We start from the raw sequence: 42,942 nt of genomic DNA, 5'->3' as shown, positions 1-42,942 counted from the left end.
CCACTGGTGTCCCCCCCACCCCTCCGACCCCCCCCGGCCCCCCCCCCCCCGGGGGTCCGCACTGGGACACGGGGGGTGCCCGCGCGGGCCCGTGCACGCGCGATCCGCGTGCACGGGCCCTCTCGCCCGTTTCCGGCACGGGACACCGGCCGTCCGACACCGCCGTCCGGACACATTCGGGCCAGGACGAAGTCCCGCACGCTCGGGCCCCGCCCGCCCGGCCCTGCCCCGCCCGGGGCAGGCCGAGGAGCACCCGGTGCCCCGGCCTCCCTCATCGCCCCTTCCCCTCTATTTCTGGTGGCCGAATCGCCCACGACCCGTGCGCGCCCGCCCCGGCGGGTGTCCGACCGGCCGGTCGGCCTCGACGAACTCTTCGCCACCGCCGACGTGGTGAGCGTCCACACCCCGCTGACCGCCGAGACCAGGGGGCTGGTCGGACGCCGGTTGCCCGCCGCGATGAAGCCCGGGGCGGGCAAGGTCAACACCGCACGCGGTGCCGTCCCGGACGAGCTCTCCCTGTCCGCCGTCCTCGCCGAACGGCCGGACCTGTTCGCCGTGTTGGACGTCACCGACCCCTGGCCGCCGGTCCCCGGCTCGCCCCCGTTCACACTCCCCGACGTCGTGGTGACCCCCAGCTCGCCGGCAGCGCTCGGCCGGCGGTGACCGACCGGTCTCCGCCAACCGGCCGCCGTCAGCCGGCCGCCGCTCAGCCCACCTGCGTCAGCCCACCTGCGTCCGCCGGCCTCCGTCAGCCCTCGTCCAGGCCGAGCAGCGCGCGGGTGCGCCGGTACTTGGCCGCCAGCCGCTCGGCCGTCGCCGGGTCCAGGGTCGCCAGCCGGGCCGGGTCGGAGTTGTGGGCGAGGTCGGCCTGCTTGACCAGCAGGGCGCCGGGGGTGGCCAGGATGCGGGCGGTGTACTCCTCCAGGGCCTCACCCGGGCGCTTGGTGAGCGCGTCGACGATCGACTTGGTGGTGTCGGTGAGCGCGGCCGAGGCCAGCCAGTCCCGGGTCAGCGCGTCGTCCTCGATCGCGTCGTGCAGCCAGCCCGCCGCGATCTGCTCCTCGCTGCCACCGCGGTCCGCCACACCGTGGGCGACCGCGGCGATGTGTTCGCTGTAGGGGTGGCCGTTCTTGTCGACCTGTCCCTCGTGCGCACGCCGCGCGATGGTCTCCACCTCGGCCAGGCTCAGATAGTCCACCAGGCCATCGTAGGGCTCCCGGCATCTGGTTGACTGCGGCGGTGCCGGGCGACCCCCGGCCCTGCCCACGGACCGCAGACACGACCTGACGCCACCGCGGCAGCTCGCCGACGCGGCCACGTCGCCATGTCGCCACGTCGCCAACCCGACGAAGCGGCCCGAGCCCCTTGAGGACCCATGCCCAGCCTGCCTCCGCTGCTCTCCGGCTTCGCCCCGATCTGGGTCCTCACCGCGGTCGGCTACCTGGTCGGACGCAGCGGCCTGCTCGGGCCGCAGGCCGACATGGTCCTGAACCGCTTCGTGTTCCATGTGGCCATGCCCGCCGCACTCTTCGTGATGATCGCGCGCACCCCGCTGGACCGGTTCGCCAACGCCTCGATGCTGGCCTTCGCCGCCGGGACGGCGGTCGCGACCGGGCTCGGACTACTGGCCGCGCACCGGCTGTTCGACCGGGCGCTCCCCGAGCGGGCGATCGGCGGAATGGCGGCCGGCTACGTCAATTCGGCCAACCTCGGGATCCCGGTCGCCATGCAGGTGCTCGGCGACGCCTCCTTCGTCGCTCCGGTCGTCCTCTTCCAGATCCTGCTGGTCACTCCGGCCGTGCTGACCGTGCTGGACAGCGGGCGTGCGGGCCGGCGCGCGCTGCTCACCCTCCCGCTGCGCAACCCCGTCCTGCTGGCGGTCGCCGTCGGCGCCGCGGCCTCCGCGGTGACCACCTCCACGGGGTGGCACCTGCCCGACGAGGTGGAGCGGTCCTGCCAGCTGCTCGGCGGCGCCGGTGTGCCGACGGCGCTGGTGGCGCTCGGCATGTCGCTGCACCATCGCCCGGCGGCCGCCGGCACGGCCCGGTTGGCCGAGGTCGGCGTGGCCGTCGCGGTCAAGACGCTGATACAGCCCCTGGCCGCGTTCGCCGTCGGCGCGTTCCTCCTCCACCTGCCCCCGCACCAGCTGCTCACCGTCGTGCTGTTCTCCGCCCTGCCGACCGCGCAGAACGTGTTCACCTACGCCCGCGAGTACGGCCGGGGCACCGCGCTGGCCAGGGACTCGGTGCTCTGGTCGACCCTGGTCTCGATGGCGACGCTCTCGGCCGTCAGCTGGGCACTCGGCCCGGCCTGACCCTGCCCGACCGGGGTCGACCCGGCCCGACTGGGCCGCTACGACGGATCGGCGGACGCCGGGGGCAGCTACGAGGAGCAGTGCGGCCTCGCCGTCCCCCCGATCTGCGGCAGTGGCACCACCTCACCCCGGACGGCCCCCCGGACGCGGCGTCCGCCACGCCGACCTGGTCGCGGCCCGGGGCAATTGGTCCCTGCACCCGCGGCAGTCGATACCTGTACAACGGGCAGACGCGGCCGGACGGCGCCCACGAGCTGAGGGGCGCCGTCCTCGACGGGTTCGCCGACCCGAAGCCCACTGACAGCTTCCGGTGGTCGCGGCCCCAGGCTCCCGCCCCGCGGCCCCGGGGCACCCTCCCCGCCCCAGGCTCCCGGCCCCGCCCACGCCCCGCGGCTCCCGGCCAGGCCTCGGGGCCGCGGCGGGGCCGCTCACTCCGCCTCGCGGGCCGCGGTGACCACCTCCGTCATCGCCAGCAGGAAGCGCCGGGCCGTCGCCAGCTCCCCCGCGTCGAAGCGGCCCATCGCGGCCACCAGGTCGGCGATCAGGCCGCCGAAGAAGGCCTGCCCCAGCTCCATCGCCTGCTCCTCCACCACCAGCCTGACCTTGCGGCGGTCCCCCGGGTCGCGCTCGCGCCGGATCAGGCCGAGCCGCTCCAACCGGTCGATCAGGCCGGTGGTCCCGGCCGAGTTGAGCCGCAGCGCCTCGCCGAGCCGCCCGGGGGTCACCACCGTCCCGGCCCGCGCGGCGTCCAGCAGGTGGATCAGTGCCCGCAGGTCGGTCGGGTGCAGGCCGTGACGTCCGGCGAACTCGGCCCCGAACAGGTCGAGTTCGACGGTCAGCCCGCGCAGCAGATGGACCAGCTGCATTGGTTCCTCGGTTTCGTCCACCCCGCCATTCTTCCGTGGGCACGCCCGTGCGACTATTCTCTCGCTCAGCGAGATTATTGCTGAGCGAGTCAGTTCGCGATCCACCGGAGGGCACGATGGCAGCACGCTCCACCAGGACGTCCGGCACCGCCGACCCCGCCGCGCCCCCGGGGGCCGGCCTCGGCCGCTTCCTCGCCGCGTACGACGAGGCCCTGGCCCGCTGGCCCGTCCCCGTCGAGGCCCTCACCGTCCGCACCCCGCACGGCACCACCCGGATCAACGCCTGCGGCCCCCGCGACGGCCGCCCGCTGGTGCTGCTCCAGGGCGGCGGCGCCACCTCCGCTTGCTGGCTCGCCAACGTCGGGGCGCTCGCCTCCGCGGGCCACCGGGTCCTCGCCGTGGACCTCATCGGCGACCCCGGTCGCAGCGTCCTCGACGGCCCGCGACTCGACGGCGTGCCCGGCCTGCTGGGCTGGCTGGACGCCGTCCTCGACGAGCTCGCCGTCCCCGAGGCCGACCTCTGCGGCCACTCGTACGGCGCCTGGATCGCGCTGGAGTACGCACTGCACGTCCCGGCGCGCATCCGGCGGCTGGCCCTGCTCGACCCCACGCAGTGCTTCGCCGGCCTCCGCCCGGGCTACCTGCTGCGCGTGCTCCCCCTCTTCCTGCCACCCCGCACCGCCGGGACGGCCCGCTCCTACCTCGACTGGGAGACCCGCGGCACCGGCCTCGCCCCCGCCTGGCGCGAGCTCTACGCCCTCGGCCACGCCGACTTCCCCGCCACCCGCCCGATCACCGGCCCCCGCCCGACCCCCGCCCGCCTCCGTGCCCTCACCGCCCCCACCCTGGTCCTGCTCGCCGAGCAGAGCCGCACGCACGATGCCCGCCGCCTCGCCGACCTGGCCCGGCAGGCCCTCCCCACCGCCACCGTGACCGTCCTGCCCGGTCTCTCCCACCACAACCTCCTGACCGCCCGACCGGCCGAACTCAACGACCGCATCACCGAGTTCCTCGCCTGACGCCGCCGGGACCGACGGACCCTACCGGGAAGCCGCCCGACAGCACGAGGCGGTGAACCCGGACCAGTCCGTGCCCCGCGAGGCGAAGGCGATCGCCACACCCGCAACACCCGCACTGCGCGTACTGCGCGTACTGGAGCAGCGGGCCTTCGCACTCCGCCTCGGCCGACGCCCGGCCCCGGCATGAACGGCAATCGCCGCAGCAGCCGGCCGCACCCGCCAGCAGTGGCCGGCGCCGTGGCACAACCTGTCCCACCGCTCGGCCATTCCAGGTCAGTTGCGATGCGAGCCCCAGATCACGCTGCGCACGGGCGAGTGCCTGGTGAGCCTGCTCGATGTGCTCCCCGACGGCTTCGGCCCGCTGCCGAGGGTGACCTCACGCGACGAGGGCGTGCGCATCCGCCGACTCCTCGACGGCGCCCCGTCGGCCCGGGAACGGCTCCTGCGCACGGGCGAGCAGCGCCCTTCCCCGGGAGGCCACGCGCACGGCCGGATCCGGATCCGGGCGGATCCACACCTGGGCGGCTCTCCCTCGGGGCGGATCCGCCCCGGGGCCGGTCTGCACCGGGGCGGGTCTGCGTCGGGGTGGATCCGCCCCGGGGTGGGACGGCGAGGGCCCGCGACGCCGTCGCGGTCGGCCGTCGGGCAGTCTCATCGTCATGACCCCACCCCTCTACGTCTCCCGGTCCGCCCTCATCGACGAGCTGACCCACTCCGGCGCCAGGCTCGCCGGCACTCTCGCCGCCCTGACCGGGGAGGACCTGCGCGCCGCTTCCGCCCTCCCCGGCTGGACCCGCGCACATGTCGTCGCCCACCTCGCCCGCAGCGCCGACGCCTACCGCCGGCTGCTGAAGACCGCCCGCACCGGCGCCGAACCGGGGCCGCGCCCCGACGCCGGAGCCCTGACCCGCGCCGTCGAGGACAGCGCGGCCCGGCCGGCCCCCGACCTGGTGGACGACCTGCACGACTCCCTCGCCGCCCTCATCGAGGACGCGCGGTCCATGCCCGCCACCGCATGGGACGCGGAGGTGACGGCGGCAGCCGGCTGGCCGCACCCGGCGTGGTTCACCCTGTACCGCTGCTGGCGCGAGCTGGAGACCCACCACACCGACCTGGCTGCCGGCCACGGCCCGTCCGACTGGCCCGCCCCCTACGTCGCCTGGGCGCTCGACGACACCCTCACCACCCTGGCCGCCCGTGACTTCCCGCTCGGCCGGGTCGACGCCGTCGACCTGGGCCGACAATGGACCCTCGCGCCGTCCGGCCCCGCCGTCACCGCCCCCGGCCACGCCGTCCTCGCCTGGCTCACCGGCCGCACCGACACCAGCCCCCTCACCTTCACCGACGGCCCCCTCCCCGTACCCCCGGCCTGGCCACTCCCCCCGACCCGGCCCTGGACCTGGACCTGACCGGCCACCGCACTCGCCATCGGCACACCCCCTGGCCGGCTCTCGGCCTGCGACCACGAGGACCCCCTGTTCTCCGCCCCTGCCCGCACATGGGAAGCGGGGCGAACACGGAGCGGGGGAAGGTGGTCCGCCCGGAGGTTTCCACCGCGAGGCGTGGGACCTGATCGGCTCCGGCAGCCCGCGTCCTCGGAGCGGGTACCGGTGTCGGAGCGGCCGGGGGACTGCCGGTCCTGACGCCCATTGATCACGGTGTGCGGGAATCGTGCGACCGCATCGACGGCCGGCTGAGCACGCACGTCCGAAAGGACCCCGTCAGGCCGGCGGCGGATGCGGCGCGCCTCCATGCAGTCGAGGCCGAGCTGGCAGCGACGCTCGCTGCCGACGTGCGGGAATGGTGGATCCGGGGCAACGTCAGAGCCGACTACCGGATTCCCCGGACCATTCGCTCCGGTGACGCTGGAGGAGGCCCTGGACACACGAGAGATCTGGCTTCTCGTCGCGGATCAGGAGGAATCGCACTTCGATCGGAACGGTGCGGACGAACCCCGGTTCCTGCCGGAAATCATGCCGATCGCGATGAGTCCTGGTGGTGATGACCTCATCGTCAATCTGCGGGTCGGCGAGCACCACGGCGCGGTCTTCTTGTGGGATCACGAGCGCTGGGGGCTCGGGACCCCGTTGTGGGACTCCGTCGGCTCGATGCTTGAGGACATCGGCGTCGCACTCGAATCCCGGACGCCGGTCCTGCATCGACACACTGCTCCCGGCGGCGCCGAAGCGGCCTGCGTCGGCAAGATCAGCGACTCGGGCGACCAGATCAATGACTCGGCCGATCACCAGGCACGGGCTGTGGCCGGCCGAACCCCGCAGAATCCGGGCCCGCGACCTCCTATCTATCGCTCAGGAGCTGGGCCGTCAGCCCGCGACACGCCGATCCCGGCAGCGAGGCCCGGACCCGCAGCTCCCGCCGGTCCTGCGCCCCGGATCTGCTGACCCGATGGCCCCCGCCGAGTGCCCGGCGGTCCGGCCCGCCCTCGCCGAACTCGCCGCCCTCGCCGTCGTCCCCCCGACGGACCGCACACTGCCCGCCCTGACCTCACACCTGCGGGGTTTCGCGGACCAGCCGGCCATCCAGAGGTTCACCGACGCTCTCCGGACGGGCGCAGCGCCTGGAGTACCGACACGGGCACGAGCCGTCCATCCACCTCCTCGGCCCGATGCTGCCCAAGGTCGGAGCCGGACTCACCCGGTCACCCGCCGCCCGACAACGACCCCGCGGACGCGGCGCACCGAGCGCCACCGCCCTCCTGTTTCTCGTGAACGTTCGCGGACGTCAAGATCCGCAACTGCTGCCCAACCCGGCACCCGCCCCCGGGGGTGGACGAAGCCGGTCCGTGGGAGTCGGCAGGCCGCTCATCGGGAGGTGCCATCTCCGCTTCTGGGGGACGGTGTTTTCTGCAACGGCTTCGCCACCGGTCAGGGCGTGCAGCGCTCGGGGCGGGTCGCTCGGAGGGGCGCGGTCGTGGGCGGTGTACGAGCGGTGTAACGGCCGGGCCCGAGGGGTGGTCGGTGCCAGGACACCGGCCGCCGGCCCCGGCGGTCTGCTTCGCCACCGGCGGGGCCGCCGTTCCCCTCGTGCTCGGCGGCGCCCGACACGCCGCCGCGAACATGGCTGCAGGGTCGGCTGCAGCTGGCGTCGGCATCTGGCTCCGAGACCCAGGGGCTCGGGTTCGCCGACATCCACGACGCCTACGGCACCCACAACGCCGACGACAGCCACGGCAGCCACCGCGGCCACGGCGCTGTACCCGCGTCCGGTCTCGCCGGGGCTGCCGTCGTTCCCCGCAGCCGCAAACGCGCCGAGACGAGGCTCGGTCGGTCGGCGAACGGCCCGTCGGGTGCCGGCGGGCCCGCTCGTCAGTAGATCAGGTAGCCGGGCCGGTGGCCCTCGTCCTCGATCTCCCCGGTGGCCTGTGCCCTCAGCTTGCGGGACAGCTCCTCCAGCGCGCGGGAGGCCGCGACCTCCTCGCCGATGCGGGCAAGCGGGCGGTCCTCCGCGCTCTTGACCGCCTCCCCGTGCGCGCTGAGGCCCGGTGCCCTCGCGCCGGTCAGCCGGGCGTTGCACCCCGTGTGCACACCGTCTTCCTCGAAGCTCAGCTCCACGTCCCATTGGTTGTGCATGCCACACCTCCTGGTGCCGGCCCCCGACCTGCCTGCTCAGACCGGCACGGACACGGACGCCGTGGCGGCTGCTCACACCAGCGTGCGCCCGCTGCGCCCGCGGCGGCAAGCGCGGCGGGCCTGGCCGGGCGGGCGTGGCAAGCCCCGACTTCCCCTCGTGACGGGCCCCTCCTTCCGGGCCTCACGGACTCGCCCTTCGCGTCCTCCGCGACTGCGTCCCGGGGGTCGGCGCCCCGCCCCGGCGGTAGGCTGGCGACAGCGCGCCGCGACCGAGGCCGAACCACGGACCGCCGGTCCGGTGCCGGCAGCGACGTTCGGGTGGTCCCTCCGTGGCGGTCTTCCTTCTCGCACTCAGCGCCGCCTGTTGTCTGGGCCTCGGCTTCGTCCTCCAGCAGCACGCGGCACAGCGGGCGCCGCGCTCCGACCTGCTGCACTGGCGACTGCTGCTCGACCTGCTGCGGATGCGCGAGTGGCTGCTCGGCACCGGTTTCATGGTCAGCGGCCTGATCCTCTCCGCCCTCGCCCTCAACAAGGGCGAGGTCTCGCTGGTCGAACCCCTCCTCGCCACCAACCTGCTGTTCGCGATGGCACTCTCCCGGGTGCTCACCCGCCAGAGCCTCGGCCGCTCCGGGTGGGCGGGCGTGCTGCTGCTCGGCCTCGGCGTGACCGCCTTCATCGTGGCGGGCCGCCCCACCGGCGGCGGCCCACCGGCCGGGGAGCTGCGACATTGGCTGGTCGTCGGCACGGTCACCGGACTGACGCTGCTGCTGGTCTCCTTCGCCCGCCGACTACCGCTGTTCGAGGAGGCCACCCTGCTCGCACTGGCCGCCGGACTGCTGTACGGGCTCCAGGACGCGCTCACCCGGACCACCACCCAACGCCTCGACCACGACGGGCTCGACGCCGTGCTGCGAACCTGGCAGCCGTACGCCGTGGTGGCGGCGGGCGTGGTCGGACTGCTGCTGGTGCAGAGCGCGTTCGAGGCCGCGCCACTGCGGATGTCCCTGCCCGCGCTGACGGCTGCGCAGCCGATCGCAGGAATCGCCTGCGCGGTCGGGTTCCTCGGCGACCGTCTGCGGGTCACCCCCGGCGCGCTGGCCTGGCAGGTGGCCGGCCTGGTGGCCATCGTCATCGGCGTGATCGTGATCGGCCGCCACCCCGCCATGCCCGGCACCGCGCACGACCGCCGGGACAACGCCGTCCAAGCCGCCCAATCCGGGGCCCCGGCCGGGGAAGCGATGGCGGCGGGGTCGGCCGGGTCGGCCGGGGAAGCGAGGGCGGCGGAGTCGGCCGGGGAAGCGAGGGCGGCGGGGTCGGCAGGATCGGCACGGGAGGCGGGGCAGGCGGCGCCGGCCGGCCGCGGCACCCCCGCCATCAGCACGGACGGCACCGATCCTCCACGTCCGGACCCCTCTGGTTCACCAGGCGCTACGGGCTCCCCCGACTCGCCCGACTCCGGCAGCTCCAGCGGCCCCGGTGGCTCCAGCGGCCCCGGTGGCTCCAACTCCGGTGGCTCCCGGTAGCCGGCCAGCCGGCAGCGGGACCAACGGCAGCCAGGCCCACGGCAGCAGGACCAACAGCAGCAGGAGAGGCGTCGGCGGAGAGGCGGCGAGATGTGCTGGAGCGCGCAGGCGGATCTGATCGCCGGCGGACTGGTGTCGGGCATCGGTGTGCTCTGCCTGGTCCGGACCCACCGCGCCGGACGACCGGAGCGGATGGTGCTCGCCGCGCTCCCCCTTGTCCTGGGCGCGCACCAACTGATCGAGGCCGCCGTCTGGTACGGCAGCGACGGCGGTGTCCCCGCCGTACCGGCCGGGTGGGCACGTACCGCCTGGGCTGTGATCGCGCTGCCGCTGCTGCCCGTGCTCGTTCCGGCCGGTGTCTGGTGCGCGGCCCGCGAACCGGCTCGACGGCGTATCGTCCTGCCCTTCCTCCTCCTCGGCCTGCTCGTCGCCGTCCCGCTCGCCGTGGCCGTCGCCACCCACCCGGTGTCGGCCACCGAACACGGCCACACTCTCAGCTACGCCATCGGCCTCCCCCACCCTGCCGTCCTCCTGACCGGGTACCTGCTCGCCACCGTCGGTTCGCTCCTCGTCAGCGGCGACCGCCTGCTGCGCCGCCTCGGCCTTCTTACCGGCGTGGGCGCCGTGGTCTGCGCGCTGCTGTGGCGGCTCGCCTTCGTCTCCACGTGGTGTGCCCTCGCCGCCCTCGCGAGCCTGGTCCTCCTCCAGTGGACCGGCCGCCCAGCGCACGAGTGACGGCCGCAGAACTGACGGCCGCACGACCAACGGCCACAGGACGGACGGGCCACCGCCGGCCGTCGACGCTCGACCACCCGGCGCCCGATCGCCGCTACCCCGACCACCCGGCCCCCGACCACCCGACCCCGACCGCCCCGTCGATCACGTGAAAACTCGATCACGTGAAAGCCCGGGCGCGGACCGTGCCGGGCGCGGACCGTGCCGGGCGGGGCAGAATGTCCGCCATGACTGATCCGAACCCCGACTGGATCACCGTTCTGGCCTACGAGAACGTGTCCGGTCGCCTTCATCCGCCGGCCGCCGTCCGCGCTTGACTGCGTGACCGCGGAATCGACTGGATGCCCTTCGCCTCCGACGAGATCCGCTGGGGCCTGACCTGCGGCCGCGACTCCGACGGCCACTGGCGCGGCTGGTTCGACGTCCGCGTGCAGGCCGCGGCGCTCAGCCGCCTCGGGCTCCACCCCGACCAGCCGTCCGCAAGGGTCACCGGGCCGAGCCCTCCGGGCTGGTGGCACGCCGCCGCAGAGCGCAACGCCCGTCAGCAGTTCGGCGTCCGTTTCTGAGCCGTGCTACGCCGCCAGCGTCGGCCCCGGGGGATTCTCGACCGCGCTCGCCGGACCGTGACCGCGCAGGCGGTCCATCTCCCGCCACTCGGGGCGGAGACCGGCGAGCGTGGTGGTCGCGAAGTACAGGCCCCCGGAGACAAGCAGCACGGGTATCAGGCCGATGAGGGAGATGGCGGCGCCAGCGAGGAGACCGCCGAGGGGGATGCCGGCCCAGGCGAGGGAGTCACCGAGGGCCCCGACGCGGCCGAGCAGGTGGCGCGGCACACGCTCGAAGAGCATCGCGCCGAGGATCGGGTTGAGGAAGCCGGAACCGAAGCCGCCCACCGCGAAGACGACGAGCACGACGCCCATCGGCGCGCCCATGGCAAGGACCAGGAACCTCGGGGCGCCGCAGAGCAGGAAACCGGTGAAGAACACGACCCGGCGCGGGAGCCGGTGGGCGAAGGCCGCCGCTATCAGGCTGCCGCCGACCGCGGCGATCCCCCAGACGCTGCCGGTGAGGCCGATGGCCGCCGGGCCACCGCCGGACTCCTGTGCCCAGACCGGGACGAGAACCGTCATGAACCCGGCGTCCAGCAGGTTCGTCACGCCGATCATCACGATCACGGTGAGCATCAACGGCTCGGTCCGTACGAAGGAGAAGCCCTCCCGGAACATCTGCCAGTAGCCGGCCTGCTGCTGCGCCCCGCCCTCCCCGGCCTCCGCCGGCGGCGGGGTGACGGCCGCCCGGCCCATGCCGCGTGGCAGGACGAGCGAGATGACCAGCGAGCCCAGTGCGAAGGCGACGGCGTTCATCGTCAGACCGGCCATCGGGCCGAGCAGGGCGATCAGCCCGCCGCCGACCGCCGGGCCGACGGTCGAGGCCAGCCGCTCGGTGACCCCGGCGAGGCCGGTGGCCCGTTCCAGCGGTACGCGGGCCCGGTCGGCCGCCTCGGGGACCATCACCTCCTTGGCCAGGTCACCCGGACCGCGAACGGCTCCGACCAGCCCGACCATGACGAGCAGCAACCAGAACGGCAGCACGCCCAGACCGTGCAGCAGCGGGATCAGGCCCGCGGCAACGGCGCTCACCGCATCGGTGGTCCAGGAGATGACCCGCGGGCCCAGGCGGTCCACGACCGGCCCGGCCAGTGCCTTGACCAGGACATACGGCGCCATCTCGACGAAGGCGACGACGCCCGTCATGGTGGCGCTGCCGGTGGTGGCGAGGACGAACCACGGTAAGGCGATCGCCGAGACCCGTGTCCCCGTCAGGGAGATCGCCATGGCCCCGAGCACCCCAGCCAACGGCCGGACCGTTCGCGGCGAACCGGCGGCCTCCGGGGCCGCAACGGGGACGGTGGTCATGACCGGCCCTCCGATTCGTCCGCCTCGGGGCCGCTCGCGGGGTCGGGCAGCACCTGGAACACCACCGCGACCCGTTCCGCACCCTCCGGCACGGCGCCGAGCGCGGACTCGGACACGGCCCCGGACTCGGACTCTGATGCAGAACCGGAGTCGGACTCCGAGCCGGCCCCGGATGCGGGCTCGGACCCGGACCCGGTTCCTGGCGCCCGCCGGTAGCGCCCGACCACCTCCGCCACCTCGTCGGCGAGGCGGCGCGCCTCCTCCGGCGTCAGCAGCAGCGACCAGTCGCTGAAGTCGAAGGAGTGCCGCCACTCCCGGGGCATGGTCTCGAAGGAGTTCAGTGCGCGCTGGGTGGTCAGCGCATTGGCGGCGACGACCGAGCGCAGGTAGGAGAGCGCGGCCTCGGGCTCCTCGTCGGCCAAGTTCCGGTCCGCGAACCAGGTCATCTGGTGGAGCGGCTTCCACCAGCGCTCGCGGGCGTTCCCGCGCTCGGTGTCCTCCGCGACGAAACCCGCGGCCGCCAGCTGGCGCAGGTGGTAACTGGTCGCCCCCGACGTCAGCCCCATCCGCTCGGCGAGCCTGGTCGCCGTGGACGGCCCGTGCCGGCGCAGGAGCCCGACCAACTGCACGCGCACCGGGTGGGCAAGGGCCCGCAGGCCCTTGGCATCGAGGACGACGACGTCGTTCTGCGGCTCCGGGCTGTGTTGCCACTTCTGCTCTTCGGTCATGGCAGACAGCGTAGAACCGCAAAGACTTCTTCGCAAAGGGTTATTTGCGAAGAAGTCTTTGCGATCCTCGGGAGCCCCGACGGCCGCGCACCACCGCGTCGCGAACCCCCGGCACACCGCCGCGTCGCGAACCCCCGGCGATCGTCAGTCGCGGGCGACCTCCAGGATCAGGACCACGGTGAGCCCGCCGCCCGGAGTCGGCTCCACGGCCAGCCGCCCGCCGGCCGCGCGGATCAGCCCGTACCCGGCCGGACCCACCGGGCCCTCCGGACGCAGCCCGGCGAGCAACCACTCACGGGCCTCCGGGAGTTCACAGGGTCCGCGGTCCACCACCCGCAGCTCCACCCGGGCCCGGTCCGCCACCGGACCGCCCGCACCGGCCGGCCCCGCCCCCCGGCCGCGGACGGCCCCCGTGCTCCTCCCGCCCCCCGCGCCGCGCGTACTCCCGAAGCCGCCGATGCCGCCTGAACCCCTCCGGCCGGACACCGCGTCGGCCCGGACCAGCACCCGGGCCCCCGCCGGGTTGCGCCGGATCGCATGGTCGACCAGCCCGGCCAGCGCGGACTCCAGTCGCCGGGCGTCCACGGCCACCACCGGCAGTCCGGCCGGTATCCGCACCGCGACCGCTGCCGCACGCCCGCCGCCGCGCAGCACCCGCCGCACGACCTCGCCGATCTGGACGTGCTGCGCCTCCGGGCTGCACCCCTCACTGCGCTCGGTCCAGCGCACCCGCTCCAGCTCGGGCCGGGTGAGCGGGCGCGGTGCGGCCATCTCCCGGGGTGGCGGCCGCCCCGGACCACCGGCCCAGCCGGAACCTGCACCGCCGAACCCGTCCGCGCCCTCGGCGCCGCCCGCACCACCCCCGAACCCGTCGTCCCGGCCACCACCCGAGCCACCGTCCCGGCCGGAACCGCCATGGTGCCCGGACGCCCCGGACCCGCCCGGGCCGCCGACGCCCCCGAACGCACCGAACCCACCGAGTACCCGGGCACCCGACGCGACGTAGCCCCAGAGCTTCCCGCGTGCCATCGCCCTGCCCCTCGTGCATCACCGGCCGCCACCGCCGATCGCGCGGCAGGCCGGACAGGGCCGCGTTTCGGGCCCCTCCGCCAAGCCTGCGCCTCCGCCACCCGGGTGACAATCCGGCTCATGGGCGCAAATCGGCCACCGCACCCCGCCGGTCGGCGGGTGTCGTCCCGGCCGACCGACGGGGCGGAGATCCACCTCGCGGGCCCCACACCCCCGAGGACCGTGTGCTCCGGGTACGCGCCCGGGGCCTTCCCGGCACACGCCCCGGGGGCGCGCGGCTGGGCACGGGGCCCCTGGGGCACACGGCCCGCAGCCGCCCAGGGCCCTTGGGGCACGCGGCCCCCTGCCGCCCGGCCCGATCCGGCCGCCGAACCTAGACTGACCCCATGACCCGGCTCAACGACCAGGTCCAGGAGCTGCTCCAGGAGTACGCCGACCTGATCTCGATCACCGGCGGGGACGCCTTCCGGGCTCGCGCCTACGAGAAGGCCGCCCGAGCGGTGGGCGGTTACCCGCAGGACGTCGCCGGACTGGACGCCAAGGGCCTCCAACAGATCCCCGGCGTCGGGAAGTCCACCGCCGAGAAGGTGGCCCAGTACCTCGCCACCGGCCGGATGGAGGCCCTGGAGACGCTGCGCGCCGCGATCCCGCCCGGCGTGCGCGAGATGATGGCCGTCCCCAGCGTGGGCCCCAAACGCGCCCTCGCCCTCTACCAGGACCTCGGCATCGCCTCGGTCGATGAACTCGCCGACGCGATCCGCGCGGACCGGCTGAGCGGGGTGGCCGGATTCGGCGAGCGCAGCGGAGAGAAGATCCTGCACGGTATCGAGCTGATGCGGCAGTCCGGCGGGCGGACACTGCTCGACGCGGCCACCGAGCAGGCCGAGCAGATCGTCGCGGCGATCGCGTCCGTGCCGGGCTGCACCCGCTGCGCGTACGCGGGTTCACTGCGCCGGATGCGCGAGACGGTCGGCGACATCGACGTGCTCGCGACCGCCGAGGACTCCGCACCGCTGATGGCCGCGCTCACCGAACTCCCCTACGTGGCCGAGGTGATCGTACGCGGCCCGACCAAGACCTCGGTGCGCACGGCGAAGGGCCTCCAGGTGGACCTGCGGGTGGTGCCGGAGGAGGACTGGGGCGCGGCGCTGCTGTACTTCACCGGCTCGAAGGCGCACAACATCAGGCTCCGCACCATGGCCGTCCGGGCCGGCCTGAAACTCTCCGAGTACGGGCTGTTCGAGGTGGCCGACGCCGGGAACGGGGAGAGGGCCGGGAACGGGGACAGCGCCGAGGGCGGGAAGGCGGCCCCGGAGGCCGCGAGCGGCGCGAAGGTGGTCTCGGCCACCGAGGAGGAGGTCTACGCGGCACTCGGACTGCCTTGGATCGCACCACCGTTGCGCGAGGACCGGGGCGAGATCGAGGCGGCGCTCCGCGGCGAACTGCCCGAACTGGTCACCGAGGCCGACCTCCGCGGCGACCTGCACACCCACACCAACCTCACCGACGGGCTCGCCGGCCTGGAGGAGATGATCGACACGGCGGCCGCGCGCGGCTACGCGTACTACGCCGTGACCGACCACGCACCCGACCTGGTCATGCAGCGGATGACCGACGAGAAGATGCTCGCCCAGCGTGAACAGCTGCGCGAACTCGCCGGGCGGCACAAGAAGATGCGCCTGCTGCACGGCACCGAGCTCAACATCGGGCCGGACGGCGGGGTCGACTGGCCCGCCGAGTTCCTGGCCGGCTTCGACGTCTGCGTCGCCTCAGTCCACTCGCACTTCGGCGCGGACCGGGCGACCCAGACCCGCCGGCTGATCCGGGCCTGCGAGAACCCGCACGTCCACGTCATCGGCCACCTCACCACCCGCCGGATCGGCCGGCGGGGGCCGATCGACGTCGACCTGGACGCCGTCTTCGAGGCCGCCGCCCGCACCGGCACGGCGATCGAGATCAACAGCTCGCCGCAGCGGCTCGACCTGCGCGACGAGGACGTGCTGCGGGCGAAGCGGTACGGCGTGAAGTTCTCGATCGACAGCGACGCCCACGCCACCGGTCACCTCGCCTACCCGCGATACGGAATCGGCACGGCCCAGCGCGCCTGGCTGACCACCGAGGACGTGATCAACGCCTGGCCGTGGCAACGGCTGAAGCGGTTCCTGCGCAAGGACGCGCTGCGGTAGCGGCGCACCCGTCTCCACCTCGCATCCGACCTGCGAAGTTTGCCCGAGTTTGCGGTGGAAAACCCTGGTGCAACCGACGCGGGAGGAGCATCATGGAGGTGGACCTGCGAGGTAGATGAGGGAGTTCGACCGCAGGAGGCAGTGGCGACAGATCGAGACGGATCAGGGTCTGCCGCTGGTACCTCGGTCGACGATCGAACTGTTAGGCCGGAGGACGTGACGTCCGGAGGCCACCCCCGCCTCGCAGGTTCCGCATGCCCCCACCGCACTGGCCGTAGGCCGCACTGGCTGTACTAGCCGTACTGCACCGGACGGGACCGGACTGGCCGTACACGGCGAGGTCCGTGCGGCGGACCCCGCTACGCGGTCGGGACCGCGTACCCCATCTCCCAGGCGTGCACGGCGATGCCGACGCGGTTCTGCACGCCCAGCTTGCGCTGGATGCTGGCGACATGCGTCTTCACGGTGCCCGGTGAGATGAACAGCTCGGCGGCGATGTCGGCGTTGGTACGGCCTGCCGCGACGTGACCGGCGATCTCCACCTCCCGTTCGGTGAGCGGCACCACGGGGGCACGACGGCTCTCCGGGCGCCGGGGCGCCGTCACGTGCTTCAACAACCGGACCGTGACGGACGGGCTGATCAGGCTCTCGCCGCTCGCCGCCGCCCGGACCGCCTCGGCCAGCAGCGCCGGACCGGAACGCTTCAGCAGGAAGCCCGACGCGCCGTGCTGAAGAGCCGGGTAGACGTACTCGTCCAGGTCGAAGGTGGTCAGCACCACCACCCGCACCGGCGTGACGGCACCCGGTCCGGCCAACCGCCGGGTCAGCTCCAGGCCGTCCATCCGGGGCATCCGGATGTCGACCAGTGCGACGTCCGGGCGCAGCTGCCCCGCGAGTTCGAGTGCGGCGACGCCGTCGGCCGCCTCGCCGACCACGGTGATGTCGGGCTGGGCCTCAAGGATCCGCCGGACGCTCCGGCGGACCGCCTCCTGGTCGTCCGCGATCAGCGTGCGGATGCGGGCCGGGCCGGCCCCGGGCGGCTCGGCGCCGACCACGGTGGCGGACGCGGCGGCGGACACGGCGGCGGTGACCGTACCGGGCGCCGCGACAGGTGCCGTACCGGACACCATGGCAGGCACCGCGGAGGGCACCGGATCGTTCGGACCGTGCTCCGGATGGGGACTCGTCACGGGGAGCAGTCTCGCACGCTCCGCCGGGCCCGCCATGAGTCGCGCGCCGGTTCAGGCGGCCTTGCCCGTGAGCTCCGTCGCCCGACCGTCGCGCAGCACGGTTATGTGCGGCGGGACTTCGACCCTGAACCGGGCGTCGCAGTTGGAGACGCCGCTGCAACTCGCCTCCAGCGTGAGGGTGTCGCCGTCCAGCACCCACTCGCTCCTCTGCTTGCCCAGGACCTCTGCCTTGAACCAGCGCGTGACCTTGACGTCCTGACGGTCCGTCGCCACCAGATCGGTCGGGACGTGGTGACGGGAGACGACGTTGAGCGTGGTACCGCTGTAGCCGAAGGTCCTGTCCTCCGGCGCGGCTTCGTCGGCCTTTGCACAGCCGGTGACGGTGACCAACGCGGCGAACGCGACCAGCGCGGCCACGGCGGCAACCACTCGACGAAGTGACGCTCGACGAGCAGGCGTGTCCGGCACGGCCGGTGTGGTGGTCATGGGGTGGCTCCTCCAACGCGAACGACGATGACGGCTACGGCTACGGCTACGGCTACGGCTACGGCTACGAGCTTGCCCGTTCCGCTTCGCCCTGCCATCTGCCGTTCGGCAGATATCCGGCCTCGATTTCGTCCCGTTCAGCCCCACTTCCGCTGCCGACCCCTGCCGAACGGGCCACCCCACCGGCCGTCCGAGTGGCGTGCTCTCCGCAGTCGGGCATGGAAGGAAACAGGGTCCGTCGGTCACTGGCGGGGCCGATCTGCTGACGGCCCGTACCGCCCCGTCCGGCCTGTACTTGCCCGTAGTCATTCACGTCGTCCCCAGCGCGACCCCCGGGAAGGGGCAGACAGGCCGGACGGGAATCCGCGGTTGCCCTGCACCTCCTTGCGACCGTCGCCACGGGGCACCGTCACCTCGCATCGGCCCGGGGCGGAGACGGCCGTGGCGCTGCCCGTCAGGAGGGCGTCGATGATTGCCTCCACCAGATCCAGTTCTTCCACGGACCGGCCGAGTTCCCGGCTCACACCACCTGCTTCGACCCCGAGGACGATGGCTGCGGAGTCTCCCTGCCACAGCCAGGTGAAGCCGAGCGGGCCCACATGCCGAGGGCGGACCGCGACATCCCGGAACCAACCGTCGTCCCGTTGCCCGACCTCCGCAACGCCCTCAAGGTCCTGCCTCAACCGGTCGGCCAGTGTGTTCCCCCACGTTGCCGGGCCGTGGTGACAGTCCTCGGGCAAAGGCCGCCTGATGCGGCGGCTAGCGCACCGGCAGCTCACAGGTGATCCGCCAACCCGACGGCTGGTGCGGGCCCGCGCCGAGCGAGCCGCCGTGGGCGGCCAGCCGCTCCGCCATCCCCGCCAGCCCGGTGCCGCCGCTGCCCGGCAGTCGCCGCCACAGGCCCCTCGGGCCTGGCGCGCGCCCCCGCCCGCCGTCATCCGTCACCGACACCTCCACCACCCGGACCACCGACCCATCCGGACCGCCCCGACCCGCCGACCCACCCCGCCCCGCCGGACCACTCCTCCCCGCCGAACCACCGGCATCAGCCGAACCACCGGACTCTCCCGACCCACCCCGCCCCGCCGGACGGTCCACCACCGCCACCCGCACGACCACCTCCCCCGCACCGGGCGCGTGCCGTCGCACATTCGTCAGCCCCTCCAGGACGACGGCGTACGCGGTCGCCTCGGCGTCGCGCGACAACAACCCGGCGCTCTCCGGCGCCAGTTCGACGGTGGCCCGGGTCGAACCGGTCCCCGAGAAGCGCCCGACCAGTTCCGCCAGGTCGGCCAGCCCGTGGACCCGGGTGGCCCCGACGGCACGGCCTTCCCCCGCCTCGTCGGCCTGCGGGTCGCGCAGCGCTCCCACCATCGCGTCCATCGAGTCCAGCGCCCGCAGTCCTGCCTCCTCCAGCCGACGCAACAGGTCGCCCGTCTCCGCCGCATCCAGGCCGGGCAGCTGGCCGGCCTGCGCCTCCAGGACGATGCCGGTGATCTCGTGGGCGACGAAGTCGTGCAGCCCGCGGGCCACTTCGAGTCGCTGCTCCCGGCGGGCGCCGGCGACCGCGCGCTCCCGGCGGGCGTCCAGGGCCCGCAGGTAGAGGCCGGCTCCGGCCACTCCGACCGCCGGGAGCAACGAGAGCAGCGTGACGATCAGCGAACCGGTCCAGCCGCCCTCGGGAACCCGGAGGGCGAAGCGCAGCGGCACCAGCAGCACGGCCAGGCCGACCAGTGCCCCCACCGGCCCCGCCCACCGACCGGGCACCCGCCGCACCGCCCGTCCAAGCAGCACCAGCAGGGCGAGCCACTCGAAGGGCAGCCAGAACGCGGCGAGCCGGTACGGGCCGGAGTAACCGGCGTCCAGCGCCAGTGAGGCGATCGCGGCCAGTCCCGTCGCCCCCGCCAACGTCACCCGGCGGAACGGCCACGGCAGGACGGACACCGCCGCCGCGAACGCCGACATGGCGGCGAGGAGCAACGCGGCCGCCCGCTGCCCCGGGTGAGCCAACACCACCGGCGCCAGCACACCGAGCACCGCGACGACGCTCAGCGGCCGGCGGAGCCGTACCGCCAAGCCGCCCGTCGCTCGGGCCGGGAGAACCGACGGAGCCGACGAAGCCGATGGAGCCGATGAAGCCGGGTCAGGATGAGGATGCGCGGCAGAGGTGAACCGGCCGTCCGACGCCGGGGTTTCGGTACGCATGCGCCCGAGCCTACGGGGGTCGCGCGATGCGTCTCGGGCCCGGCATTCCCCGGGATCGGCCCGGTCCCCGCCACAGAAGGAGTCGTGGCAGACCGCCAGAGCGCGGACCGGTCCTCGTCGCCCGTTCGTCAGTGCCACCACGCCGCCGTCAGGTCGTGCCGCCGTGCGGTCGGCACGTGGAGTGCTGCCTGTGGAGCAGCTTCCTCTCCGAGGCGGTGGACCAGGGGTGCCGGTGTCGGGGCCGACGACCCCGTCCGGCTGCAGGTTCCCGTAGGGCTGGAACGCCTTGAGCGCGCGCAGGGTGTCGGGTCCGAACCGGCCGACCGGGTAGGTGCAGCTGCCGCCGTTACCCCTCGCATCGATCCCGCACCGGAAGCGGCGTCCCGCGCTGCCCGTCGCCCCGCAGCGGACCTACGGGCCACCAACCAGCAGGCCTGCGCGGACGCGGGGCCGGCGGTGGCGAGCCGGATCGCCGCCACGACCGCGCCAACAGCCTTGGCCGGACGGGCGCTGCGGCTCGTGCCCAAAATCCGGAGGCATCTCCCGGGAGCCGTCGGCGTACCGATCACGGACTGCCAGGGCGCGGTACCGTTCCCGGGGAGCGCCAACGGCAACTCCACCGTACGGACCGACCGCCCGACCGCCCGCCGACCCGATCCAGAGGAACGCCCGCATGACCGACGTCCGCCCGCCCGCCGGCCGTCCCGCCCGCCATGCGCCACCGGTCGAGAGCGCCCCGCCCGTCCCCGGCAACGGCCGACGGCGGGCCTGCGCAGCGCCCGCCCCCACCGCGGTGCCCGCCCCCACCGTCGCGCCCGCCACCTCCACGTCGGCCGCCCGATGACCGCCGCCGCGCCCGACTACCGCCGACTCGCCGCCGTCGGACCGTACTTCGCGCTGGACGCCGCCACCGCGGGCTCCGACACGCCGCCTGCCGGCTACCGACCGCTGCGCGAGCTCTACGCGGTGGGGCCGGATTCGCCGCTCGCCACACGGGTCCGGGAGGTCGCGCGACGGCTCGGGACCGCCGAACCGCGCGTGGCGGCCTCGATCCTGCACCTCGGGCTGGCCGCCCGGTTCTGCTCGGTGAGCCTCGGCGCGGCCGTCCTGCTGGGCACGGTCCCCGCGTTGGAGCCCGACCGCGCGTACGTACGGGTGCCGGACCAGGGGCCGATCGACCTCTGGACCCCGTACGCGCCCGAACCGGGGAGCGCGCGGGTCGCGGACGACGAGGCCCTCGCCGAGCACCTCCACCGGGCGCTCGTCCAGGGTCAGTTGGCGCCGCTCGGCGCCGCCGTCCGGGCCACCGTGCCGCTGTCGGAGCGGCTGCTCCAGGGCAACGCCGCGTCCGCACTCGCCGGGGCGCTGCGCATGCTCGGGCCCCGCACGACTCCCGGCCGGGCCCAGACGCTGGTCGCACGACTGCTGGACCGGGCGCCGCTGGCCGGCACCGGGACCCTGGACGGCAGCGCCTTCCGGCGGAACAGCTGTTGCCTCTACTACCGCGTCGGCCCGGGCGCGGGCGTCTGCGGCGACTGCTGCTTCACCCGGCCACCCCGCCGTACCTGAACGCCCCACCGCCGCCCGTCCGACGGGGGACCGTCGCCAGGCTGTCCGCGACCCACTCCCCCCCGCCATGAACACCCCACCCACCCCAGCCCCACACCCCAACCAACCGACCCCCTTGCCCAGGAAATACATCCGGTAATAAAGGTCAAGCAGCTGCCCTGGACGACCGCCCGATCCACCGCCGCCGCCGGCACCGGCGCCGCTCCGCCCGACCCACCTTCCGCGACCAGGACGCGGGCGAACGTGCCGACCGGGCCACGACGGGGTGTCGACGGCGGGCACCCGGCCCTCGCCGTTGACGACGGCTGCGTCGCCGGCGAGGGCGCGCAGCGGTGGGACGAACCGCCGTTCCAACCCGGCGAGCAGCACATCGGCGGCGACCACGCCGCCCGCGAAACCGGTCTGTCCGAGGCCCACTGCCAGGGGGCGGGCGAAGCAGAGCCGGTACCGGTTGGTGCCGTGGAGGTCCACGTGCGGCCCGGCCACGCCCCCGCCCACGCCCCGCGCCCCCGCCCCCCGCCCCGCGCGGCGAACGTGCCCGGCCCGTGGATTCGGGCTGCTACCGGTCAGCCGATACCGGTCATGAGCGCTCCGGGAGGAAGGCCGGCGGCGCCGGCCGGGAGGGCCCCGCAGCGTCCGTCAGCTCCAGGTGCCCCCGCACCAGATGGTGCACGCACGCGACGGTGTGCGCCTCCGCCGCCGCCCGGGCGCCGGGCCCGTCCCCGGCGACCACGGCCACCAGGATCTCCCGGTGCTGGTCGGCGAACCGCTCCTGGTCGGGCGCGTAGGGCGCGGGCAACCAGAGCAGCGGCCCGAGTTCGGCCTGCAGGCGGACGGCGAGCTGGGTGAGGCGCACCGACTGGGCGGCGACGGCGAGTTCGATGTGGAAGCGGGCATCGGCGCGGCGCAGCTCGGCGGGTGTGCGAGCGTCCCGCAGCGCGGTGACCAGCCGGGTGAGCCGGTCGGCGAGGTCGGCGGGCGCGCGTTCGGCGGCGAGCCGGGCGGCGGTGCCGGCGACGGCCAACTCCTCGTCCCCCAGGTCGCGCAGCTCGACGGTGCCGAGTTCGCGCAGGCGGGCGAGCTGGAGGCGGTCCGATCCCTCCGCCGGGGTGCGGACGAAGCTGCCGCCGTTGCGGCCGCGCCGGGTCTCGATCAGCCCGGCGTCGCGGAGCAGGGCGAGCGCCTCGCGGAGGGTGCCGTTGGCGACGCCGAGCTGATCGGCGAGATCGTTCTCGCTGGGCAGTTGGTCACCGTCGGCCACCAGGCCGAGGGCGATGGCCTCGGTGATCCGGCGTGCGACGGCGTCGGCCCGGCCGAGGTCGGTGAGTGGGGCGAGGACGGCGCTGAGCAGCGGGGTCGTACTCCCGGTGCTGGTCATGGCGGGCCCTCCCCGATCACCGTCCTGCTGAGTGTTTCCGGCAGGGTACAACGCAAACGGCGGTACGCCCTTGCCGCTGGAAACTCAATCTCGTATGTTTTCCCGCACCCTCACCCCGAGCGTCACGTCACGATCCCAGGAGGCGGTCATGACCGATGCCAGCGCACGTGCCACTCCCCCCACACCCCACCACCCCTCCCGACCGGTGCGGACGCCGACCCCGACCCCGACGCCGACCCCGACGCCGACCCCGACGCCGACCCCGAACGCCTCGCCGCCCTCGGCTGCACCTCCGCGTTCAGGAGCGACATGAACCTCCGGACCGACGTCTCCCTCGGGTTCACCTATCTCTCCCCAGCCGCCGGGGTCTGCACACTCTTCGCGACCTCCCTCGCCACCGCCGGCGCCACAGTCACCGCCAGCACCACCGCTACCGCCAGCACCACCGCCACCAGCGCGATCCGAAGGAGACCACGTTGAGCGTCCCGGTCCGATGGCTCGTGCAGCGGCGCGACCTCGGTCTGCGGGTACTGGCCGGCCAGGGCGACCTGGACCGGCCGGTCACCTGGGCCCACAGCATCGAACTCGCCGATCCGACCCCCTGGTTGAGCGGCGGCGAACTCGTCCTCACCACCGGCCTGCGGCTCCCGCCGGAGGACGCGGACGGCGCCGCCGCGTACGTCCGCCGACTGGCGGCGGCCGGCGTCGCCGCACTCGGCCTCGGCGTCGGCCTCTCCCACCCCCGAGTGCCGCCCGCCCTGGTGGAGAACGCCCGTGCCACCGGCCTGGCCCTGCTCGAAGTCCCGCTCCCCACACCGTTCGTGGCCATCACCAAGGCGTTGATGGAACGGCTCGCCGAGCTCCAGTACGAAGGCGTGGTCCGGGCCTCGCGCAGCCAGCCCCGGATGACCCGGGCAGCGCTGCGCGGCGGAGCCCGTGCCGTGGTCCGCGAACTGGCCTCCGCGGCGGAGGCCGGCGTGCTGCTGCTCACCGACGACGGCCAGCTGCTCGCCGCCCACCCGGCCGAGGCCGCCGACCTGGCCCCTGGTCTGCTCGCCGACACCGGCGAACGGGGACCGGCCGGCATGCTGCGCACCCGGGCGGCGAGCGCGGTCAGCGCCTCACCGCACAGGACGGTGACCGTCCAGCAGGTCCGGCTCGGCCTGCGGCCGCACGGCCGACTGGTGCTGGTCACCGACCACTCCCCCACCCCCGTCGACCACCTGCTGCTCGGCCACGCCGCCTCCCTGCTCGCCCTGGAGGCGGAGAAGCCGCTGCGCCTGCGCGACGAACAGCACCGCGTCCACGGTCTGGTCCTCGGCCTGCTGCTGGACGGCGCGCTCACCCCCGCCGCGGCCCGCGAGCACCTCACCGAGGCCGGGTTCCCGTCCCAGGCCGGCGTCCGGGTGCTCGCGCTGCGCGGCAGTACGCCCCGGCGGGTGCTGGACGCCGCCGCCGAGGACCTCGCCGCCCGCGGGCTGCCACTGTTCGGCGCGGTGCGCGAGGGCTGTGCGGTCGTCCTGCTGCCGGGCGACGACCCGGGCGCCGCACGGGCCCTGGCCGGGGGCGCGGCCGCCCGCCTGCGCCCGCGCCCCTGGGCCGGGCTCTCCGCCGTCCATGCCCCGGCCGACGCTGGGGGCGCCCTGCGCGAGGCGCTCAACGCCGCGGCCCTCGGCCCGGCCCGGAGAGAGGAACTCGTCGACTACGAGTCCCTGGCCGGCCAGGTGCTGATCGCCGATCCGGACACCCGGGCCGTCCTGGCCGGCCTCGCGCAGACCCGGCTCGGCCCGCTCGCCGCCCACGACCGCACCCACGGCAGCGAGTTGCTCCTCTCCCTGCGTACCTTCCTGGAGCACCACGGCCACTGGGAGTCGGCCGCCACCGCACTCGGCATCCACCGCCACACCCTGCGCGGGCGCCTCGACAAGGCTCGCACCCTGCTCGCCGTCGACCTGGACTCCGCGCACGTGCGCGCCGAACTGCTGCTCGCCCTCACCGCCTGGCCGGGGGTCTAGGAGCGCTGCCCGTCGCCAGGGCTGCCAGGGCTTCCGAGGTCGGCATCCCGGTGCCCGGGCGAGGGCTGCCGCGCCGGGGCCGGTGGCCACCGGCGCCGCTCCACGAACCCGCCGGCCCGGGCTGAGCCGCCCGGGCCGGCACCGCTCGCGCCCTCTGGCCGCTGCCCGCTACCCGCTACCCGCTACCCGCTACCCGCTACCCGCTACCGATCCAACGTCGCCAGGAGCAGGTTCGGGTCGGTACGGGTGAAGAAGGCCGCGCTCGGGACGTAGACGGTGTCGCCGCGGACGGCCACCGCGGTCGGGTTGGAGAGACCGTCCTGCTGGGTCAGCACCGTGTGGTGGGTGCCGTCCTCCGCGATGAGGACGGCCTCGCTGGCGGGGTTGAGGGCGGCGATCAGGTTGTCACCGTGGCCGACGAAGGCGAAGTCGTCGAGGCCACCGAGCCCGGTGGCGCGGATCTCGGCCGGGCCGGCGGAGCCGCCGTGCCGGATCGGGATGCGCAGCAGGTTGCCGGTGTCGGTGTTGCCGACCCAGACGGCGTGGTGGTGCACCTTGAGACCGTTGGCGCCGAACCCGCCGGTCGGCTTGAGCAGGGCGTCGTCGGACCAGACCACCGGGTCCCCGCCCTCCACGGGGACGATCCGCACCACGCCGAGGGCCGAGTCGGCCGAGTAGAGCCGGCCTTCGCGCTCGTCGAGGGCGAGGCCGTTGGGGAGGCTGTCGGCGGGGAAGGCGGAGATGCGCTCGGGGGTGCCGCCGGGGCAGAGCCGCCAGATGCCGGTGAGGTCCTCGGTACCGGTGGCGTACGCGAAGTAGAGGGTGCCGTCGTGGGCGCGGACGATGCCGGAGACGACGGCCGCGCCCAGCAGTGGCGTGGCGGGATTCGCGGGAGCGGGGAGGGTGGCGAGGACGGTGAGGTTCCCGGCGGTGTCGACCCGGCCGATCTGGCGTGCGAAGGAGAAGCTGAGGTCGGCGGAGCCGTCGGGTTCGAGCGCGATGTTCTCCGGCTGGAGTCCCTGGGCCAGGTCGAAGTGGGCGATGATCCGCGGCTGGGAGAGCGGCGGTGCCACGGCCACGGCGGGAGTCGCGGCAAGCAGGCCGAGGGCTGTGGAGGCCGCGACGGCCGTGCCGAGCAGGCCGGTGAGGTGGCGGGGAGGGCGGGTCATGGGGGGCTCCTTGAACTCGAAGTCGAACCGCACGTCGAACCGCACGTCGAACCGCGATGCGGCCTCGAAACCGACCTCGAAGCCGGCGGCGGACCTCGAAACCGACCTCGAAACCGGCGGCGGACCTCGAAACCGACCTCGAAACCGGCGGCGGACCTCGAAGCCGAGCCTCGAAACCGGCGTCCCGAAGCAGGCCGCGCCGGACGCGCAGCTGCCAGCAGAGCACGCCCGCCACCGCCGTCATCCGCACCGGACCGCCGTGCCCCGGCAGATCCCCCGGGCGGGCCGCCCCTGTCCGGGTGACCCCTCTCCGGGCGAGTACGCGCCGCCACCGCGTCCGAAGGCACCTCACGAATCGTCCGCCCGACGAAACGTCCAGCCGACCCACCACTTCGCAGGACATCCCGTCCACTGCGTCACCGGCTCCTGCCGCCCAGAATGATCCGCACCCCAGCGGACAGGCCCGGCGGTGAAGCCGGGCGAGCGACAGGGAGAGCCATGGCCCTCATGGAGCAGGGAGCAGGGACGGCGCCCGCCGCCCCACGGGCGAAGCGGCCGAGCCCGCCGGTGGAGCGGCTGCGCCAGTTGGTCGGCGGACGCTGGCGCGCGGGTGGCGGGCGGGAGCTGCTCTCGGTCAACCCGGCACGGCCGAAGGAGGTGGTGGCCACCGGCCGGCTCGCGCAGGCACGGGATCTGGACGATGCGGTGGCAGCGGCCCGCGAGGCCTTCCCCGGGTGGGCGGCGACGCCGCACCACGGCCGTGCCGGCGTCCTGGCGCACGTGGCCGCGCTGCTGGACCGACGGGCCGAGTGGTACGGCGAGGAGCTGGCCCGGGAGGAGGGCAAGACCCGGGCCGAGGGCGTCGGGGAGGTCCGCCGGGCGGCGGAGGTCTTCCGTTACTGCGCGGGTGAGGCGTCACGGCCGGCCGGAGAGGTGTTCGCCTCCCCGCGTCCGGGCGAGCAGATCCAGGTGCTGCACCGGCCGGTCGGCGTGGTCGCGGCGGTGACGCCGTTCAACTTCCCGATCGCCATCCCGGCGTGGAAGATCGCGCCGGCGCTGGGATTCGGCAACACCGTCGTGTGGAAGCCGTCCGGCCTGGTGCCCCTGCTGGCGCAGCGGCTCGCGGAGACCCTGGTCGAGGCCGGACTGCCGCGCGGGGTGCTGGGACTGCTCCACGGGGACGGCGAGTTGGGGGCTCGACTGGCGGGCCACCCGGGGGTGGACGCGGTCACCTTCACCGGCTCGACGGCCGTCGGGCGGGCCCTGATCGCCTCGTGCGGCACGCTGGCCCGACCGGTGCAGACGGAGCTGGGTGGCAAGAACGCGGCGGCCGTGCTCGCGGACGCCGATCTCGGCCTGGCCGCCGCCGAGGTGGTGGCCGGGGCGTTCCGTTCGGCGGGGCAGAAGTGCACGGCGACCTCGCGGCTGGTCGTCGCGGACGCGGTGGCGGACGAGCTGATCGCCCGCGTGGTGGACCGGGCGGCAGCACTGCGGGTCGGCGATCCGCTGGAGCCGTCCACCGACATGGGCCCGGTCGTCTCGCTCCAGGCGCGCGACGAGCTCCAGCACGCGGTGGACGCCGCCGCGGCCCGCCCGGGTGCCGAGGTACTGACGGGCGGCCGCCCGTACGGTGGCCCGCTCGCCTCGGGCGCCTATCTCCCGCCCACGGTCGTCGAGTTGACCGGGGACGAACCGCTCTGGCACGACGACCCGCTCTGGCGCGAGGAGTTGTTCGGCCCGGTCCTGGTCGTCCGCCGCGCGCGGGACGACCGGGAGGCGCTCCGACTCGTCAACGACAGCGCGTTCGGCCTGGCCGCCGCCGTCTTCACGAACGACCTGCACAACGTGGCCGCCGCGATCGACACGTTGGACGTGGGCGTGCTGCACATCAACTCCGAGACGGCGGGCGCCGATCCGCACGTCCCGTTCGGTGGGGCCGGACGGTCCGGCTACGGGCCGAGGGAACAGGGGAGCGCCGCCCGGCAGTTCTTCACCACCACCCGGACGGTGTACGTACGCGCCTCCACCGGGGGTGCCCGGTGAATCCGCAGCACCCCACAGCACCCGAAACCCCGACCACACCGGCAGCCCCGACCACACCGACGGCCCCGACCGCACCGGAAACCCCTACCCCACCGACGTCCCCGACCGGACCGGACACCCCTACCGCACCGACGACCCCGGCCGCACCGGCAGGCCAGGCGGCCCTCCCCCTCGCCGGCGTCCTGGTGGCCGACTTCGGCCGCGTCCTCGCCGCCCCGTACGCCACGATGCTCCTCGCCGACCTGGGCGCGGACGTGGTCAAGGTCGAGCAGCCGGGTACCGGGGACGACACCCGCGCCTGGGGCCCGCCCCACGCACAGGGCGAGGCCACCTACTTCCTCTCCGTCAACCGCAACAAGCGCTCGATCGCCCTCGACCTGCGCGACCCCGCCGACCACGCCCGTGCGGTCGAACTGATCCGCCGGGCCGATGTCTTGGTGGAGAACTTCCGGCCCGGCACGATGGCGAAGCACGGCCTCGGACACCGGGAGGCCCGTGCCCTCAACCCCCGGCTGGTCTACTGCTCGGTGACCGGCTTCGGGCCCGGCGCGGGTGCCGCACTGCCGGGGTACGACCTGCTGGTGCAGGCCGTCGGCGGGCTGATGAGCGTGACCGGCCCGGCGCCGGGCGTGCCGGTGAAGACCGGGGTGGCCCTGGTGGACGTCCTGACCGGACTGCACGCCGCCGTCGGGGTGCTGGCAGCGCTGCGCGAGCGGGACGCCACCGGTGAGGGCCAGCTGGTGGAGGTCAACCTGCTCTCCACGCTGCTCTCCAGCCTGGTCAACCAGTCCGCCGGGTACACCCTGGCCGGCGTGGTGCCGGGCATCCTCGGCAACCGCCATCCGTCGATCGCGCCGTACGAGGTGTTCACCGCCGCCGACCGGCCGCTGGTGATCGCCGTCGGCAACGACCGCCAGTTCGCCTCACTCTGCCGGGGGTTGGAGGCACCGGAGCTCGCCGCCGACGCCCGGTTCGCCACCAACCCCGAGCGTGTCGCGCACATCGACGCGCTGGCCGCCGAACTCACCGACCGTCTCCGGCACCGGACCGCCGCCGAGTGGTTCGCCCTCCTCATGCCGCTCGGCGTGCCGTGCGGACCGGTCAACGACCTGGCCGGAGCCTTCCAACTCGCCGACACCCTGGGCCTGGAGCCGCGCGCCTCCCTGTCCGGCCCGGACGGCGAACCGCTCGACCTGGTCGCCAACCCGATCGGCCTCTCCCGCACGCCCCCGCGCTACGAGCGCCGCCCGCCGGCACTCGGCGAACACACCGCCGAGCTCAGCGCCTGGCTGGACGACCGGCTCCCCCACCGAAACGAGGAATCCCGATGACCAAGCCCCTTGCCGACCCGCTCGACCTGATCGACTTCTCCTCCCTCCTCACCGACGAGGAGCGCGAGATCCAGGGCACCGTCGCCCGGTTCCTCGCCGACCGGGTCCGCCCGCACCTCGGCGAGTGGTTCGAGAACGCCCACTTCGCCCGCGAACTCGCCCCCGAACTGGGTGCCTTGGGCCTGCTCGGGATGCACCTGGACGGCTACGGCTGCGCCGGCACCAACGCCGTCTCGTACGGGCTGGCCTGCCTGGAACTGGAGGCCGCCGACTCCGGCTTCCGCAGCTTCGTCTCGGTCCAGGGCTCGCTGTCGATGTACTCCATCCGGAGGTGGGGCTCGGAGGAACAGAAGCAGCAGTGGCTTCCGCAACTGGCGGCCGGCACCGCGATCGGCTGCTTCGGCCTCACCGAACCGGACTTCGGCAGCAACCCGGCCGGGATGCGTACCCGCGCGGTGCGCGACGGCGACGACTGGGTGCTCAACGGTTCCAAGATGTGGATCACCAACGGCGGCATCGCCGACGTCGCCACCGTCTGGGCCGCCACCGAGAACGGCGTGCGCGGCTTCCTCGTCCCGCGCGGCACCCCCGGTTTCACCACGCGCGACATCAAGCAGAAGATGTCCCTGCGCGCCTCCGTCACGTCCGAACTCCATCTGGACGACGTCCGGTTGCCGGCCGACGCCCGGCTGCCGGAGGCCGAGGGGCTGCGCGGTCCGCTCTCCTGCCTGAACGAGGCCCGGTTCGGCATCCTGTTCGGCGTGGTCGGCGCCGCCCGGGACTCGCTCCAGGCCGCCCTCGGGTACGCCGATTCGCGGATCCAGTTCGACCGGCCGATCAGCGGGTTTCAGCTCACCCAGCGGAAGTTGGCCGACATGGCGGTCGCGCTCGGGAACTCCGCACTGCTCGCCGTCCACCTCGGCCGCCTGAAGGACGGGGGCCGGATCCGGCCCGAGCAGATCAGCGTCGGCAAGCTCAACAACGTGCGCGAGGCACTGTCCATCGCCCGCGAGTGCCGGACGATCCTCGGCGCCAACGGGATCTCCCTGGAGTACTCGCCGTTCCGGCACGCCAACAACCTGGAGTCGGTGCTCACCTACGAGGGAACCAGCGAGATCCACACCCTGGTCATCGGCCAGGCGCTCACCGGGCAGGCCGCGTACAAGTAGCAGTAGTAGTACTGCGGGCCGCGCCCGGCCTGTCCGGGGCCGGCGCGGCCCGCCGGTTTCCACCCGGCGCCGATGCCCTTAGCGCCGGGTGGAGCTCTCGCCGGGAGGGCGGTCAGACCGCGACCGCCTCCTCCATCTCCTCCTCGGCCATCTCCCCCTCGGCCGTCTCCCCCTCGGCCGACTCGTCCCCGGCCGTCTCCTCCCCGGCCTCGACCGCGCCCTTCCGCCGCAGCGCCGCCCGCCCGCGGTTCTCGTGGAGGGCCGCACCGGCCATCACCGCGCCGCCGAGCAGCAGCCAGAGCACCAAGGTCAGCACGTGCCGGCCGAGGCCGGCGCCGCCGTCGAAGTAGAGGATGCTGCGCGCGCCCTCCATGAATCCGGCGCCCGTCCAGAAGGAGTGCAGGCCGCCGAAGAACCCGTTCTGCAGGTCGGGCCGGTAGATGCCACCGGAGGTGGTGAAGTTCAGCATCACGAACAGCACCATCATCGCCAGCGTGGTCCACCGCTTGAGGAAGGTGTGCAGGCCGATGCCGACCGCGATGATGCCCGCCGAGTAGAGCCAGCCGAGGGCCCAGACGGCGGCCTGATGGTGGTCGACGACGTGGAAGACCGGCCCGGCGGTGACGATCCCGATCACGCTCACCACGAGCGAGACGGCCAGGCCGACCAGTGCCCGGATCTGCATGCCCAGCGCCGCACCGGCCGCGCCGATCACGGCGACGCTCGCGTAGGAACCGATGCTGAGGGCGACCAGCAGGAAGAACAGGCCCTGCCCGGTCGGGTCGCCCTTGCTCAGGGTGGTGAGGTTGGTGACGTGCAACGGCACGCCCTGCTTGTCGGTGACGTTCTGGAACACCGCCTCCGCCGCCATCGCGGAGGTGTCGGAGCCGCCCTTGGCCACGATCAGCTCGGGGCTCCTGGCGTCCGGCAGGAACGCGCCGACCAGTTCGCGCTCGCGCAGCTGCTGCTCGGCGGCGTCACGACTGGGCAGCGTGCTGACGTCGAGCGCCGGGCCCGCCTTGGCCCGGACGGCGTCCGCAAGGCCCTGCGCCTGCGGGGTGGTGCCGACGACGGCGACCTTCAGGTGGTTGGGCTCGGGCTGGTGGAAGGCGCCCTGGTAGGCGAGGGCCATCCCGAGGCACATCAGCAGCGGGGTGATCAGGTGGATGGCGAGGTGCTTGAGCGAGTGCCCCAGGGCGGGCGCTGCGGCGGTGGTCCGGGGTGTGCTCATGGCGTTCGTTCCGTCCTCCGGTACTGGATCCCAAAAGAGTGGTAAATGCAACTATCTAGATGCAGTGTACAACCAGTTCGAACCCGGAGAGAACCACGGGGAGCCACAGGAACCAGAGGAGGCCGCAACCGCCACATCGCCGTCAGCCCGGGGCGGCACCAGGACGCCGTCAGCCCGGGACAGGAGCCCGCCGGGACATCGTCAGCCCACGACGGGCCCCAGGGCGCCGTCACCCTCGAACGGCATCACCCTCGAACGGCATCACCCCGGAACGGCATCACCCCAGCTCGAACACCCCGTACGAGAAGCCCTCCGCCCGCAGCTCCCCGTCCGTCACCCGCACCCCGTGCACCTCCAGCGGCCGCGCGACGACCGGCCCGGCCCCCGCCGCACCCGGCCCGAGCAGCGCCGCGGGCGGCCCGAGCGGTACCGTGCCCGGCTCCCGCCGCGGGTTGACGGCCACCAGGTACCGGCCCGCCCGGGTGTACACCAGCGGATACCCGGCGTGCCGGACGTCCACCGCGCCCTCGGCCCCCAGCCCCGGGTGGGCCCGGCGCAGCGCGATGAGACGGCGGACGGTGTGCAGCAGCGAGGTCGGGTCGGCCCGCTGGGTGGCGACGTCGGGGCGGTGCGGGTCGGGGTCGACGGGCAGGTACAGCCGCTCGGCCGGGGCGCCGGAGAAACCGGCGTTCGGCCCGGGCGCCCACTGCATCGGGGTGCGCGAGCCGGCCCGGTTGTAGTGCGGGCCGAGCACGCTGCCCTCGACGTCGGGCAGGCCCGGCACGTACCGCATGCCGATCTCGTCGCCGTAGTAGACGGCGGGCAGGGTGGGCCAGGTGAACAGGAGGGCGAAGGCGGGGGCGAGCTGCTCGGCGGTGCGCGGGCCGGTGGCCAGCCGGGAGAAGTCGTGGTTGGCGGTGGGGAGGGCGATGTACCCGGCGCCCTCGGTGAGTTCGGCGGCGGAGCGCCAGGCGTCCAGGAAGACCTGCGGGGTGCCGCGGCCCTCGGCCTCGAAGTAGCAGGGACCCTGCTTCCAGTACTCCTCCACCGTGCCGGCGTTGTTGTTCCAGAGCGAGCGCAGCGGCAGGCCGTGGTCGGCGCCGCCGAACTGGAGGAAGAAGTCGGCGTGGAAGCCGGCCGCGACGGCGGTCGCCGGGTCACCCCACTCGGCGAACAGGGCGGCCTGCGGGTGGGCGCGGTCGAGCCAGTCGCGCAGCCCGGTCCAGAGCTTGGCCGTCTCGGTGAACCCCGGATCGTCCTTGACCAGCGAGGAGGCCATGTCCACGCGGAAGCCGGCCACGCCGAGGCCGAGCCAGTGCGCCATGATCTCGCGCAGTGCGGCGCGGTTGGCGCGCGGGCCTTCGGCGTCGACCGGCTGGCGCCAGGGCTGGTCGGAACGGGTGCGCGCATAGCCGAAGTTGAGCGCGGGCTGGCAGTCGAAGAAGTTCGGCCGGTACCAGCCGGGCCGGCTGCCGGGCGAGGCGACGAAGCCGTCGGCCGGGCGGTCGGACCAGATGTAGCGGTGGTCGGACGGGTCCTCGGCGGCGGCCACGAACCACGGGTGGCGGTCGGAGGTGTGGCCGGCGACCAGGTCGAGGAGGAGCCGGATGCCCCGGCGGCCCGCGGCCTCGACGAGCGCCGCGAAGTCCTCGGTGGCGCCGTAGCGCGGAGCGGGCGCGAGGTAGTCGCTGATGTCGTAGCCGGCGTCGCGGAACGGCGAGGCGAAACAGGGGTTGAGCCAGACCGTGTCGACGCCGAGCCAGGCGAGGTGGTCGAGGTGCTCGGCGATGCCCGCGAAGTCCCCGACGCCGTCGCCGTCGGAGTCGGCGAACGTCTGCGGGTAGATCTGGTAGAGGACTGCGTCGGCGAGCCAGTCGGGGCCGGGGCGGGTCGAGGTCATGGGATGGATCCTCCTGCCGGGTACCGGGGGCCGGGGCCACCGATTCTCGTCCAATCCCGGCCGTCCCGACAGCCCACGTACCCACTCGGGCCCGACCCGCCGGCCCTGCCGCACGGCGCCCAACCACCGACCACCGCACCCGACACCCAACCGCCGACCACCGCACCCGGCCGACCACCGACCACCGCCCGCCGCACCCGGCCGCCCGGCCGCCCAGCCGCCGCCCAGCCGCCGCCCGGCCGGGCCGACCACCGTCAGCCCCGCGCCCCGCACGCCTCGGTGAACGCCTTCGCCCGGCGGGTGATCTCGGCCCAGTCGCCGGCCGCCACGACGTCCGGCGCCACCACGTCCGTCCCGGCGCACACCGCGGCCGCGCCGTGCGCCAGGAACTCACCGGCGTTGCCCGCGTTGACGCCGCCGGAGGCGACCAGCGGGACGTCCGGGTACGGGCCGCGGAGGTCCTTGAAGTAACCAGGGCCGAACGCCCGGGCCGGGAAGATCTTGACCGCGGCGGCGCCGAGTTCGGTGGCCTGGAGCACCTCGGTCGGCGTGAGCGCGCCGAGCACCACGGGCATCCTGGCGGCGTGCGCGCACTCCGCCACCTCGGGCCGGAGCCCGGGGGTGACCAGGAACGAGGCACCGACGGCGAGCGCCCGCTCGGCCTGCTCCGCCGTCAGCACGGTGCCGACCCCGACCCGCCAGCCCTTCCGCGCGGCACGTTGCAGATGGTCCGTCACATCCGGTGTGGTGTAGGTGAATTCGGTCAGGTTGATGCCCCCCTCGGCGAGCGCGGCACAGAGCGCGACCGCATCCGGTATGCGGGGGGCGCGGACCACCGCGATGACGGGCGAGGAGGCCAGCACGGCGCGCATGCGGGCAAGGACGGAAGGCGTGGGGTTCATGCGGCTCGGGTCCCTCGATCGGTTCGGCGCAGGGCGCGCCCGGGCCGGGCGCCCGTGGTTCGGCCCTGCCGGACGACGGCGGTGCCGTTGACGTAGACGTGCTCGATGCCTGCGGCGGGCCGCCGGGGTTGTTCGAAGGTGGCGGTGTCGCGGACCGTTGCGGGGTCGAAGAGCACCAGGTCGGCGTGGTGGCCGGGGGCGATCAGGCCGCGCCGGTCAAGCCCGAGCCGGGCGGCGGGACGGCCGGTCATCCGGGCGACCGCCTCCTCCAGCGTGAGCACACCCGACTCCCGGCTGTAGCGCGCCAGATACCGGGGGAAGGTGCCCCAGGCGCGGGGGTGCGGCCGGGCGCCGACCAGCAGGCCGTCGCTGCCGACGGTGTGCGCGCGGTGGCGCATGATCGCCCGGACGTTCTCCTCGTGGCCGACGTGCTGGAGGATGGTGGTGGCCAGTTCGTCCCGGCGCAGCAGGTCGAGGAAGACCTCCGTCCCGCTCCGGCCCTGCTCGGCGGCGAGTTCGGCGACGGTCCGCCCGACGGCACCCGCCAGCGCGGGGTCCCGGACGCCGGAGAGCTGGATGGTCGCCCAGTCGGTGACGACCCCGTGGCAGCCGTCGCTGCCCTTCTCCTCCACCTCGTACCGGATGCGCTCGCACGCGTCCGCCTCACCGAGCCGGGCCAGGGTCGCCTGCGGGCCGCCCTCGGTGGCCCAGCCGGGCAGCAGGGCGGCCAGGGTGGTGGACCCGGGCAGGTACGGGTAGCTGTCCAGGGTGAGGTCGACGCCGTCGGCGAGTGCCCGGTCGACCAGGTCGAGCAGTTCGCCGGCCCGCCCCTGGTTGACGCCGAAGTTCATGGTGGCGTGGGTCAGGTGGACCGGGCAGCCGGACCGCCGGGCGATCTCCACCATTTCGGCGTAGCCCTCCAACGCCCCCGCCCCGTAGGAGCGTTGGTGCGGCGCGTGGAAGCCGCCGTACTGCGCGACCACCCGGCAGAGCTCGACCAGTTCGGCGGTTCCGGCGTACATCCCCGGCGTGTAGGTGAGGCCGCTCGACATCCCGACCGCGCCCTGCCGCAGCCCCTCCGCCAACAGTGCGCGCATCCGGTCGAGTTCGGCCGGTCGCGGCGCCCGGTTCTCCCAGCCCACGGCGAGCATCCGCAGCGAGCCGTGCGGGACCAGGTAGCAGGCGTTGACCCCGACGCCCGTCCGGTCGAGACGGTCCAGGTACTCCCCGACCGTGCGCCAGTCCCAGTCGAAACCCTCCGGGTCCCCGTTCCAGCCGGCGATCTGGCGGCGCAGCGCGGGCAGCGTGGTGTCGTCGACCGGCGCGTACGACAGGCCGTCCTGGCCGAGGACCTCGCAGGTGACGCCCTGGGTGACCTTGGCCGGGTGCTCGGGTTCGAGCAGCAGGGCGAGGTCGGAGTGGGCGTGCATGTCGATGAACCCGGGGGCCAGCACCAACCCGTCGGCGTCCACCTCCCGTACGGCGCCGAGGCCTCGGCCGATCCCGGTGATCAGCCCGCGGTCGACCCGGACGTCGGCCCGGTACCGGTCGGCGCCGGTGCCGTCGACGACGGTGGCGCCCTTGAACACGAGCGGGCCGGCGTCCGCCGGAGGGCCGGCCTCCATCAGAAGAACGTCCTGACCAGGCCGGTGACCTTCGGCTCGGCCGCGGAGGCGTCGTCCAGCACCGGGATCAGCGTCCACTTGTCGAAGGCGGTGCAGGGGTGCGAGATGCCGAGACGCAGCACGGCGCCGACCGGGGCGAGGTCGCCGGCGTCGCGGAGGAAGGCGTGCTGGTCGTTGAGGGCGGTGATCCGGGCCGCCGTACCGGTCAGATCGGCGCCGCCCCGGACCAGTTGCGGCTCGGGCATGCCCTCGTCGAACGGCAGGTCGCGCTTGCCGGCGTCCAGCAGGGCGAGTTGCGGCTCCGGCCGGGAGACCACCTGGGCCCAGCCGTGCAGCGCGCCGCGGAACGGCGCGTCGCCCGCGCCGCGTACGAGCGGCGAGATCCCGCGGTAGAAGCCGTCGTCGTGGGCGATGTACGCGCCCGAGCGGAGGACCACGAAGGCGTCCGGGAGGGCGTTCAGCTCCTCCGTCACCAGGTCGAAGTAGGCGCTGCCGCCGGCGGTGACCAGCGGCGCGGCGGCGTCGGAGTAGGCGGTGGCGAGCCGCCGGTGCAGCTCGGCGAGGTCCCGCAGGTAGCCGCGGACGGTCGCCAGCCCTTCCGCGCCGGCGTCGTGGGCCAGCGCGCCCTCGTACCCGCCGATGCCGGCCAGCCGCAGGGTGGGCGCGCGCAGCACCGCGGCGGCGACCTCGACCGCCGCGTCGACGCCCCGGGCGCCGGTGCGCCCGCCGGGGCCGCCGAGTTCGACCAGCACCTCGACCGGGCGTTCGGCGCCGGCCGCCCGCAGCGCCTCGTCCATCAGCCGGACGCTCTCGGCGGAGTCGACCCAGGAGACGAAGGCGAACGCGGGGTCGGCGGTCAGTTCGGCGGCGAGCCAGCCGAGCCCGGCCGGGTCGAGCAGGGTGTTGGCGAGCAGGATCCGCTGCACGCCGAACGCCCGCGCGACGCGGACCTGCGGCAGGTTGGCCAGCGTGATGCCGTGGCTGCCGGCGTCGAGCTGCGCCTGCCAGAGCGCCGGCGCCATCGTCGTCTTGCCGTGCGGGGCGAGGGCGACGCCGGCCTTGGCGCACCAGTCGGCCATGGTCCGGACGTTGTGGCCGACGGCGGCGGCGTCCAGGGTCAGCAGCGGGGTGCCGAGCCCCGCGAGGGTGGGCCCGGTGGCGAGGTAGTCGCGGGCGCTGAGGCCCCAGGCGGCGGGCGGCAGCGCCTTGAACCGCCAGTCGAGCACCTCGTCGGCGAGGGCCGCCACCTTGCCGGTGTCGATCGCCGGCCCGGTGCCGGCGCTCGCGAAGGTGCCGGCGGCTGCGCCTGCGTTGGTCTGGTCCACGGTCCGGTCCACGATCTTCCTCCATCTGCCAGGTTGCAACATGTGCAATGAGGGTTGCACATGCTGGCGTCACGGTTCTAGCATCGGCGCCGGACCAAGGTCAACGGAACGGCCGGCCGCAGCACGCGAGGAGCCCAGCAGATGCCCCGACAGGACACCGCCGCGAGCTCGGGCACCGCACAGCCCACACCTGCGACGGCGGTCTGTGTCGGCGAGTCGATGGCGGTGCTGCTGCCGGACCGGCCGGGCCCGCTGGAATCGGTGGAGAACTTCCGGCTCTCGGTCGGCGGCGCCGAGTCCAACGTGGCGGGCGCGCTGGCCGCCCTCGGCGTGCCGAGCGCGTGGATCAGCCGGGTCGGCGACGACGGCTTCGGCCGCCGCCTGCTCGCCGACGTCGCCGCCCGCGGGGTGGACGTCTCCGCGGTCGCCGTCGACCCGCACCGCCCGACCGGCCTCTACCTCAAGGAGGTCGGCGGCAGCACGGGCCGCCACCACGACCTCGGGCCCGGGCGCAGCCGGCTGCACTACCACCGCCGCGGCTCGGCCGCCGCCGCGCTCTCCCCCGCCCTGCTGGCGGACCCGTCCGCCGCCCGGCTGCTGGCCGGCGCCCGGCTGCTGCACCTGTCCGGCATCACCGCCGCCCTCTCCGACGACTGCCTGGCCCTGCTGCGCGCCCTGCTCGCCGAGCGCCGCCCGGGCCGGCTGGTCAGCTTCGACCTCAACTGGCGCCCGGCCCTCTGGCGCGACCGCGATCCGGCCGTGCTGCCGCCGCTGCTGGACGCCGCCGACGTGCTGCTGCTCGGGGCCGACGAGGCGCAGGCCGCCTTCGGCACCGGCGACCCGCAGGCGCTGCGCCGCCGCTTCCCCTCCCCGGCGACCGTGGTGGTCAAGGACGCCGCCCGGGTGGTCACCGCGCTGGAGCGGGACGGCACGGCCGTCAGCGAACCGGCCCTGGCCGTCGAGGTGGTCGAGGCGACCGGCGCGGGCGACGCCTTCGCGGCCGGCTACCTGGCGGGCACCCTGCGCGGCCTGGACCAGCGCCGTCGGCTGCGGCTCGGCCACCTCAGCGCCGCCTGCGCGCTGACCGCCCACGGCGACCAGGCCGAGCTGCCCCCGGCGCCCGCGGTCGACGCCCTGCTGGCGGCCTCCGCCGAGGACTGGGCGGCGACCCGCGTGTCGGCGGACGGCATCGTGTCCCCCGCCCTGCCGGCCATCGCGGTCCTCTCGGCGACCGCACCCCTGCCGGCGGGAGGCGGCCCGTCGGCGACGGAGTCCCTGCCGGCGACAGCAGCAGCCCTGTCGACGACGGCAGCGACTCAGCCGACAATCGCGGGCCCGGCGGCGGGCACCGCCGCACGCCCCCGCCCGGCCACCGACCCTCGACCGGCCCCCTCCCCGGCCCTTGGAGCACCATGAGCCAGACCGTCACCCGCGCCCTGCGCATCCTCGCCGAGCTCGGCGAGGGCGAGCGCTCCCTGGACCAGCTCGCCGAGGTGCTCGGCGTGCACAAGACCACGGTGCTGCGGCTGCTCCAGAGCCTCGAAGAGGAACGTTTCGTCTACCGCGACCCGGCGTACCGCTACCACCTGGGCGCCGGCCTCTTCGCCCTCTCCGGTCTCGCCCTGGAACAGCGCGGCATCCGCCGGATCGCCGCCCCGCACCTGGCCGAGCTGAACGCCGCCACCGGCCAGACCGTGCACCTGGCCGCGTACGAGGGCGGCGAGGTGGTCTACATCGACAAGTACGACTCGCGCCACCCGGTGCGCATGTACTCGCGGATCGGCCTGCGCGCGGCGCTGCACAGCGCGGCGGTCTCCAAGGTGCTGCTGGCCGACCTGCCGGTGCCCGAGCGGCGCCGCGTGGTGGCCGGCATCGACTTCACCCCGCACACCGCCCGGACGCTGACCACCCCCGAGGCCCTGCTGGCCGAGCTGGAGAAGGTCGCCGTCCAGGGCTGGGCGCAGGACCACGCCGAGCACGAGGCGTTCATCAACTGCGTCGCCGCGCCGATTCTGGACGCCGGCGGGCGCGTCGTCGCGGCCGCCTCGATCTCCGTCCCGGACATCGTCCTCCCCTACGAACAGGTGCTGGAGCTGCTGCCGCAGCTGCTCGCCACCACCCGCGCCGTCTCCGCCGACTGCGGGCAGACGCCGTAGCACCCGCCGGACGCCCTGGTGCCGGACACGCCCCCGGCCGGCCCCCGACCGGCTGCGGACCGGGAGCCCCGGTCAGCCCCGGTACCCGTCCCCGCCTGACACCCGCCCCGACAAGGGCGACGCACGAGCGATAGGAAACGCATGAGCGAGCACCCCGACCTCCACCAGAAGACCGAGATCCGCACCGACGGCGCCCCCGCCCCGGCCTGGATGTTCTCCCAGGGCGTCCGGAAGGGCCCGATCCTCCAGGTCTCCGGCCAGGGTCCGCAGGACCCGGCAACCGGCGAGTACCTCCACCGCGGCGACGTGAAGGCGCAGACCCGGCGGACGCTGGAGAACGTCAAGGCGATCGTCGAGGCCGGCGGCGCCACCGTCGAGGACGTGGTGATGTTCCGCGTCTACCTCGCCAAGCGGGCCGACTTCCCGCTGATGAACGAGGTCTACGCCGAGTTCATCGCGGAGAACATCAAGCCGGGCGGCGTGAAGCCCTGCCGCACCACGGTCTTCGTCGAGCTGCCGCAGGAGCCGATGCTGGTCGAGATCGACGCGCAGGCCGTGATCGGCTGACCGCCCGCGCACCCGCGGAGGGCCCGGACGGCCGACCGTCCGGGCCCTCCCGCGTCCGGCGCCGCCCGGCACCGCGCCACGACGGACCCCCTCCGGAATCCCGCCCTCACCTTGCCCTCACCCGGCAAACTCATTAGGTTAGGCTCACCTAACTCACTGGAGGTCGCCATGAGTCCCGTCCCCGCCGACGTCGAGGTCTCCGAGCCCACCGCCGCCGAACGGGTCTGCAGCCTGCTCGACGCCACCTCCTCGGTGGTGATCCGCGCCTGCGGCGAGCACCACGACCTCGACACCCCGGTCGCGGTGCACGGGTCCCGGCTGCGCCTGAACGCCCCGCTCGACTCGCCGCTCACCCTCGCGGCGACCGGCGAGCCGGACGGCCTCGCCGTCGTGCTGGACCTCACCGACGTCGCCCCGGTCGCCGTCCGCGACCGGGTCCGCGGACGCCTCACCCTGGCCGGCCGCCTCCGCCTCGCCCACCTTGCCGACGACGGCGTCAGCGTCCACCTGCACCTGGACGTCGCCCACGCCGTCCTCGCCACCCCGTACGGCACCAGCGCGCTCACCGGCGCCGACCTCGCCCTCGCCTCCCCCGACCCGCTCGCCCGCCTCGAGGCCGACCTGCTCACCCATCTCGCGGACGACCACCGCGACGCGATCGCCGTGCTGACCCGGCTGCTCGACCCCCAACTCCTCGCCGGGCGGCCGAAGATCCGCCCGCTCGCGCTCGACCGGTACGGCCTCGTGCTCCGCCTGGACCACCCGGACGGCCATCGCGACGTCCGCCTGGTCTTCGCCGAACCCGCCCGCGACGCCGAGGAGTTCGGGCACCGGGTGCACCAGCTGCTGACCGCCGCGCACAGCGGGCTGCCCGCCCACCGGTTCTGAACGGACGGGCGGGCAGCCGCTACTGACGGCCCATCAGGCACGGCGGGTCTGCGACAGCGGACCGGAAGCCGTGAACCGGAGAACGCCGATCAGACGCCGACGGGGGCCTGCGGACGCTCCCCGGTGTCCTCCAGGATGATCCGCCCCATCCGGGCGTACCGTTCCGGCCGCCGGCTCCTCATGTAGAGCGCCAGCCCGATCCCGCCCACGAACGTGCCGATCACCAGGTACGGGATCAGCCGGAAGAGCAGCGTGTCGGCGGCGGCCCCGGCCGCGGTGTCCTTGTTGATCACCAGCAGCACCACCACGCCCGCCATCGCCACCCCGCCGACCACCGGCGCGACCAGCGTCCGGAGCCAGTGCCTGGTCTCCGGGTGCTTCCCCTGTACGTGGAAGTACCCGACCACGGCGAACGAGCAGAGCGTCTGCACGATCAGGATCGCCATCGTCCCGAGCAGCGCCAGCAGCGTGTACAGGTGCACGTACGGGTCCATCCCGGCCGCCAGGAAGGCCAGGACCAGCCCGACCGCGATCACCGACTGGACCAGCGAGGCGATGTACGGCGAACCGTGCCGCGGGTGGGTGCGGCCCAGTGCCGGGTGGATGAACCCCTCCCGGCCGATGGCGTACAGGTACCGGGAGGCGCACTGGTGGAAGGCCATCGCACAGGCGAAGGACCCGGTCACCACCAGCCACTGGAAGACCTTCACCGCCCAGGCGCCGAGGTGCGCTCCCAGCGGGTCGAAGAAGAGGTTGTTGCCGTCCTTGCCCGGCACCAGCCCGTTGGCGACGTCCACCGCGTGGCCGACCCCGTTGCCGGCCACGATCATCCACGACACGAAGACGTAGAACAGGCCCACCCCGACCACCGAGATCAGCGTCGCCCGCGGCACCACCCGCTTGGGGTCGCGGGACTCCTCGCCGTACATCGCGGTCGACTCGAAGCCCACCCAGGACCAGAACGCGAAGAACAGCCCGAGGCCGGCCGCCGCGGCGCCCGAACCGCCCACCCCGTGGAAGGCGTTCAGCGGGTTGACCGCCTCGGCGGCGAAGCCGTCCGGCCCGCCGCCGGTGAACAGCACCGCCAGCGAGACGGCGCTCAGCACGGTGATCTCCAGCACCAGTGCGACGCCGAGCACCCGGGCGGTCAGGTGCAGGTCGAACCAGGCCATCACCGCGATGGCCAGCAGCCCGAACAGCGCGTACCAGCCCCAGCCCGCGTCCAGGCCCAGCTGCGACTTCACCAGTCCGCGCAGCGAGTACGCGAAGAAGCCGATGATCGATGCCTCGAAGACGACGTACGCGAGCACCGCCAGCAGCCCCGAGGCCATCCCGGCGACCCGGCCCAGCCCGTGCGAGATGTACCCGTAGAACGCGCCGGCCGCGGTGATGTGCCGCGCCATCGCCACGTACCCCACCGAGAACACGGTGAGCACCAGCGTCGCGAAGATGTACGCGGCGGGGGCTCCCACGCCGTTCCCCTGGCCGACGATGATCGGCAGGTTGCCGGTCATCGCGGTGATCGGGGCGGCGGTGGCGATCGCCATGAAGACGACGCCCACCAGCCCGACCGAGTCCGCCTTCAGGCGGTTGACCGCACCGCCGCCTCTTCCGTCCGCGTCCGCACCCGCCGCGTCCCCGCTCTGGATGGCCATCCGGCCCCCTTCACCCGCCGTGCCCCTGCCGCCCGCCTGACCGGTCGGACGATGACTGCCCGACAGCATCGGGGCCCGGTGAACACGCCCGCAACGGACAGGTAGTCAGGTAACACGGGTCGGAAGTTGACGCCTTGTTCGGTTCGGAGCCCGCCGTGTTCGAACGGTTTCGGCCCCGGAGCACCCCGAACACCCCCCGGAACAACGGCGGCCGGCCCGGCTCGCGAAGGAG

At 74.3% G+C, this 42,942-nt stretch carries 37 protein-coding genes and 2 pseudogenes; 21 read left to right on the top strand and 18 right to left on the bottom strand.

Translation table 11 applies throughout. The features are described 5' to 3' along the window. Window positions 1–339: 339 nt before the first annotated feature. On the top strand, window positions 340–663 hold the full coding sequence (locus ACFC1F_RS25010; protein ID WP_376161447.1) for an NAD(P)-dependent oxidoreductase: 324 nt from the start codon (window positions 340–342) through the stop codon (window positions 661–663). Between the two features lie 85 nt (window positions 664–748). Here the strand turns inward: ACFC1F_RS25010 and ACFC1F_RS25005 are convergent, their stop codons facing one another. Beyond that, complete coding sequence (locus ACFC1F_RS25005) at window positions 749–1,198, bottom strand: HD domain-containing protein (protein WP_376161445.1); 450 nt, start codon at window positions 1,196–1,198, stop codon at window positions 749–751. A 177-nt stretch (window positions 1,199–1,375) separates the two neighbouring features. Between ACFC1F_RS25005 and ACFC1F_RS25000 the strand changes: the two genes are divergently transcribed. Further along, window positions 1,376–2,314, top strand: coding sequence for an AEC family transporter (locus ACFC1F_RS25000; protein ID WP_209412548.1), 939 nt, complete (start codon window positions 1,376–1,378; stop codon window positions 2,312–2,314). 428 nt (window positions 2,315–2,742) lie between these two features. Here ACFC1F_RS25000 and ACFC1F_RS24995 read toward each other — a convergent pair whose 3' ends face one another. After that, entirely contained in the window at window positions 2,743–3,180 is a 438-nt protein-coding gene (locus tag ACFC1F_RS24995) for a MarR family winged helix-turn-helix transcriptional regulator (protein ID WP_376161451.1), read from the bottom strand. A 116-nt stretch (window positions 3,181–3,296) separates the two neighbouring features. On the opposite strand from ACFC1F_RS24995, the gene ACFC1F_RS24990 reads away from it, so the two are divergent. The 4 genes from ACFC1F_RS24990 (at window position 3,297) to ACFC1F_RS24975 (ending at window position 6,601) form a co-directional block, all read left to right on the top strand. Further along, window positions 3,297–4,199 carry an alpha/beta fold hydrolase gene (locus ACFC1F_RS24990; RefSeq protein WP_376161442.1) on the top strand — a complete coding sequence of 301 codons (903 nt, stop codon included), beginning with the start codon at window positions 3,297–3,299 and terminating at the stop codon, window positions 4,197–4,199. A gap of 52 nt (window positions 4,200–4,251) precedes the next feature. Then, entirely contained in the window at window positions 4,252–4,386 is a 135-nt protein-coding gene (locus tag ACFC1F_RS24985; RefSeq protein WP_376161441.1) for a hypothetical protein, read from the top strand. A gap of 472 nt (window positions 4,387–4,858) precedes the next feature. Then, window positions 4,859–5,608, top strand: a complete 750-nt coding sequence (locus ACFC1F_RS24980) for a maleylpyruvate isomerase family mycothiol-dependent enzyme (RefSeq protein WP_376161439.1) — start codon at window positions 4,859–4,861, stop codon at window positions 5,606–5,608. Window positions 5,609–5,935: 327 nt separating this feature from the next. After that, window positions 5,936–6,601, top strand: coding sequence for an SMI1/KNR4 family protein (locus ACFC1F_RS24975; protein WP_376161437.1), 666 nt, complete (start codon window positions 5,936–5,938; stop codon window positions 6,599–6,601). Window positions 6,602–7,525: 924 nt separating this feature from the next. On the opposite strand, the gene ACFC1F_RS24970 is transcribed toward ACFC1F_RS24975, so the two are convergent. Further along, complete coding sequence (locus ACFC1F_RS24970) at window positions 7,526–7,789, bottom strand: dsRBD fold-containing protein (RefSeq protein WP_148641447.1); 264 nt, start codon at window positions 7,787–7,789, stop codon at window positions 7,526–7,528. Window positions 7,790–8,118: 329 nt separating this feature from the next. Here ACFC1F_RS24970 and ACFC1F_RS24965 point away from each other — a divergent pair. The 3 genes and pseudogenes from ACFC1F_RS24965 to ACFC1F_RS24955 all read left to right on the top strand — a co-directional run. Then, a pseudogene (locus tag ACFC1F_RS24965) lies at window positions 8,119–8,988 on the top strand (DMT family transporter); the annotation flags it as partial. A gap of 414 nt (window positions 8,989–9,402) precedes the next feature. Beyond that, window positions 9,403–10,047, top strand: a complete 645-nt coding sequence (locus tag ACFC1F_RS24960) for a DUF6629 family protein (RefSeq protein ID WP_376161434.1) — start codon at window positions 9,403–9,405, stop codon at window positions 10,045–10,047. Between the two features lie 341 nt (window positions 10,048–10,388). After that, window positions 10,389–10,613, top strand: coding sequence for a hypothetical protein (locus tag ACFC1F_RS24955; RefSeq protein ID WP_376161432.1), 225 nt, complete (start codon window positions 10,389–10,391; stop codon window positions 10,611–10,613). Window positions 10,614–10,619: 6 nt separating this feature from the next. On the opposite strand, the gene ACFC1F_RS24950 is transcribed toward ACFC1F_RS24955, so the two are convergent. From ACFC1F_RS24950 to ACFC1F_RS24940, 3 genes are all read right to left on the bottom strand, one after another. Continuing rightward, the gene (locus ACFC1F_RS24950; protein ID WP_376161430.1) at window positions 10,620–11,882 is read right to left on the bottom strand and encodes an MFS transporter; all 1,263 of its coding nucleotides are present in this window, start codon (window positions 11,880–11,882) and stop codon (window positions 10,620–10,622) included. 77 nt (window positions 11,883–11,959) lie between these two features. Then, entirely contained in the window at window positions 11,960–12,691 is a 732-nt protein-coding gene (locus ACFC1F_RS24945; RefSeq protein ID WP_376161428.1) for an ArsR/SmtB family transcription factor, read from the bottom strand. Window positions 12,692–12,835: 144 nt separating this feature from the next. Then, window positions 12,836–13,462 carry a hypothetical protein gene (locus tag ACFC1F_RS24940; protein WP_376161426.1) on the bottom strand — a complete coding sequence of 209 codons (627 nt, stop codon included), beginning with the start codon at window positions 13,460–13,462 and terminating at the stop codon, window positions 12,836–12,838. A 644-nt stretch (window positions 13,463–14,106) separates the two neighbouring features. Between ACFC1F_RS24940 and ACFC1F_RS24935 the strand changes: the two genes are divergently transcribed. Continuing rightward, on the top strand, window positions 14,107–15,906 hold the full coding sequence (locus tag ACFC1F_RS24935; RefSeq protein WP_376161424.1) for a helix-hairpin-helix domain-containing protein: 1,800 nt from the start codon (window positions 14,107–14,109) through the stop codon (window positions 15,904–15,906). 359 nt (window positions 15,907–16,265) lie between these two features. Here ACFC1F_RS24935 and ACFC1F_RS24930 read toward each other — a convergent pair whose 3' ends face one another. From ACFC1F_RS24930 to ACFC1F_RS24915, 4 genes and pseudogenes are all read right to left on the bottom strand, one after another. After that, entirely contained in the window at window positions 16,266–17,036 is a 771-nt protein-coding gene (locus tag ACFC1F_RS24930) for a response regulator (protein WP_376161422.1), read from the bottom strand. A 111-nt stretch (window positions 17,037–17,147) separates the two neighbouring features. Further along, window positions 17,148–17,582, bottom strand: a complete 435-nt coding sequence (locus ACFC1F_RS24925) for a hypothetical protein (protein WP_245204833.1) — start codon at window positions 17,580–17,582, stop codon at window positions 17,148–17,150. A gap of 759 nt (window positions 17,583–18,341) precedes the next feature. After that, window positions 18,342–19,658 carry a sensor histidine kinase gene (locus ACFC1F_RS24920; RefSeq protein ID WP_376161420.1) on the bottom strand — a complete coding sequence of 439 codons (1,317 nt, stop codon included), beginning with the start codon at window positions 19,656–19,658 and terminating at the stop codon, window positions 18,342–18,344. A gap of 372 nt (window positions 19,659–20,030) precedes the next feature. Continuing rightward, window positions 20,031–20,150: pseudogene (locus tag ACFC1F_RS24915) on the bottom strand (peptidoglycan-binding protein); the annotation flags it as partial. Window positions 20,151–20,460: 310 nt separating this feature from the next. Here ACFC1F_RS24915 and ACFC1F_RS24910 point away from each other — a divergent pair. Then, complete coding sequence (locus ACFC1F_RS24910) at window positions 20,461–20,631, top strand: hypothetical protein (RefSeq protein ID WP_376161418.1); 171 nt, start codon at window positions 20,461–20,463, stop codon at window positions 20,629–20,631. Then, window positions 20,628–21,356: a (2Fe-2S)-binding protein gene (locus ACFC1F_RS24905; RefSeq protein ID WP_376161416.1), complete on the top strand. Its 729-nt coding sequence runs from the start codon at window positions 20,628–20,630 to the stop codon at window positions 21,354–21,356. The genes ACFC1F_RS24910 and ACFC1F_RS24905 overlap by 4 nt, the downstream gene beginning before the upstream one ends. Before the next feature lie 580 nt (window positions 21,357–21,936). Here ACFC1F_RS24905 and ACFC1F_RS24900 read toward each other — a convergent pair. Continuing rightward, the gene (locus ACFC1F_RS24900; protein ID WP_376161414.1) at window positions 21,937–22,734 is read right to left on the bottom strand and encodes a FadR/GntR family transcriptional regulator; all 798 of its coding nucleotides are present in this window, start codon (window positions 22,732–22,734) and stop codon (window positions 21,937–21,939) included. A 309-nt stretch (window positions 22,735–23,043) separates the two neighbouring features. On the opposite strand from ACFC1F_RS24900, the gene ACFC1F_RS24895 reads away from it, so the two are divergent. Both ACFC1F_RS24895 and ACFC1F_RS24890 read left to right on the top strand, forming a co-directional pair. After that, window positions 23,044–23,214, top strand: coding sequence for a hypothetical protein (locus tag ACFC1F_RS24895; protein ID WP_376161412.1), 171 nt, complete (start codon window positions 23,044–23,046; stop codon window positions 23,212–23,214). Next, window positions 23,211–24,749: a PucR family transcriptional regulator gene (locus ACFC1F_RS24890; protein WP_376161410.1), complete on the top strand. Its 1,539-nt coding sequence runs from the start codon at window positions 23,211–23,213 to the stop codon at window positions 24,747–24,749. Before ACFC1F_RS24895 ends, ACFC1F_RS24890 begins: the two co-directional genes overlap by 4 nt. A 203-nt stretch (window positions 24,750–24,952) precedes the next feature. Here ACFC1F_RS24890 and ACFC1F_RS24885 read toward each other — a convergent pair whose 3' ends face one another. Next, window positions 24,953–25,918 (bottom strand): hypothetical protein, encoded by a 966-nt coding sequence (locus tag ACFC1F_RS24885; protein WP_376161408.1) that lies wholly within the window; start codon window positions 25,916–25,918, stop codon window positions 24,953–24,955. Between the two features lie 507 nt (window positions 25,919–26,425). Here ACFC1F_RS24885 and ACFC1F_RS24880 point away from each other — a divergent pair. The 3 genes from ACFC1F_RS24880 to ACFC1F_RS24870 all read left to right on the top strand — a co-directional run bounded on the left by ACFC1F_RS24880 (window position 26,426) and on the right by ACFC1F_RS24870 (window position 30,461). Further along, entirely contained in the window at window positions 26,426–27,961 is a 1,536-nt protein-coding gene (locus tag ACFC1F_RS24880) for an aldehyde dehydrogenase family protein (RefSeq protein WP_376161406.1), read from the top strand. Between the two features lie 227 nt (window positions 27,962–28,188). Beyond that, on the top strand, window positions 28,189–29,292 hold the full coding sequence (locus ACFC1F_RS24875) for a CaiB/BaiF CoA transferase family protein (RefSeq protein ID WP_376161449.1): 1,104 nt from the start codon (window positions 28,189–28,191) through the stop codon (window positions 29,290–29,292). Beyond that, a complete protein-coding gene (locus ACFC1F_RS24870) occupies window positions 29,289–30,461 on the top strand; it encodes an acyl-CoA dehydrogenase family protein (RefSeq protein ID WP_376161404.1) in 1,173 nt (390 codons plus the stop codon). The genes ACFC1F_RS24875 and ACFC1F_RS24870 overlap by 4 nt, the downstream gene beginning before the upstream one ends. Window positions 30,462–30,573: 112 nt before the next feature. Here ACFC1F_RS24870 and ACFC1F_RS24865 read toward each other — a convergent pair whose 3' ends face one another. The 5 genes from ACFC1F_RS24865 to ACFC1F_RS24845 all read right to left on the bottom strand — a co-directional run bounded on the left by ACFC1F_RS24865 (window position 30,574) and on the right by ACFC1F_RS24845 (window position 37,456). After that, window positions 30,574–31,692 (bottom strand): hypothetical protein, encoded by a 1,119-nt coding sequence (locus ACFC1F_RS24865; RefSeq protein WP_376161402.1) that lies wholly within the window; start codon window positions 31,690–31,692, stop codon window positions 30,574–30,576. A gap of 277 nt (window positions 31,693–31,969) precedes the next feature. Beyond that, window positions 31,970–33,592, bottom strand: a complete 1,623-nt coding sequence (locus ACFC1F_RS24860) for an alpha-amylase family glycosyl hydrolase (protein ID WP_376161400.1) — start codon at window positions 33,590–33,592, stop codon at window positions 31,970–31,972. 254 nt (window positions 33,593–33,846) lie between these two features. Beyond that, entirely contained in the window at window positions 33,847–34,494 is a 648-nt protein-coding gene (locus tag ACFC1F_RS24855) for a bifunctional 4-hydroxy-2-oxoglutarate aldolase/2-dehydro-3-deoxy-phosphogluconate aldolase (RefSeq protein ID WP_376161399.1), read from the bottom strand. After that, window positions 34,491–36,119, bottom strand: a complete 1,629-nt coding sequence (locus ACFC1F_RS24850) for an amidohydrolase family protein (RefSeq protein WP_376161397.1) — start codon at window positions 36,117–36,119, stop codon at window positions 34,491–34,493. Before ACFC1F_RS24850 ends, ACFC1F_RS24855 begins: the two co-directional genes overlap by 4 nt. Further along, on the bottom strand, window positions 36,119–37,456 hold the full coding sequence (locus ACFC1F_RS24845; RefSeq protein ID WP_376161395.1) for an amino acid deaminase: 1,338 nt from the start codon (window positions 37,454–37,456) through the stop codon (window positions 36,119–36,121). The genes ACFC1F_RS24850 and ACFC1F_RS24845 overlap by 1 nt, the downstream gene beginning before the upstream one ends. Window positions 37,457–37,585: 129 nt before the next feature. Here ACFC1F_RS24845 and ACFC1F_RS24840 point away from each other — a divergent pair, with 129 nt between their 5' ends. The 4 genes from ACFC1F_RS24840 to ACFC1F_RS24825 all read left to right on the top strand — a co-directional run bounded on the left by ACFC1F_RS24840 (window position 37,586) and on the right by ACFC1F_RS24825 (window position 41,055). After that, window positions 37,586–38,860 carry a PfkB family carbohydrate kinase gene (locus ACFC1F_RS24840; protein WP_376161393.1) on the top strand — a complete coding sequence of 425 codons (1,275 nt, stop codon included), beginning with the start codon at window positions 37,586–37,588 and terminating at the stop codon, window positions 38,858–38,860. Further along, window positions 38,857–39,600: an IclR family transcriptional regulator gene (locus tag ACFC1F_RS24835; RefSeq protein ID WP_376161391.1), complete on the top strand. Its 744-nt coding sequence runs from the start codon at window positions 38,857–38,859 to the stop codon at window positions 39,598–39,600. The genes ACFC1F_RS24840 and ACFC1F_RS24835 overlap by 4 nt, the downstream gene beginning before the upstream one ends. A gap of 141 nt (window positions 39,601–39,741) precedes the next feature. Next, the gene (locus tag ACFC1F_RS24830; RefSeq protein WP_376161389.1) at window positions 39,742–40,167 is read left to right on the top strand and encodes a RidA family protein; all 426 of its coding nucleotides are present in this window, start codon (window positions 39,742–39,744) and stop codon (window positions 40,165–40,167) included. A 168-nt stretch (window positions 40,168–40,335) separates the two neighbouring features. Beyond that, the gene (locus tag ACFC1F_RS24825; protein WP_376161387.1) at window positions 40,336–41,055 is read left to right on the top strand and encodes a DUF2470 domain-containing protein; all 720 of its coding nucleotides are present in this window, start codon (window positions 40,336–40,338) and stop codon (window positions 41,053–41,055) included. A gap of 89 nt (window positions 41,056–41,144) precedes the next feature. Here ACFC1F_RS24825 and ACFC1F_RS24820 read toward each other — a convergent pair whose 3' ends face one another. Next, window positions 41,145–42,710: an APC family permease gene (locus ACFC1F_RS24820; RefSeq protein ID WP_376161385.1), complete on the bottom strand. Its 1,566-nt coding sequence runs from the start codon at window positions 42,708–42,710 to the stop codon at window positions 41,145–41,147. Window positions 42,711–42,942: the final 232 nt, after the last annotated feature.

It is taken from the genome of Kitasatospora sp. NPDC056181 (assembly GCF_042266225.1).
GTDB lineage: Bacteria > Actinomycetota > Actinomycetes > Streptomycetales > Streptomycetaceae > Kitasatospora.
Note: the sequence above shows the minus strand (reverse complement) of the source record. Positions and strands in the feature narration are given on the sequence as shown.

Coding starts and splice junctions, on each gene's coding strand:
- ACFC1F_RS25000 (WP_209412548.1), top strand. CDS start 1,376: ATGCCCAGCCTGCCTCCGCTGCTCTCCGGCTTCGCCCCGATCTGGGTC.
- ACFC1F_RS24995 (WP_376161451.1), bottom strand. CDS start 3,180: ATGCAGCTGGTCCATCTGCTGCGCGGGCTGACCGTCGAACTCGACCTG.
- ACFC1F_RS24990 (WP_376161442.1), top strand. CDS start 3,297: ATGGCAGCACGCTCCACCAGGACGTCCGGCACCGCCGACCCCGCCGCG.
- ACFC1F_RS24980 (WP_376161439.1), top strand. CDS start 4,859: ATGACCCCACCCCTCTACGTCTCCCGGTCCGCCCTCATCGACGAGCTG.
- ACFC1F_RS24975 (WP_376161437.1), top strand. CDS start 5,936: ATGCGGCGCGCCTCCATGCAGTCGAGGCCGAGCTGGCAGCGACGCTCG.
- ACFC1F_RS24970 (WP_148641447.1), bottom strand. CDS start 7,789: ATGCACAACCAATGGGACGTGGAGCTGAGCTTCGAGGAAGACGGTGTG.
- ACFC1F_RS24960 (WP_376161434.1), top strand. CDS start 9,403: ATGTGCTGGAGCGCGCAGGCGGATCTGATCGCCGGCGGACTGGTGTCG.
- ACFC1F_RS24955 (WP_376161432.1), top strand. CDS start 10,389: ATGCCCTTCGCCTCCGACGAGATCCGCTGGGGCCTGACCTGCGGCCGC.
- ACFC1F_RS24950 (WP_376161430.1), bottom strand. CDS start 11,882: ATGGCGATCTCCCTGACGGGGACACGGGTCTCGGCGATCGCCTTACCG.
- ACFC1F_RS24945 (WP_376161428.1), bottom strand. CDS start 12,691: ATGACCGAAGAGCAGAAGTGGCAACACAGCCCGGAGCCGCAGAACGAC.
- ACFC1F_RS24940 (WP_376161426.1), bottom strand. CDS start 13,462: ATGGCCGCACCGCGCCCGCTCACCCGGCCCGAGCTGGAGCGGGTGCGC.
- ACFC1F_RS24935 (WP_376161424.1), top strand. CDS start 14,107: ATGACCCGGCTCAACGACCAGGTCCAGGAGCTGCTCCAGGAGTACGCC.
- ACFC1F_RS24930 (WP_376161422.1), bottom strand. CDS start 17,036: ATGGTGTCCGGTACGGCACCTGTCGCGGCGCCCGGTACGGTCACCGCC.
- ACFC1F_RS24925 (WP_245204833.1), bottom strand. CDS start 17,582: ATGACCACCACACCGGCCGTGCCGGACACGCCTGCTCGTCGAGCGTCA.
- ACFC1F_RS24910 (WP_376161418.1), top strand. CDS start 20,461: ATGACCGACGTCCGCCCGCCCGCCGGCCGTCCCGCCCGCCATGCGCCA.
- ACFC1F_RS24905 (WP_376161416.1), top strand. CDS start 20,628: ATGACCGCCGCCGCGCCCGACTACCGCCGACTCGCCGCCGTCGGACCG.
- ACFC1F_RS24900 (WP_376161414.1), bottom strand. CDS start 22,734: ATGACCAGCACCGGGAGTACGACCCCGCTGCTCAGCGCCGTCCTCGCC.
- ACFC1F_RS24895 (WP_376161412.1), top strand. CDS start 23,044: ATGAACCTCCGGACCGACGTCTCCCTCGGGTTCACCTATCTCTCCCCA.
- ACFC1F_RS24885 (WP_376161408.1), bottom strand. CDS start 25,918: ATGACCCGCCCTCCCCGCCACCTCACCGGCCTGCTCGGCACGGCCGTC.
- ACFC1F_RS24880 (WP_376161406.1), top strand. CDS start 26,426: ATGGAGCAGGGAGCAGGGACGGCGCCCGCCGCCCCACGGGCGAAGCGG.
- ACFC1F_RS24875 (WP_376161449.1), top strand. CDS start 28,189: ATGCTCCTCGCCGACCTGGGCGCGGACGTGGTCAAGGTCGAGCAGCCG.
- ACFC1F_RS24870 (WP_376161404.1), top strand. CDS start 29,289: ATGACCAAGCCCCTTGCCGACCCGCTCGACCTGATCGACTTCTCCTCC.
- ACFC1F_RS24865 (WP_376161402.1), bottom strand. CDS start 31,692: ATGAGCACACCCCGGACCACCGCCGCAGCGCCCGCCCTGGGGCACTCG.
- ACFC1F_RS24860 (WP_376161400.1), bottom strand. CDS start 33,592: ATGACCTCGACCCGCCCCGGCCCCGACTGGCTCGCCGACGCAGTCCTC.
- ACFC1F_RS24855 (WP_376161399.1), bottom strand. CDS start 34,494: ATGAACCCCACGCCTTCCGTCCTTGCCCGCATGCGCGCCGTGCTGGCC.
- ACFC1F_RS24850 (WP_376161397.1), bottom strand. CDS start 36,119: ATGGAGGCCGGCCCTCCGGCGGACGCCGGCCCGCTCGTGTTCAAGGGC.
- ACFC1F_RS24840 (WP_376161393.1), top strand. CDS start 37,586: ATGCCCCGACAGGACACCGCCGCGAGCTCGGGCACCGCACAGCCCACA.
- ACFC1F_RS24835 (WP_376161391.1), top strand. CDS start 38,857: ATGAGCCAGACCGTCACCCGCGCCCTGCGCATCCTCGCCGAGCTCGGC.
- ACFC1F_RS24830 (WP_376161389.1), top strand. CDS start 39,742: ATGAGCGAGCACCCCGACCTCCACCAGAAGACCGAGATCCGCACCGAC.
- ACFC1F_RS24825 (WP_376161387.1), top strand. CDS start 40,336: ATGAGTCCCGTCCCCGCCGACGTCGAGGTCTCCGAGCCCACCGCCGCC.
- ACFC1F_RS24820 (WP_376161385.1), bottom strand. CDS start 42,710: ATGGCCATCCAGAGCGGGGACGCGGCGGGTGCGGACGCGGACGGAAGA.